Annotated in this window: 53 protein-coding genes (1 of these 53 only partly in view); 29 read left to right on the top strand and 24 right to left on the bottom strand. The window is 75.2% G+C overall.

What is annotated here, in order from left to right:
* Together G1H19_RS20400 and G1H19_RS20405 are read left to right on the top strand one after the other, a co-directional pair.
* A partial coding sequence (locus tag G1H19_RS20400; RefSeq protein ID WP_163638866.1) for a M15 family metallopeptidase occupies positions 1-635 on the top strand: 635 nt, incomplete at its 5' end.
* 90 nt (positions 636-725) lie between these two features.
* Positions 726-1301 (top strand): Rv1733c family protein, encoded by a 576-nt coding sequence (locus tag G1H19_RS20405; protein WP_152727759.1) that lies wholly within the window; start codon positions 726-728, stop codon positions 1299-1301.
* A 30-nt stretch (positions 1302-1331) separates the two neighbouring features.
* On the opposite strand, the gene G1H19_RS20410 is transcribed toward G1H19_RS20405, so the two are convergent.
* Genes G1H19_RS20410 through G1H19_RS20425 form a run of 4 tightly spaced genes read right to left on the bottom strand, consistent with a single transcriptional unit; the run spans position 1332 to position 5635 of the window.
* Positions 1332-2345, bottom strand: a complete 1014-nt coding sequence (locus G1H19_RS20410) for an NAD(P)-dependent alcohol dehydrogenase (RefSeq protein ID WP_162392203.1) — start codon at positions 2343-2345, stop codon at positions 1332-1334.
* Positions 2342-3235, bottom strand: coding sequence for a carbohydrate ABC transporter permease (locus G1H19_RS20415; RefSeq protein WP_152727758.1), 894 nt, complete (start codon positions 3233-3235; stop codon positions 2342-2344). Before G1H19_RS20415 ends, G1H19_RS20410 begins: the two co-directional genes overlap by 4 nt.
* Positions 3232-4200 (bottom strand): carbohydrate ABC transporter permease, encoded by a 969-nt coding sequence (locus G1H19_RS20420; protein WP_152727757.1) that lies wholly within the window; start codon positions 4198-4200, stop codon positions 3232-3234. Before G1H19_RS20420 ends, G1H19_RS20415 begins: the two co-directional genes overlap by 4 nt.
* Positions 4201-4246: 46 nt before the next feature.
* A complete protein-coding gene (locus G1H19_RS20425; RefSeq protein ID WP_235927862.1) occupies positions 4247-5635 on the bottom strand; it encodes an ABC transporter substrate-binding protein in 1389 nt (462 codons plus the stop codon).
* Between the two features lie 218 nt (positions 5636-5853).
* On the opposite strand from G1H19_RS20425, the gene G1H19_RS20430 reads away from it, so the two are divergent.
* Positions 5854-6468 (top strand): Rv1733c family protein, encoded by a 615-nt coding sequence (locus G1H19_RS20430; RefSeq protein WP_456071365.1) that lies wholly within the window; start codon positions 5854-5856, stop codon positions 6466-6468.
* Between the two features lie 64 nt (positions 6469-6532).
* Here G1H19_RS20430 and G1H19_RS20435 read toward each other — a convergent pair whose 3' ends face one another.
* The 4 genes from G1H19_RS20435 to G1H19_RS20450 form a co-directional block, all read right to left on the bottom strand.
* Complete coding sequence (locus G1H19_RS20435; RefSeq protein ID WP_162392205.1) at positions 6533-7354, bottom strand: DUF817 domain-containing protein; 822 nt, start codon at positions 7352-7354, stop codon at positions 6533-6535.
* Positions 7355-7408: 54 nt separating this feature from the next.
* On the bottom strand, positions 7409-8770 hold the full coding sequence (locus tag G1H19_RS20440) for a hypothetical protein (RefSeq protein ID WP_152727756.1): 1362 nt from the start codon (positions 8768-8770) through the stop codon (positions 7409-7411).
* 54 nt (positions 8771-8824) lie between these two features.
* On the bottom strand, positions 8825-10237 hold the full coding sequence (locus G1H19_RS20445; protein ID WP_152727755.1) for a hypothetical protein: 1413 nt from the start codon (positions 10235-10237) through the stop codon (positions 8825-8827).
* A 123-nt stretch (positions 10238-10360) separates the two neighbouring features.
* Positions 10361-11725: a hypothetical protein gene (locus tag G1H19_RS20450; RefSeq protein WP_152727754.1), complete on the bottom strand. Its 1365-nt coding sequence runs from the start codon at positions 11723-11725 to the stop codon at positions 10361-10363.
* A gap of 246 nt (positions 11726-11971) precedes the next feature.
* Here G1H19_RS20450 and mgrA point away from each other — a divergent pair, with 246 nt between their 5' ends.
* The 5 genes from mgrA to G1H19_RS20475 all read left to right on the top strand — a co-directional run bounded on the left by mgrA (position 11972) and on the right by G1H19_RS20475 (position 19376).
* Entirely contained in the window at positions 11972-13003 is a 1032-nt protein-coding gene (gene mgrA, locus G1H19_RS20455; protein WP_162392206.1) for an L-glyceraldehyde 3-phosphate reductase, read from the top strand.
* An 87-nt stretch (positions 13004-13090) separates the two neighbouring features.
* Positions 13091-14725, top strand: a complete 1635-nt coding sequence (locus tag G1H19_RS20460; RefSeq protein WP_152727753.1) for a GGDEF domain-containing protein — start codon at positions 13091-13093, stop codon at positions 14723-14725.
* A 118-nt stretch (positions 14726-14843) separates the two neighbouring features.
* Positions 14844-16157, top strand: coding sequence for a hydroxyacid-oxoacid transhydrogenase (locus G1H19_RS20465; protein ID WP_152727752.1), 1314 nt, complete (start codon positions 14844-14846; stop codon positions 16155-16157).
* Positions 16154-18997, top strand: coding sequence for an FAD-binding and (Fe-S)-binding domain-containing protein (locus tag G1H19_RS20470; RefSeq protein WP_235927863.1), 2844 nt, complete (start codon positions 16154-16156; stop codon positions 18995-18997). Before G1H19_RS20465 ends, G1H19_RS20470 begins: the two co-directional genes overlap by 4 nt.
* Before the next feature lie 10 nt (positions 18998-19007).
* Complete coding sequence (locus G1H19_RS20475; RefSeq protein WP_152727751.1) at positions 19008-19376, top strand: hypothetical protein; 369 nt, start codon at positions 19008-19010, stop codon at positions 19374-19376.
* A gap of 46 nt (positions 19377-19422) precedes the next feature.
* Here G1H19_RS20475 and G1H19_RS20480 read toward each other — a convergent pair whose 3' ends face one another.
* Positions 19423-19830, bottom strand: a complete 408-nt coding sequence (locus G1H19_RS20480; RefSeq protein ID WP_152727750.1) for a hypothetical protein — start codon at positions 19828-19830, stop codon at positions 19423-19425.
* Between the two features lie 178 nt (positions 19831-20008).
* On the opposite strand from G1H19_RS20480, the gene G1H19_RS20485 reads away from it, so the two are divergent.
* The 6 genes from G1H19_RS20485 (at position 20009) to G1H19_RS20510 (ending at position 26326) form a co-directional block, all read left to right on the top strand.
* Positions 20009-20263, top strand: a complete 255-nt coding sequence (locus G1H19_RS20485; RefSeq protein WP_152727749.1) for a hypothetical protein — start codon at positions 20009-20011, stop codon at positions 20261-20263.
* 459 nt (positions 20264-20722) lie between these two features.
* A complete protein-coding gene (locus G1H19_RS20490; RefSeq protein ID WP_202925722.1) occupies positions 20723-22513 on the top strand; it encodes an alkaline phosphatase D family protein in 1791 nt (596 codons plus the stop codon).
* 84 nt (positions 22514-22597) lie between these two features.
* Complete coding sequence (gene pdxY, locus G1H19_RS20495) at positions 22598-23449, top strand: pyridoxal kinase PdxY (protein ID WP_202925723.1); 852 nt, start codon at positions 22598-22600, stop codon at positions 23447-23449.
* Between the two features lie 132 nt (positions 23450-23581).
* A complete protein-coding gene (locus G1H19_RS20500; RefSeq protein ID WP_152727747.1) occupies positions 23582-25234 on the top strand; it encodes an amidase family protein in 1653 nt (550 codons plus the stop codon).
* A gap of 100 nt (positions 25235-25334) precedes the next feature.
* Entirely contained in the window at positions 25335-25835 is a 501-nt protein-coding gene (locus tag G1H19_RS20505) for an NADPH-dependent FMN reductase (protein ID WP_152727746.1), read from the top strand.
* Complete coding sequence (locus G1H19_RS20510; protein ID WP_202925724.1) at positions 25832-26326, top strand: flavin reductase family protein; 495 nt, start codon at positions 25832-25834, stop codon at positions 26324-26326. The genes G1H19_RS20505 and G1H19_RS20510 overlap by 4 nt, the downstream gene beginning before the upstream one ends.
* Positions 26327-26361: 35 nt before the next feature.
* On the opposite strand, the gene G1H19_RS20515 is transcribed toward G1H19_RS20510, so the two are convergent.
* The 3 genes from G1H19_RS20515 to G1H19_RS20525 all read right to left on the bottom strand — a co-directional run bounded on the left by G1H19_RS20515 (position 26362) and on the right by G1H19_RS20525 (position 29738).
* Positions 26362-27696 (bottom strand): MFS transporter, encoded by a 1335-nt coding sequence (locus G1H19_RS20515; RefSeq protein ID WP_152727745.1) that lies wholly within the window; start codon positions 27694-27696, stop codon positions 26362-26364.
* Between the two features lie 210 nt (positions 27697-27906).
* Positions 27907-28935 carry an Atu2307/SP_0267 family LLM class monooxygenase gene (locus tag G1H19_RS20520; protein ID WP_152727744.1) on the bottom strand — a complete coding sequence of 343 codons (1029 nt, stop codon included), beginning with the start codon at positions 28933-28935 and terminating at the stop codon, positions 27907-27909.
* 95 nt (positions 28936-29030) lie between these two features.
* Positions 29031-29738 (bottom strand): GNAT family N-acetyltransferase, encoded by a 708-nt coding sequence (locus G1H19_RS20525; protein ID WP_217269555.1) that lies wholly within the window; start codon positions 29736-29738, stop codon positions 29031-29033.
* A gap of 88 nt (positions 29739-29826) precedes the next feature.
* Between G1H19_RS20525 and G1H19_RS20530 the strand changes: the two genes are divergently transcribed.
* From G1H19_RS20530 to G1H19_RS23635, 4 genes are all read left to right on the top strand, one after another.
* Positions 29827-30093: a hypothetical protein gene (locus G1H19_RS20530; protein ID WP_152727742.1), complete on the top strand. Its 267-nt coding sequence runs from the start codon at positions 29827-29829 to the stop codon at positions 30091-30093.
* Between the two features lie 116 nt (positions 30094-30209).
* On the top strand, positions 30210-31178 hold the full coding sequence (locus G1H19_RS20535; protein ID WP_152727741.1) for an ABC transporter substrate-binding protein: 969 nt from the start codon (positions 30210-30212) through the stop codon (positions 31176-31178).
* Positions 31179-31364: 186 nt separating this feature from the next.
* A complete protein-coding gene (locus G1H19_RS20540; protein WP_162392207.1) occupies positions 31365-33212 on the top strand; it encodes an anthranilate synthase family protein in 1848 nt (615 codons plus the stop codon).
* Positions 33209-33736 carry a GNAT family N-acetyltransferase gene (locus tag G1H19_RS23635; RefSeq protein WP_202925725.1) on the top strand — a complete coding sequence of 176 codons (528 nt, stop codon included), beginning with the start codon at positions 33209-33211 and terminating at the stop codon, positions 33734-33736. The genes G1H19_RS20540 and G1H19_RS23635 overlap by 4 nt, the downstream gene beginning before the upstream one ends.
* On the opposite strand, the gene G1H19_RS20550 is transcribed toward G1H19_RS23635, so the two are convergent.
* The gene (locus G1H19_RS20550) at positions 33715-34548 is read right to left on the bottom strand and encodes a hypothetical protein (RefSeq protein ID WP_152727740.1); all 834 of its coding nucleotides are present in this window, start codon (positions 34546-34548) and stop codon (positions 33715-33717) included. The two genes, G1H19_RS23635 and G1H19_RS20550, sit on opposite strands and share 22 nt — an antisense overlap.
* 102 nt (positions 34549-34650) lie before the next feature.
* On the opposite strand from G1H19_RS20550, the gene G1H19_RS20555 reads away from it, so the two are divergent.
* Positions 34651-35208, top strand: coding sequence for a GNAT family N-acetyltransferase (locus G1H19_RS20555; RefSeq protein WP_162392208.1), 558 nt, complete (start codon positions 34651-34653; stop codon positions 35206-35208).
* Positions 35209-35281: 73 nt separating this feature from the next.
* On the opposite strand, the gene G1H19_RS20560 is transcribed toward G1H19_RS20555, so the two are convergent.
* Complete coding sequence (locus tag G1H19_RS20560; protein ID WP_152727738.1) at positions 35282-35476, bottom strand: hypothetical protein; 195 nt, start codon at positions 35474-35476, stop codon at positions 35282-35284.
* Positions 35477-35780: 304 nt separating this feature from the next.
* Positions 35781-36323: an AAA family ATPase gene (locus G1H19_RS20565; RefSeq protein ID WP_202925726.1), complete on the bottom strand. Its 543-nt coding sequence runs from the start codon at positions 36321-36323 to the stop codon at positions 35781-35783.
* Positions 36324-36624: 301 nt separating this feature from the next.
* Between G1H19_RS20565 and G1H19_RS20570 the strand changes: the two genes are divergently transcribed.
* The 3 genes from G1H19_RS20570 to G1H19_RS24750 all read left to right on the top strand — a co-directional run bounded on the left by G1H19_RS20570 (position 36625) and on the right by G1H19_RS24750 (position 39790).
* Entirely contained in the window at positions 36625-37911 is a 1287-nt protein-coding gene (locus G1H19_RS20570) for an MFS transporter (protein ID WP_162392209.1), read from the top strand.
* Between the two features lie 168 nt (positions 37912-38079).
* Positions 38080-38493, top strand: a complete 414-nt coding sequence (locus G1H19_RS20575) for an ATP-binding protein (protein WP_152727735.1) — start codon at positions 38080-38082, stop codon at positions 38491-38493.
* 88 nt (positions 38494-38581) lie between these two features.
* Positions 38582-39790 carry a GGDEF domain-containing protein gene (locus G1H19_RS24750; RefSeq protein ID WP_163638867.1) on the top strand — a complete coding sequence of 403 codons (1209 nt, stop codon included), beginning with the start codon at positions 38582-38584 and terminating at the stop codon, positions 39788-39790.
* A gap of 76 nt (positions 39791-39866) precedes the next feature.
* On the opposite strand, the gene G1H19_RS20585 is transcribed toward G1H19_RS24750, so the two are convergent.
* Positions 39867-40859 (bottom strand): aldo/keto reductase, encoded by a 993-nt coding sequence (locus tag G1H19_RS20585; protein ID WP_152727733.1) that lies wholly within the window; start codon positions 40857-40859, stop codon positions 39867-39869.
* Between the two features lie 58 nt (positions 40860-40917).
* Here G1H19_RS20585 and G1H19_RS20590 point away from each other — a divergent pair, with 58 nt between their 5' ends.
* The gene (locus G1H19_RS20590) at positions 40918-41385 is read left to right on the top strand and encodes a nitroreductase family deazaflavin-dependent oxidoreductase (RefSeq protein WP_162392210.1); all 468 of its coding nucleotides are present in this window, start codon (positions 40918-40920) and stop codon (positions 41383-41385) included.
* Between the two features lie 10 nt (positions 41386-41395).
* Positions 41396-43081 carry a ribonuclease J gene (locus G1H19_RS20595; RefSeq protein ID WP_152727731.1) on the top strand — a complete coding sequence of 562 codons (1686 nt, stop codon included), beginning with the start codon at positions 41396-41398 and terminating at the stop codon, positions 43079-43081.
* A 29-nt stretch (positions 43082-43110) separates the two neighbouring features.
* On the opposite strand, the gene G1H19_RS20600 is transcribed toward G1H19_RS20595, so the two are convergent.
* The 3 genes from G1H19_RS20600 to G1H19_RS20610 all read right to left on the bottom strand — a co-directional run bounded on the left by G1H19_RS20600 (position 43111) and on the right by G1H19_RS20610 (position 47236).
* Entirely contained in the window at positions 43111-43938 is an 828-nt protein-coding gene (locus tag G1H19_RS20600) for an HDOD domain-containing protein (protein WP_235927864.1), read from the bottom strand.
* Positions 43935-46127: a putative bifunctional diguanylate cyclase/phosphodiesterase gene (locus G1H19_RS20605; RefSeq protein WP_152727730.1), complete on the bottom strand. Its 2193-nt coding sequence runs from the start codon at positions 46125-46127 to the stop codon at positions 43935-43937. The genes G1H19_RS20600 and G1H19_RS20605 overlap by 4 nt, the downstream gene beginning before the upstream one ends.
* Before the next feature lie 254 nt (positions 46128-46381).
* Positions 46382-47236 carry a hypothetical protein gene (locus G1H19_RS20610; protein ID WP_235927866.1) on the bottom strand — a complete coding sequence of 285 codons (855 nt, stop codon included), beginning with the start codon at positions 47234-47236 and terminating at the stop codon, positions 46382-46384.
* A gap of 42 nt (positions 47237-47278) precedes the next feature.
* Here G1H19_RS20610 and G1H19_RS20615 point away from each other — a divergent pair, with 42 nt between their 5' ends.
* The 3 genes from G1H19_RS20615 (at position 47279) to G1H19_RS24755 (ending at position 50515) form a co-directional block, all read left to right on the top strand.
* Positions 47279-48076, top strand: a complete 798-nt coding sequence (locus G1H19_RS20615) for an SDR family NAD(P)-dependent oxidoreductase (protein WP_162392211.1) — start codon at positions 47279-47281, stop codon at positions 48074-48076.
* A gap of 119 nt (positions 48077-48195) precedes the next feature.
* On the top strand, positions 48196-49371 hold the full coding sequence (locus G1H19_RS20620) for an acyl-CoA dehydrogenase family protein (protein WP_152727728.1): 1176 nt from the start codon (positions 48196-48198) through the stop codon (positions 49369-49371).
* Positions 49372-49378: 7 nt separating this feature from the next.
* Positions 49379-50515, top strand: coding sequence for an acyl-CoA dehydrogenase family protein (locus G1H19_RS24755; protein WP_162392212.1), 1137 nt, complete (start codon positions 49379-49381; stop codon positions 50513-50515).
* Here G1H19_RS24755 and G1H19_RS20630 read toward each other — a convergent pair.
* On the bottom strand, positions 50508-51008 hold the full coding sequence (locus G1H19_RS20630; RefSeq protein WP_152727727.1) for a universal stress protein: 501 nt from the start codon (positions 51006-51008) through the stop codon (positions 50508-50510). The genes G1H19_RS24755 and G1H19_RS20630 overlap by 8 nt on opposite strands.
* Positions 51009-51216: 208 nt before the next feature.
* On the opposite strand from G1H19_RS20630, the gene G1H19_RS20635 reads away from it, so the two are divergent.
* The gene (locus G1H19_RS20635; protein WP_152727726.1) at positions 51217-52950 is read left to right on the top strand and encodes a sensor histidine kinase; all 1734 of its coding nucleotides are present in this window, start codon (positions 51217-51219) and stop codon (positions 52948-52950) included.
* 31 nt (positions 52951-52981) lie between these two features.
* Here the strand turns inward: G1H19_RS20635 and G1H19_RS20640 are convergent, their stop codons facing one another.
* From G1H19_RS20640 to wrbA, 3 genes are all read right to left on the bottom strand, one after another.
* A complete protein-coding gene (locus G1H19_RS20640; protein WP_162392213.1) occupies positions 52982-53647 on the bottom strand; it encodes a response regulator in 666 nt (221 codons plus the stop codon).
* A gap of 84 nt (positions 53648-53731) precedes the next feature.
* Positions 53732-55243, bottom strand: coding sequence for a mannitol dehydrogenase family protein (locus G1H19_RS20645; protein ID WP_152727724.1), 1512 nt, complete (start codon positions 55241-55243; stop codon positions 53732-53734).
* A gap of 171 nt (positions 55244-55414) precedes the next feature.
* On the bottom strand, positions 55415-56017 hold the full coding sequence (wrbA, locus tag G1H19_RS20650; protein ID WP_152727723.1) for an NAD(P)H:quinone oxidoreductase: 603 nt from the start codon (positions 56015-56017) through the stop codon (positions 55415-55417).
* A 129-nt stretch (positions 56018-56146) separates the two neighbouring features.
* Here wrbA and G1H19_RS20655 point away from each other — a divergent pair, with 129 nt between their 5' ends.
* The gene (locus tag G1H19_RS20655) at positions 56147-57040 is read left to right on the top strand and encodes a maleylpyruvate isomerase N-terminal domain-containing protein (RefSeq protein WP_152727722.1); all 894 of its coding nucleotides are present in this window, start codon (positions 56147-56149) and stop codon (positions 57038-57040) included.
* Here the strand turns inward: G1H19_RS20655 and G1H19_RS20660 are convergent.
* A protein-coding gene (locus G1H19_RS20660; protein ID WP_162392214.1) for an ABC transporter ATP-binding protein crosses the window boundary here: on the bottom strand, positions 57026-57072 show its final stretch. 1723 nt of this gene lie beyond the right edge of the window; 47 of the gene's 1770 nt are visible here — the last part of the coding sequence; its start codon lies beyond the right edge, outside the window; the stop codon is at positions 57026-57028. The genes G1H19_RS20655 and G1H19_RS20660 overlap by 15 nt on opposite strands.

Here is a 57072-nt window from a genome sequence, read left to right on the forward strand (position 1 = left end):
GGGTGGCCGCCGTCCCGGTGCGGGAGGGCGGCGACCCGCTGGTCGACCTGCGCGGCACCGCGATCGCGCTCGACCCGCGCAAGGCCGCCGCCGACGGCTCCTACGCACACCTGCGCCGCGACGTGGTGCGCCGGCTGGAACGGGCGCAGACCCTGCTGCCCGGCGGGCTGCGGCTGCTGGTGGTCGAGGGCCACCGGCCACCGGCCCTGCAGCAGCACTACTTCGCCGAGTACCGCGCCGGGCTCGCCGTGCTGCACCCCGACTGGGACGACGACCGGCTGGACCGCGCCGCCAGCCGCTACGTGTCCCCGCCGGCGGTGGCGCCGCACCCGGCCGGCGCCGCCGTCGACCTGACCCTCACCACCGCCGACGGCGTCGAGCTGGACATGGGCACCCGGGTGAACGCCGACCCGGAGGAGAGCCACGGCGCCTGCTACACCGACGCGCCCGGCCTGCCGGCCCGCGCCCGGGCCCACCGGCGGACGCTGGCCGACGCGCTGACCGCGGTCGGGCTGGTGAACTACCCGACCGAGTGGTGGCACTGGTCGCACGGCGACCGGTACTGGGCTTTGGCCACCGGCGCCCCGGCGGCGGTGCACGGCCCGGTGGAGCTGCCCACCCGTCCGGGCGGGTGAGCCTCAAGCCCGGACGGCCGCGTGCCGATGCGGGGCGTGGTGGCGCCGCGAACCGGTGACCGCGAGCCGTCCCCCCTCCTGGAGCCCCTCGTGACGAAGAACCTCGGCCTCGGCCACGCCGTGCGGCGCCTGACCGTCGGCGCCGGTGAGATGAAGCGGCGCAGCGACCGTGCCGAGATGTGGCTGCGCGTCCTGCTCGCGCTGGCCTTCTCGCTCGTGGTGCCGATCGGTTCCTCGGTGGCCGGCGCGGCCGCGACCCAGCTCGGCGCGGTCGCCGAGGCTCAGCACGCGGAGCTCACCCGGGTCGACGCCGTGCTCACCGAGGACGCCAGCACCTACGCCGACACCTCCTCCGGCGCCCAGGTGGCGGTGGCGGCGACCTGGCCCGGCGGCTCCGGCGAGGTGCGGGCCGACCTCGACGCGCGGCGCGGGGACGTCGTCCCGGTGTGGCTGGACACCGACGGGCAGCGGCAGGTCGCCCCGCTGGACGCCGCCCAGGTGCGCACCCAGGCGGTGTCGGTCGGCGTCGTGGTCGGTGGCTTCGCCGCGCTCGGCGCCGTGCTGCTGTACGCGCTGGCGGTGGCCGCGCTGAACGCCCGCCGGGTCGCGCAGTGGGAGGCGGGCTGGGCGCGCGTCGAGCCGGTCTGGGCCCAGCAGCTGCGCTGAGCCGCCGGCTGGGACCACGGCGGGGCCGGCTCAGGTCTGGGGGCGCACCACGACCTTGACCGAGTGCTGGTCCCGCCGCCCGGCGGTGAGGGCGTCCGCGGCGCGCTCGAGCGGGTAGCTGCCGGTGACCAGCCGGTCCAGGTCGACCCGACCGGCGGCCACCAGGGCGATCGCGGTCGGCCAGGTGCCGGCGTAGCGGAACGTGCCGGTGACCTCCAGCTCGCGTTCCTGCACCACCGACAGCGGCAGCGGCACCTCGTCCCCGCCCATGCCGACGAGCACCGCCCGCCCGGCCGGGGCCAGCGCCCGGATGCCCTCGGAGATCGCCGGCGGGTACCCGGAGCACTCCAGCAGCACCCCCGGTGCCCGCGGCAGGTCCAGCACGCTGGCCGAGCGGGCGTCGACCAGCTCGGTGGCGCCCATGTCGCCGGCCAGGGCCAGCCGGGCCGGGTTGACGTCGGACACCGCCACCTCGGTGGCCCCGAACGCGATCGCGGTCTGCACGGCCAGCAGCCCGATCGGCCCGGCGCCGGTGACCAGCACCCGGGACCCGGCGCTCACCCGGCCCTTGCGGCACGCCCAGACCGCCACCGACAGCGGCTCCAGCAACGCGGCGGCGTCGTCGCTGATGCCGTCCGGCACCGGGTGCGCGAACGCGGCGTGGGTCAGCACGTACTCGGCGAAGGCGCCGTCGATCGGCGGGGTGGCGTAGAAGCGCATCTGCGGGCACAGGTTGTACCGCCCGGCCAGGCACTGCTCGCAGGTCAGGTCGGGCACGCCGGGCTCGACCGACACCCGCTGCCCGGGCACCAGACCGGTGACCCCCTCGCCGAGCTCGACGACCTCGCCGGCCGCCTCGTGGCCGAGGACCAGCGGGGACTCGACGATGAACCGGCCGATCCGGCCGTGCTCGTAGTAGTGCGTGTCCGAGCCGCACACCCCGACCGACCGCACCCGGACCAGCACCTGGCCCGGGCCGGGGCTCGGGGTGGGCCGCTCCTCGACGACGACGTCGCCGGCGGCCCGCAGCACCGCGGCCCTCACTTGACCGCACCCAGCGACAGGCCCTGGACCAGCTTGTCCTGGGCGGCGAACCCGGCGATGATCACCGGCAGCGAGACCACGAACGCCGCGGCGCAGACCTGGGCGAGGAAGAGGCCCTGGCTGGTGACGAACCCGGTCAGGTACACCGGCGACGTCCCGGCCACGGTGCCGGTGAGCACCCGGGCCATCAGCAGCTCGTTCCAGCTGAAGATGAAGCAGATCAGCGACGTCGCCGCGACCCCGGGCAGGATGATCGGCCCGACGACGGTGCGCAGCGTCTTCAGCAGGCCGGCGCCGTCCATCGCCGCCGCTTCCAGGATCTCCCCGGGCACCTCGGCGAGGAACGAGCGCATCATCCACACCGCGATCGGCAGGTTCATCGACGTGTACAGCACGATCAGCAGCCAGATGTTGTCCAGCAGGCCGGTGTACTGGGCGAACAGGTAGATCGGCAGCAGCCCGGCCACCGCCGGGAGCATGCGGGTGGACAGGAAGAAGAACAGCACGTCGGTCCACTTCCGCACCGGCCGGATGCTCAGCGCGTAGGCCGCCGGGATCGCCAGCAGCAGCACGATGACCGTGGAGAGGACGCTGGCGGTCAGCGAGTTCAGCAACGCGGGCCAGGGGCTGAGGCCGGTGCCCACCCCGAAGAACTCGCGGTAGCCGTCCAGGGTCAGCGGCGCGGCCAGCGACGGCGGGTTGGTGGCCGCGGCCTCCTCGCTGTGGAACGAGGTGAGCACCATCCAGACCACCGGCAGCACGAACACGATGCCCATGAGCCAGGCCGCCACGGCGAGCAGCGGGTTGCCCCATTCCCGGCGTGGCTTCCGCGGGGCGCCGTCCGGGGTGCGGGTGGCCGCGACCGGCGCGACGTCGGTGCTGGCGCTCATCGTGCGTTCTCCTCACGGAACAGCGACGACACCGTGCGCAGGGCCAGGGTCGCGATGATGATGGTGCCGATGACCACGACCACGCCGGCGGCGGACGCCCGGCCGTAGTCGTGCGCCTGGTAGAAGGTCTGGTAGATCGTGTAGGGCAGGTTCGCGGTGCCCAGACCGCCGGACGTGATCGTGAAGACCGCGTCGAAGTTCTGCACGATGTAGATCGCGCCGAGCAGGCCGCCGAGCTCCAGGTACTGCCGCAGGTGCGGGAACGTCATGTACCGGAAGATCTGCCACGAGCTGGCGCCGTCGATCCGGGCGGCCTCGATCACGTCCAGCGGCCGGCTCTGCAGCCCGGCCAGCAGGATCAGCATCATGAACGGCGTCCACTGCCAGATGAGCGCCACCTCGACCGACACCAGCGGGGCGGTGCTGATCCAGTCCGGCTGCGGGGCGTCGTCCGACCCGAACAGCCGCCAGATCGCGGTCAGCGTGCCGTTGAGCAGGCCGTACTCGGGGTTGAACAGCGCGTGCTTCCACAGCAGCGCCGCCGCCACCGGGACGACGAGGAACGGCGTGATCATCATCGTCCGGACGATCCCGCGGCCGCGGAACTGCCGGTCCAGCAGCAGCGCCGCGACCAGCCCGAGCAGCAGGCTGACCAGCACCACGACGACGGTGAGCAGGATGGTCACCCAGATCGCGTTGCGCATGTTGACGTCGGTGAGCACCCGGGCGTAGTTGTCGAAGCCGGTGAACCGCACCTCGTCGGGGTAGTAGGCGTTCCAGTTCATGAAGCTGATCACCAGCGTCACCACGAACGGCAGCTGGGTGACGACGATCAGGAAGACCAGCGCGGGCAGCAGCGGCGCCCGCCGGGCCCAGTCGGCCGAGCGCCGCAGCGCCGTCCCCGACCGTTCCGGTGGGGGCGACGCCGTGGTGCCGGCGGTGGTCCGCTCCAGGGTGGTGCTCATGCCGGGTCCTCCTGCGGTGGGCGGGACGTCGTGACGGCGGCGCCGGTCACCCCGCTGCCCCCTCGCGGTAGCGGGACGCGACGTCGTCGGCGAGCTCCTGCCCGCGTTCCAGGGCCTCGTCCACGGTCATCCGGCCGGCGATCGCCGAGCTGACGTCCTGGGACACCTGGGTGCCGAGGTCGGGGAACTCCGGGATGCCGATGAACTGGATGCCCGGCGCCGGGCGCGGCTGCGCCCCCGGGTCGTTCGGGTCGGCGCTCTGGATCGCGGCCAGGGTGGGCTCGGCGAAAGCCGCGGACTCGGCCAGGTAGTCGGGGTTGGCGTACGTGGACGCGCGCTTGCCCGAGGGCACCTGGGCCCAGCCCAGCTCCTCACCGACCAGCTCCTCGTACTCCTTGCTCGACGCCCAGGAGATGAACTCCCACGCGGCGTCCTTCTTCTCACTGGCCTGCTCGATGCCCCACGACCAGGTCCACAGCCAGCCCGAACGCTCGGTCCTCACGACCGGGGCGGGCGCGTAGCCGATCAGGCCCTTGACCGGGGAGTCGGCCGCCTCCAGCGACCCGGCGGCCGACGTCGCGTCGTACCACATCGCCGCGCCGCCCTGCACCATGTTGTTCAGGCACTCGGTGAAGCCGGCCTGGGGCGCGCCGGCCTCGCCGTGGGCCCGGACCAGGTCGACGTAGAACTGGACGGCCTCGCGGAACTCGGGGCTGTCCACCCCGGCCTGCCAGTCCTCGGTGAACCAGGTGCCGCCGAAGGTGTTCACCACGGTGGTCAGCGGGCCGAAGACCTGGCCCCACCCGGGCTGACCGCGCAGGCAGATCCCGGCCATGCCCGGCTCGGCGCCGTCCACCCGGGCGGCGATGTCGGCGACCTCCTGCCACGTGGGGTTCGCGGGCATCTCGATGCCCGCGGCCGCCAGCACGTCCTTGCGGTACATGAGGAAGGAGGACTCGCCGTAGAACGGCTCGCCGTACAGCTTCCCGTCCACGGTCAGCGACGTGGTCATCGGCGGGAGGATGTCGCCCTGGTCGAAGTCGGGGTCGGCGGCCACGTACTCGTCGACCGGCGCCACCCACCCGCTCTTGGCGTAGATCGGGATCTCGAAGTTGCTCAGCGTCGCGACGTCGTACTGGCCGGCCTGGCTGGAGAACTCCTGGCTGATCTTGTCCCGGGCGTCGTTCTCCGGCAGCGTCGTGAAGTTGACGGTGATGCCCGACTCGGCGGTGAAGTGCTCCGCGGTGAGCTTCTGCAGGTCGACCATCTGCGGGTTGTTGACCATGAGCACGTTGATCGAGTCCGGGCCGCCGGAGCCGCCCCCACCTCCCCAGCCGGCGCAGCCGCTGAGGGTGAGCGTGACGGCCGCCGCGGCGGCGACAGCAGGCCCTGCGCGCCACGGCGCGCGGGTGACAGGCAGATGACGTCGGCGCACGGGAGTCCCATCTCGTCGTCGAGCGGGCACCGGCTTCTCAGGCGCACAGCAGAGTCTCAGGCTCGCTGCTGCCGCCGTCAAACCGACCCAGCAGCCCCACCCGGCGCACCCGGCCCCGTGCGCACCAGGGCCGTGCGCCGGATGCCCCACCGGGCGTCGCCCGGGCTCCAGACTGGGCGCCGACGGTCCCCGGCCCGGAGGTGTGCAGCGTGACGGCGATGTCGCAGGACGACCCGACCTGGGGGCGCACCTGGGGCCTGGGCCACGCGGTGCGCCGGTTCACGCTGGGCTCGGGCCCGCTGCGACGGGGCACCGACCGCGTCGAGGTCGCGCTGCGGGTGCTGACCCTGTGCGTGCTGCTGCTCGCGGTGCCGGTCGGCCTGGGCACCGGCGGCTCGGTGCACGCCGGGCTCACCGACGAGGCGGCCCGACAGCGCGCCCAGCTCAGCGCCGTCGAGGCCACCGTGGTCGGCCGGCCGCGGGACGGCACCGGCCGGTCGCCGTCCGAGCTCGTGCCGGTGGACGCGACCTGGACCGCGCCGGCGGGCGGCCGGGTCACCGGCAGGCTCCAGGTCGAGCAGGACGTGCAGCCCGGGGACGCCGTCACGGTGTGGGTCGAGCGGGACGGCGCGCGCCGCCCCGCGCCTCTGGACGACGCCCAGGTGCGGCTGCAGGCGGGCGTGCTCGGTGGCGCGGCCAGCGTGGCCATCGTGGTCGTGCAGTTCCTGCTGCACGCCGCGGGCGTCTGGGTGCTGGACCGCCGCCGGCACCGGCAGTGGGCGGCCGGCTGGGCCGCGGTCGGCCCGGACTGGCGTCGGCACCAGCTGAGCTGAGGCCCGCGCTCGCCGGGTACGCGACCGGCCCGGCTCCCGCGGGGCCCTCGGTGTCCGGACGTGCTCAGCCGACCGGCTGCCCGGCCGGCGATTGCACCGGTACCGGCCCGGGCACGTGGTACAGCCGGCCCTCCTGGGACTTGACCGTGGCCACCAGCACGAAGCTCATCGTGACCAGCAGCGCCCACGCGCCGAGCTTGTCGGCGTGCACGGCCTCCCACACGTCCTCCTGTCCGGGGTACTGCCAGGCACCCAGGAAGGTCGCCGCGTTCTCCGCCACCCAGAGGAACGTGCCGATCAGCACGAAGCTCAGCGCCAGCGGCATCCGGTAGCGGGCGTCGCCCACGGTGAAGTGCACCCAGCAGCGGCGCAGCACCAGCAGGCCCGCCACCGCCAGCGGCACGCGCAGGTCGACCCACCAGTGGTGGGTGAAGAAGTTCGCGTAGACGCCGACGGCCACCACCGTCGTCGCCGGTGCCGGGTAGTGCGACACCCGCAGGTCGAAGCGGCGCCAGGCCTGGCAGATGTAGGAGCCGACCGCGGCGTACATGAACCCGGAGAACAGCGGGACGCCGGCGACCACGGTGACCGCGTCGCCCACCGGGTAGCTCCATGAGCCCTGGTGCACCTTGAACAGCTCCAGGCCCAGGCCGAGGCCGTGGAAGCCGGCGATCACCAGGACCTCCCGCCAGGTCTCCAGGCCGGCCACCCAGAACCCCAGCGTGACCAGCACGCACCACGCCAGCAGCGCGTCGAACCGGGCGATCGGCAGCGGCACCACCTGTGCCAGGGCCAGCCCGGCGAACAGCGCCGCGGCGAAGGCGCAGGACTGCAGCTCCAGCCAGGCGAAGCGGAGCAGCTGCGCAGCGGCGCGTCGGACGGGCACGGCCGCAGGCTAATGGGCGGTGCGCCCCGGCCGGGTGGACCCGGCCGGGACGCCTCACCAGACGGTGGCGGTCAGGCCCCAGGCGGCGATCTCCGCCGAGACCAGGGTCTGCAGGGTGCCGCTGGGCCCGAGCCGGCCCGCGTCGGCCATCACGCCCAGGGTGATGTCCTCGCCCCAGCGGCCCAGGCCGATGGTCAGGTCGGTCATCATCGGGCCGCCCATCAGGTAGGCAGCGCTCGCCTGGTGCCGGCCCAGCCGACCGATCAGGTCCGGCAGCGGCCCGACGTTCGAGGCCACCCCGTCGGCGCCCTGCGCGAGGACGGCGAGCCGGTTGCTCAGCGCGCTGGGCAGCAGCCGCATCGCGTCCACCACGCCGGTCGGCCCGGCCGGGCGGCCGTCGCGGCGCGAGGCACCGACCGGTGCGGCCGCCTCGATGGCCCGCTTGGTGGCCACGCGCACGTCGGCGATCGAGCCGTGCTGCGGGGTGCCACCGGGCAGCACCACCAGGGCGCCGACGACGGCGTTGGCGGTGACGTCGTGCTGGCCCTGCGGGCGCTGGTGGCGCAGGTCGACCGGCAGCAGGATGCGCAGCGGGCCGTCGACGGTGTCGCCCCGGGAGAGCCGCGCGGTGCGCAGCAGGTTGGCCAGCACCGACAGCAGCAGGGTGTTGCCCGACCCGCCGCGCGCCTGCGCGACGCCGTCCCAGTCCGCGGCGCGCACCCGGGTCAGGGCCATCAGCCGGCGGCCGGACCGGGCACCGACCCCCTGGTTGCGGCTGCGCACCGCCGCGATGGTCGGGCTCAGCCGCTGCAGGTCACCGGTGGCCGACGGCCGGGCCAGCGCCACGGCGACCTCCCGGCCCAGGCGCACCGTGCCACCCAGACCGTGTCGCACCCGGGTGACCACGTCACCGAGCTCCTCCACGGTGTCGGCCCGCCAGCCGCGCACCGGGGCCTGCTGCGGCACGGTGCTCGACCCGCCGCCGAACCCGTGCGTCAGCAGGGCGCGCGCGTCGCCGTAGGCGTGGTTCACCCACAGCGACACCATGCTGCCGCCGTCGGCGGTGCGGGCGGCGGCCATCCGCCACCCGGCGGTGGCCGCCGGGTCGATCTGCTGGCTGGCCTCCTCCTCCATCAGCGCCATGAGCTCCGGGACGGAGAGCTCGTCGGGCTCGAAGCGGATCGGCGGCAGGTCGGCGGCCGGCGCCCAGCGCAACCGGGCCCCGGGCACCCGCGGGCGCACCACGCGGCGGCCCAGGCCCTGCGGGTCCTGGGCCAGCTCGTTGGCCCAGCGCAGCAGCGCGTCCCCGGTGACCGGCTCGTCGTAGTGCCGCAGCAGCCCGATGCACGGCCGGTGCAGACCGGTGCGGGTGGCGGCGACGTACATCGCCGCGTGGTCGTCCAGGGGGATCTTCACGCTTCTCCTCGGGCAGGGGTGCGGTGGGTGGGACGGGTGTTCACGGGGTCCGGCTCACCAGCGGCCGCCGCGCAGGCCCCAGCCGCGCAGCTCGTCGCCCAGCCAGCCCCGGACGTCGGCGCCGGGCCCCAGCCGTGACGGGTCGCCCACGACCGTGATCCCCACCGAGTCGGGCCCGCGGCTGAGCGCGGCGATGAGGTCCAGCGCGATCGGCCAGCCCATGGTGGCGGCGGAGGTGGCGGTGTGCCGGCCCAGCCGGCGGACGCCGGCCGGCATCGCCCCGGGGTTGCTGGCGCAGGCGTCGAAGGACAGCGCCGCGCGCTCGGCGAAGCGGATCGCCAGCGCCTCGGGCAGCAGCCGGGCCGCGTCGTTGAAGCCCCGCACGGGCGGTGCGGTCGCGGCGTCGGCGACGAAGGCGGCCTTCATCCACCGGCGGGTCACGGTCAGGTCGCCGTACTGGGGCGGGCCGCCGGGCAGCACCAGGGAGGCCGTGACCATGTTGGGCCGCACCCCCAGTGCACCGTCGCGGCGTTCGCCCACGGCGTCGGCGCCGAGGTCGATGGGCAGCACCAGCCGCACCGGCCGGTCGACGTCGCCGCCCCGGCCGACCCGGCCCCGGCGCACCATGTTGGCGGCGATCGCGGCGAGCAGCGTGTTCCCCGTGCCGCCGAGCTCGGCGGCACGGGTGTCCCACTCCTCGGCGGAGAACTCGGCGATCACACCCGACCGGGCCGGGCCGGGAGAGCGCCGGGTGCGGTCCCGGCCCCGCGGGTTCGGGATCGGCGGCGGGTCGGTGACCGGGGCCTTGGCCGCGCTGTCCCGGCTGGCCGCGGCGCGCAGCGCGTCACCGGTCATCCGGCCGGCACCCCGTACCCCCAGCACCAGCCGCTCCACGACGCTGCGCAGCTCCTGCCGCAGCTCGTAGCGCTCGTGGGCCTGGAAGGTGAGCCCCACGGTGCCGTCCCGCGGGTCCACCGAGCCGTCCCCGTACGCGGCCTCCAGCACCCCGGGCGCGATGCCGTAGAGGTGGTGCACGATCACCAGCACGACCGTGCCGCCGTCGGTGGTGTGCGCGGCGGTGACCAGCCAGCCGTGCCCGTGCTCGGGGTCCAGCGGGGTGGGCAGCTCGCCGTCGAGCCACCCGGCGAGCGCGTCGGAGTCCACCGGCCGCGGGGCGAGCCGCACCGGCGGCGGCACCGGCGTGGCCACCCAGCGCCGCCGCCCGCCCGGTACCCGGCGCGGCTGCACCCGGCGGCCCAGCGCGTAGGGCGAGGCGGCCAGCCGTTCGGCCTCGGCGGTGAGCTCCTCCACGCTGATCCGGGTGGGGAAGCGCAGCACCCAGCCCATGTGCGGCAGCACGGTGCCCATCCGGCCGGCGCGCAGCACGAGGCTCGCCTGGTCGGCCAGCGGGACCTCACCGCCGGCGGTGTGCGGGGTGATCGGGGGCAGGTCGGTCAGCGGGAGCACGGGGACCCTCCTGGGTTCGGCGCAGGCGGTGGGGGCTGGACCGGCGGACGGTGGCGGTCGGGGCCCGCCCGGTGGGGCCGCGTCCCGGCCGTCGCCGGGCACGGCCGGGCGTCGTCCGGTGGCTCACCAGACGCGGGCGGGGATCCCCCAGGCGGCGAGCTCGGTGGCCAGGCGCTGCGGCAGGGACGGGCCACCGCCGAGGCGACTGGGGTCGGCCACGATGCTCATCTGCACCCGGCCGTCGTGCCGGGCCACCGCGATGGAGACGTCGCTGCCCATCGGGCAGGCCATCAGCACGGCGTCGGTGGCGGTGTTGTCGCCCAGGCGCAGGATGCCCGGCGGCATGTCGCCGACGTTGGAGGCGGCGGCGTCGTAGTGACCGTGCACGCTGGTCACCACCCGGCGGGTGAGCTCGTCGGGCAGCAGCTTCATCGCGTCGACGAGCCCAGGGGCGATGGGGACCCGGCCGGTCCGGGCCACCTGTGCCGACGCCTCGCCGAAGGCCCTGCGGGTCTCGGCGCGCACGCCGGCCAGGCTGCCGTAGGAGGCGCGCCCGCCTGGCAGGACCACCGTGGCGCTGGTGAGCTGGATCGGGCCGACGGTCGCGGCGGCGTCGGGCAGCTCGGTCCGGTCGGCCAGGTCGACCGGGACGATCATGCGGATCGGCCGGCCGGCCGGCCCGCCGCGGGCGGCGCGCGCCTCGCGGGCCAGGTTGGCGATCAGCGCGACCTGCATGCTGGTGGCGGAGCCGCCCAGCTCGGCCGCGCGCCCGTCCCAGTCGGCCGCGGCGACGGTCGCGATGGCGGCCACCCGACGCGGGGACCGCCGTCCCCGGCTGGGGTCACGGTCGCGGACGGCGCGCAGCGGTGCGCGCAGGGTGTCCAGCTCGCCGTCGGGGCGCAGGCCCCAGGGCAGCATGGCGATCTCGCCGCCGAGCCGGGCCAGGCCCACCACGCCGCTGCGCAGCCGCTCGAGGGTGTCCTTGGCCTCGGCGAGCAGTTCGGGCTTGCCCAGCTGCAGCGCCTCGAGGTCGAGCTCGGGCGCCGGCACGTCGCCGTACAGGGTGGTGATCACGTCCCGGCCGTGGCCGAACAGGTGGGCCATGCCCAGCGTGACGACGGTGCCGCCGCGCACGTCGTGCGCCGCGGCGAGCTGCCAGCCGGGACCGCGCTCGGGGTCGTGCCGAACGCTCACCTGCTCGTCCATCCAGCGGGCGAGGCCGGCCTCGTCCAGCGGCTCGTCGGGGCCGACGACCGGGGGCGGGGTGGTCGCCATCGCCCAGCGGGGCCGCGCGCCGAGGACCTTCGGGGCGCGCAGCTTGCGCCCCAGGCCGAAGGGACTGGCCGACACGCGAGCGGCCTCGTCCTGCAGGTCGGAGAGCGGGATCTTCTCCGCGAAACGGGTGACGATCGCCATGTTGGGCAGCTCGGCGCTGCGCTGGGCAGCGAGGAGCATCAACGAACCGTGCTCGACCAGCGGTACGTCCATGACGCGGTTCCTCCTGAGCTGAGACGACGTGGTCCAGGACACTATGTGTGTATCCAGCGATCACACAAAGACCTGGGAGTGAATTCCGTCATCCCCTCGGGTGAGGTCGTCAGCACGAGGGACCCGGAGCGCACCGGCCGGGGCGCGAGGCGACGGTCCGGGTGTCGCCCGCAGGGGTGGAGCGGGCGTCCCGCGCAGCGGGCGGCCGGGTGGACACCGGCGCGGAGCCCGCGCGACGATCACCGGGTGGCCCACCTCGCACAGGACTCCCGCTACGACTCCATGACCTACCGCCGTACCGGCCGCAGCGGCCTCGACCTGCCGGCCATCAGCCTGGGGCTGTGGCACAACTTCGGGGACGACGTGCCCTTCGAGCGGCAGCGGGCCATCCTGCGCCGCGCCTTCGACCTCGGGATCACCCACTTCGACCTGGCCAACAACTACGGGCCGCCCTACGGGTCGGCGGAGACCAACTTCGGCCGGCACCTGGCCGACGACTTCCGCCCCTACCGGGACGAGCTGGTCATCTCCTCCAAGGCCGGCTGGGACATGTGGCCCGGCCCCTACGGCCAGGGCGGTGGTGGTCGCAAGTACGTGCTGGCCAGCCTGGACCAGTCGCTGGCCCGGATGGGCCTGGACTACGTCGACGTCTTCTACTCCCACCGGCCGGACCCGACCACGCCGCTGGAGGAGACGATGGGCGCGCTGCACAGCGCCGTCCAGGCAGGCAAGGCGCTGTACGTGGGGATCTCCTCGTACTCGCCGCAGGCCACCGCCGAGGCCGCTGCCCTGCTCGCCGACCTGGGCACGCCGCTGCTCATCCACCAGCCGTCGTACTCGATGCTCAACCGCTGGATCGAGACCGAGGGGCTGCTGGACACCCTGGAGCAGGTGGGCAGCGGCTGCATCGCGTTCTCCCCGCTGGCCCAGGGCATGCTCACCGACAAGTACCTGCACGGCGTGCCCGAGGGCTCCCGCGCCAGCCAGGGCAAGTCGCTGTCCACCGACCTGCTCAGCGACGAGGCCCTGACCCGGATCCGGGCGCTGGCCGGCATCGCCGAGGCGCGCGGGCAGAGCCTGGCGCAGATGGCGCTGGCCTGGGGCCTGCGCGACCCCCGGGTGACCTCGGTGCTGATCGGCGCCAGCAGCGTGGCCCAGCTGGAGCAGAACGTGGCCGCGCTGGACCACCTGGACTTCTCCGCCGAGGAGCTGGCCGCGATCGACGAGCACGCCGCGGACAGCGGCATCGACCTCTGGGCCGGCGCCCGCACGGCGTGAGCGGCCTGCCCCCCACCCGGTGACCGGCGGGGTGGGGGGAACACCGGGGGGCGCGTCGACGATCCAGAGAGGGTGGGCGTCGGACCGATGGAGGACAGGGAGGCGACCGGGGTGCCCGGGCGTGCCCTGCGCGACCTCCGGCGTGCCGACGCGGTGGACGACGCCGTCGTGCACCGGCTGGTCGCCGAGCTCGACGAGATCGAGGGCCTGCCGCGCGCCGACCCGACGGGTGCGGCCCTGCGGGCCGTCGACGTCGCCCTGCAGGCCCATGACCTGGGGCTGCCGGAGCTGGAACGGCGCGCGCAGCTGGTACGGGCCGACGTGCTGGACCGGCAGGGCCGGGTGGCCGAGGCGGGACGGATCGCCCAGGACGTGCACGCCTGGGCCGCCCAGCACGGCGCGCGCTACCTGCAGGCCCGCAGCCACCACGTGCTCGAGCTGGTGTTCTCCGACCTCGGCGACACCGCCGTGGCGCTGGAGCACGCCCTGCACGCCGTCGACCTGCTGGACGACCGGGGCAGCCCGGCCGTGCGGATCGACCACCTGCTGCGGCTGGCCGACTGCCTGAGCAAGAACGGCGACCACGCGGCGGCCCGCCGGCGCTTCCCGGACGTGCTGCGGCTGGCCGGCGAGGTCGGCGACGTGTCCCGGGTCCTGCTGGTGCTCAACAACTGGGCCTACGCCGAGACGGTGGCCGGGCACCACGAGCGTGCCCTGCGGCTCAGCGAGCAGCTGCAGGCCTCCGCCGACCGGCACGGCGTCCCGCTGGGGCTCGGCGAGCGGGACACGGTGGCCCGGGCGCTGATGGGCCTGGGCCGGTGGGAGGAGGCCGAGGAGCTGCTGGCGGCCGCTCTGGTGCCCGAGCCGCCGGACCGGGCACCCGAGCCGGACATGCTCGGCGAGACGCTGCTGACCCTGGCCCAGGTGCGCCGGGCCCGCGGCCGCTCCGCCGAGGCCCAGCAGACCCTGGACGAGTGCGTGCGCACGTGCGAGGAGAACGGGCTGTCCGGGGTGCGGGTGCGGGCCCGCGAGGAGCAGGCCCAGCTGCACGCCGCCGGCGGGCGCTACCGGGAGGCCTACGAGGAGCACCGGCGCTTCCACGCCGAGACCACCGAGCTGCGCTCGCTCGAGCGGGACGCCCGGGCCCGCACGCTGCAGGCGGTGTACGAGACCAGCGAGGCCCAGCGGGAGAGCCGGGCCTACCGGGAGCTGTCGCTGCGGGACTCGCTGACCGGGCTGTACAACCGCCGGCACGTGGAGCAGGAGGTGCAGCCGACGCTGCACCGCAGTGCCGACCGCGGCCGGGCGGTGACCGTGGCGCTGCTCGACCTCGACCACTTCAAGCAGGTCAACGACCGCTGCTCGCACGGTGTCGGCGACCAGGTGCTGCAGGTCGTCGCCGAGCACCTCGCCCGCGCCGCGGAGCAGACCGGGCGGGCCGGCTCGTTCGCGGCCCGGATGGGCGGTGAGGAGTTCCTGCTGGTGCTCGTGGGGCCGGCGCACGAGTCGGCGGCGCAGCTGGAACGGGTACGGCGCACCGTCAGCGGCCACCCGTGGGGCCCGCTGACCGGGGAGGTGCCCGTGACGGTCAGCATCGGCGCCGTCGTCGTGGTGCCCGGCGGGCCGCTGCCCGACCTGCCCACCCTGCTGCGGCTGGCCGACCAGCGGCTGTACCGGGCCAAGAGCCTGGGCCGGGACCGGGTGGTCGTCGACGCCGGCTGAGCGGCCGGCCCGAGCGCGGGGTCACCGCTCCCCCGACCGGCGAGCACCGGTGCGGGCACCCGGGACCACCTCGGCGCAAGATGGGGGCCGTCCGCCGTCTCGACGCAGAGGGGTCACCATGGCCGCGCCCACGTCCGACCCGCCCACCCGGCACTCCCCCGCCCAGCCGGAGAGCGTCTTCACCTACGGCGCGCCGCAGCTGAAGTTCGGCCCCGGTGCCGCCGACGAGATCGGCTACGACCTGAGCCAGACCGGCGCGCGCCGGGTGCTGGTGGTCACCGACCCCGGGGTGGCCGCGACCGGCATCCCGCAGCGGGTGGCCGACCAGATGGGCGGCTTCGGCATCGAGGCACACGTGTTCGACGGCGCGCACGTCGAACCCACCGACCAGAGCCTGCAGCACGCCGTCGACTGGGCCCGGGAGCACGGCCCGTGGGACGCGATCGTCGCCGTCGGCGGCGGGTCGAGCATCGACACCGCCAAGGCGGTCAACCTGCTCACCACCAACGACGGCGAGCTGATGGACTACGTCAACGCACCCGTCGGCGGCGGGCGGGCACCGTTGAAGCCGCTGCACCCGCTGGTGGCCGTGCCGACGACGACGGGCACCGGCTCGGAGAGCACCACGATCTGCGTGCTGGACGTGCTGGCGCAGAAGGTGAAGACCGGGATCAGCCACGCCCGGCTGCGCCCGACCCTCGCCGTCATCGACCCGTCGCTGACCCTCACCCAGCCGGCCGGGGTGACCGCGGCGTCGGGCATGGACATCCTCTGCCACGCCCTGGAGAGCTACACCGCGCGCCCGTACACCACCTACGAGCGCAAGGCGCCGGACGCGCGGGTGCCCTACTGCGGCGCGAACCCCATCTCGGACATGTGGTCGGAGAAGGCGATGACGCTGCTGTCCACGAGCTTCCGGCAGGCGGTGCGGCACGGGGAGGACGAGGAGGCCCGCGGCCACATGGCCATGGCCGCCACCTTCGCGGGCATGGGCTTCGGCAACGCCGGGGTGCACATCCCGCACGCCAACGCCTACCCGATCGCCGGCCGGGTGCGGGACTTCCACCCCGCGGACTACCCGGACGACCACGCCATGGTGCCGCACGGCATGTCGGTGGCGCTGACCGCGCCGGAGGCCTTCCGGTTCACCTACGACGCCTGCCCCGAGCGGCACCGGCGCGCGGCACAGCTGCTGGACCCGCGCGCCGACGAGCCGGCCACCGCATCGGAGTTCCTGCCCGGCGTGCTGATCGCGCTGATGCGCGACATCGGCATCCCGGACGGCATCGGCGCGGTCGGCTACACCGACGGCGACGTCCCCGACCTGGTCGCGGGCACCATGCAGCAGCAGCGCCTGCTCGCCACCGCCCCCAAGGACGTCACCGAGGACGACATGGCCGGCATCTACCGCCGCTCGATGCAGCTGTGGTGACCGTCGAGGCGACCGCACCCGCCCACACCGGCCCCGACCCCGGGCTGGCCGACGCGCTGCGCCGGGCCGGGGTCACCGACGTCGACGACTCCGGGCTGGCCCGGGCGCTGTACTCCACCGACGCCTCGCTGTACCGGGTGCTGCCGCTGGCCGTGGTGCGCCCGCGGCACCCCGACGAGATCATGGCCACGCTGGAGGTGTGCCGCGCCCTCGGGGTGCCGCTGACCGCCCGCGGGGCAGGCACCTCGATCGCCGGCAACGCGGTGGGCCCCGGGGTGGTCTTCGACACCAGCCGGCACCTGCACCGGGTGCACGCGGTCGACGCCGAGGCGCGCACCGCGGTGGTCGACCCGGGCGTCGTCCAGGCGTCGCTGCAGGCCGCCGCCCGGCCGTACGGGCTGCGCTTCGGGCCCGATCCGAGCACGCACAACCGCTGCACGATCGGCGGGATGATCGGCAACAACGCCTGCGGTTCCCGGGCGCTGGGCTACGGCCGGACGTCGGACAACGTCGTCGCCCTGGACGTGGTCACCGGCGCCGGAGCCCGGCTGCGTCTGGACGACGGTCCGGTGGGCGGGGACGGGGTGCCCGCGCCGCTGCAGGCGCTGGTCGACGCGCACCTGGCCACGATCCGCACGGAGCTGGGCCGCTTCGGCCGGCAGGTGTCCGGCTACTCCCTGGAGCACCTGCTGCCCGAGCGCGGCCGCAGCCTGGCCCGCACCCTGGTGGGCAGCGAGGGCACGCTCGCGCTGACGCTGGGGGCCACCGTGCGGCTGGTGCCGGAGCCGTCGGCGCGGGCGCTGGTGGTGCTGGGCTACCCGTCGATGGCCGACGCCGCCGACGCCACCCCCGGGCTGCTGCCGTACCGGCCGACCGCGGTGGAGGGGCTGGACTCCCGGATCATCCAGCGGCTGCGCGACGTGCCGGCCGCCACCGTGCCGGAGCTGCCGCGCGGGGAGGGCTGGCTGATCGTCGAGGTCACCGGCGACGACCCGGCCGAGATCGCCGACCGGGTCGGGAAGATGGTCGCCGGGGCCGGCGCGGTGGACGCCCTGGTGGTCAGCGACGCCGCGCAGGCCGGCGCGATCTGGCGGATCCGGGAGGACGGCGCCGGGCTGGCCGCGCGCACCAGCGACGGCCGGGCCGCGCACGCCGGCTGGGAGGACGCCGCCGTCCCGGTGGAGCAGCTGGGCTCCTACCTGCGGAGCTTCGAGGCGCTGCTCACCGGGCACGGGTTGCAGGGGCTGCCCTACGGGCACTTCGGTGACGGCTGCGTGCACGTGCGGATCGACTTCCCGTTCGCCGGCGGCGGCACCGCGACCTACCGCAGCTTCATCACCGACGCCGCCCGCCTGGTGGCCTCCTACGGCGGCTCGATGTCCGGGGAGCACGGCGACGGCCGGGCGCGCAGCGAGCTGCTGCCGCACATGTACTCCCCCGCAGCGATCACGCTGTTCGAGCAGGTCAAGGGCGTGCTGGACCCCGACGACCTGCTCAACCCGGGCGTGCTGGTGCGCCCGGCGCCGTTCGACGCCGACGTGCGGGTGGCCGCGGTGGCCCCGCACCGCACCCAGCTGGCGCTGGCCTACCGGCACGACGGCGGCGACCTGTCCGCGGCCGTGCACCGCTGCACCGGGGTGGGCAAGTGCCGGGCGGACACGACGTCCACCGGCGGGGTCATGTGCCCCTCCTACCTGGCCACCCGGGAGGAGAAGGACTCCACCCGGGGCCGGGCCCGGGTGCTGCAGGAGATGCTCGCCCCCGGGGGGCCGGTGCAGGACTGGCGCTCACCGGAGGTGCACGAGGCGCTGGACCTGTGCCTGTCCTGCAAGGGCTGCTCCCGGGACTGCCCGACCGGGGTGGACATGGCCGCCTACAAGGCCGAGGTGCTCCACCAGTCCTACCGCCGCCGGCTGCGCCCCCGCTCGCACTACGCGCTGGGCCGGCTGCCGTTCTGGAGCGACCTGGTCGCGCGGGCCCCGCGGCTGGTCAACGGGCTGACCCGCTCCCGGCTGGGCGGCACGCTGGCGCGCTGGGGCGCCGGGGTCGACCAGCGGCGGTCGCTGCCGGCGTTCGCCACCCGCACCTTCCGCCAGGACTGGACCCCGCGCGTGCCGGACACGCGTCCCCCCGTCGCGCTGTGGGTGGACTCGTTCACCGACCACTTCGCGCCCGCCGCCGCCGAGGCCACCGTCGCGGTGCTGGAGGCGGCCGGCTACCGGGTGGAGGTGCCCGACGACGACACCTGCTGCGGGCTGACCTGGATCACCACCGGCCAGCTGGACGCCGCCCGGCGGATCCTCGGGCACACGGTCACCACGCTGGCGGCCTACGCGGACGCCGGCACCCCGATCGTGGGCGTGGAGCCCTCCTGCACCGCGGTGCTGCGCGGGGAGTCCCAGGAGCTGCTGGACGACGGGGGCACGGGCGGGGCTGCGGCCCGGGTCGCCGCGGCCACCCGCACCCTGGCCGAGCTGCTCACCGGCACCGAGGGCTGGGAGCCGCCGTCGCTGGCCGGGGTGGAGGTGGTGGCCCAGCCGCACTGCCATCACCACTCGGTGATGGGCTGGAGCACCGACGAGGAGCTGCTGCGCCGGGCCGGTGCGACGGTCACCCGGGTCGGCGGCTGCTGCGGGCTGGCCGGCAACTGGGGTGTGGAGAAGGGGCACCACGACGTGTCGGTGGCCATCGCCGAGCAGTCGCTGCTGCCCGCGGTGCGGGCCGCCGGCGCGGGCGCGGTCGTGCTCGCCGACGGCTTCTCCTGCCGCACCCAGCTCGACCAGTTGGCCGGCGCACCGAGCGAGCACCTGGCCCAGCTGCTGGCCCGGCACACGAGGTGAGCCCGGCGCCGTGCAGGTGACACCGATCGACGAGCGGGACAGCTCGTGGGAGGACCACCGCCCCCGGTTCCGGGTGTACGTGTTCGGTGGCGGTGGCGAGCCGGGCGGCAGCTGGGCGGTCGACACGTTCGACGTCGAGGACGCCGACGTGCTGGAGGTGACCGACTGGGCAGAGGGGCAGGCCGGCCCGGACGACCTGGTGGCCGTGGCCCTGATCGGCGAGCTCGACCCGCAGGCCGACACGGAGACCGCGCGGCGGGGCCTGGTCTGGCTGCTCGGGACCGACCCGAACGGCACGCCCTCGGACGCCACGGTGCAGCGCCTGCTCGACGGCATGCTCGCCCGCCGCGAGTCCCGCCGTGCCGCTGGAGATCGCTGACACGGTCCCTGCCGTAGCGGCCGGGCCGGGGCAGCCCGGTGCCTGTTCAGCCCACCAAGGTAAGCCGCACCTGCTCCTCGACCGGCCGGGGCGACGGGGCCGGCCGGCGGGGGGCACGGCGCGCGGTGACCCGGGCCAGCGCGCGGCGCCAGCCGGGGGTGCGGGACTGCTCCTCCAGCTCGGTGAGCCGCCGCTCCAGCGCCTCGACCCGGGCAGCACCGGCCCGCGTGCTCAGCTCGTCGGGCACGAGGTCGGCCAGCTGTTCGCTCAGCGCGGCGACCAGGCCGGCGACGTCGCCGGGGGCCAGGTGCGTGCTGCCCACGCACACGTCCTGCCGCCACAGCGTCAGGTTCACCAGCGGGCGCTCGGGGTGCCGGCTGACCCGCACGCCCCGCCCCTCCCCGCGGACGTCCAGGAACCACGAGCCGACGCGGGGCAGAGGACGGGCTGTCATGTACAGACGGTCGGGCCTCAGCGGCAGCGCGTCAAGACGTGCGCGCACCGTCTCCACCGGTCGGGGTCCGTGGTGCGCGGGTACGGATCGCGGACGGACTCAACCTGGCGGGTTCGGACAGGCGTGTTGATGGGTGGACCCTGCAGCTGGCACGGTCGTCAGCGAGAGGGAGGTCGCGGTGCCGAGCGAGTTCGACGAGGAGTTCGTGCGCTTCGTCGAGCAGTGGTCGCCCGCACTGCTGCGGGTGGCGTTCCTGCTGACCCTGGACGCCGACGGCGCCGTGTTGTCATCGGTGGCGCTGGTCGCCGGCAGTGCCACCACACCGGACGACCCTCGGGTGCACGGTGTTCGCCTGGTCGACGGGGACGGCGTGGTCGTGGGCGCGACGACGATCACCCCGCCCGGACAGTCGGACGACTACGACCACGGCTGAGGGGCGAGCCGACCGGGACCGACCGGGACCCCGAGGAGGCGAAGGACGACCGAGCCGCGGCGCACTCGGACGACCGGCCTGCCATCGCGTCCACGACCAGCGTGCCCTGGGGCGGCCGGTGCTGCTCCCGTGGGAAGCGTCACCGGGAGCTGGCACGTCCGCTGCACCTCCTCCCGGCACCCCGTCGACTCCTCGGACTCCCCTCCCGCGGAAAGCGTCACCTGGAGGTGACGCTTCCGCAGCACCCTGTCCCCCGCCCCCGACCCCTGGGAGACCTCGCGCTCTGCTCCCTCAGGCCAGGTCCCGCGGGTCGGGTCGTCCCGCCTCGTCCTCGCCGCCCTCGCCGCCCTCGCCGCCCTCGCCGCCCCGCCGGCCAGGACGCGGCCGGTCACCGAGAGGGCCACCGGCTGTTCACCTGGCGGCCGCGTGTGCGCCGTGTCGGCTCGGCACGGTGTGCCGGTGACCCTCGACGCCCCGATCTCCCGCCGCACCCTCCTCCAGGGCACCGCCGTCGCCGCCGCCGCCGTCACGGTCGGCGGGCTCACGCCCACGGCCGCCCGCGCCACCGTCGACGACGCCGCCCGCTCCGGCATCTTCGGCTTCGGTGTCGCCAGCGGCGACCCGACCGCCACCGAACTGCTGCTCTGGACCCGGGTGACGCCCACGCCGAAGTCCACGCCGGGCAGCGGGGTGGGCCCGGTCACCAAGGTCGACTGGGAGCTGGCCGCCGACGAGCGGTTCACCCGCGTCGTCCGGCACGGCACCGTGCGCACCGACGCCGACCGTGACCACACCGTGAAGGTCGTCGTCTCCGGGCTCACCCCGTACACCCGCTACTTCTTCCGCTTCCGCTGCAAGGGCGCGACGTCCCCGGTCGGTCGTACCCAGACCGCCCCCGACGAGGCCGGTGTCACCCACGCGCTGCGGCTGGCCTTCGTGTCCTGCAGCAACTACACCGGCGGCTACTTCACCGCCTACCGCGGCCTGGCCGCCCGGGACGACCTGGACGCCGTCCTGCACCTGGGCGACTACCTGTACGAGTACGGCAACGACCCGGCCGAGCCCGGCGTCGCGGGCTCCGGTGACCGCTACGGCCCGGCCGCGCTGATCGGCGTCCGGGACCACGACCCGGCCACCGAGATCGTGTCGCTGCAGGACTACCGGCTGCGGCACGCGCTGTACAAGACCGACCCGGACCTGCAGGAGGCCCACCGCCGGCACCCGTGGATCGTGATCTTCGACGACCACGAGGTCACCAACGACGCCTACGCCACGGGCGCGGAGAACCACGAGCAGCAGGACGACCCGGACACCTCCTACACCGGCCCGGGTGAGCCGGCCGGCATCCGCGCCGAGGGCGAGTTCGTCGCGCGCCGGGCACTGGCCTACCGCGCGTACCTGGAGTGGATGCCGATCCGGGAGCCCGCGAGCTGGCAGCCGCGGCCGCACCAGGGCACCCAGTTCTTCCGCCGGTTCGTCTTCGGTGACCTGGCCGAGCTGTCGGTGATTGAGACCCGGCAGAACCGCAGCCAGCAGGTGCCCACCACGGTGGGCACCACGCTGAACCCGGCGCTGGCCGACCCGGGCCGGCACCTGCCCGAGCCGCAGCAGATGACCTGGCTGACCACCGGGCTCACCGGCAGCCACAAGGCCTGGCACCTGATCGGCAACCAGACCGTCTTCGCCCGGGTGTTCTCCCCGCAGCCCACGGCCCTGCCGGGTCAGGTGTTCAACGCCGACCAGTGGGACGGCTACCAGGCCGACCAGCGCACCCTGCTGGCGGCGATGGCGGCCTCGGGCGACACCGACCCGGTGGTGCTCACCGGCGACATCCACAGCTCCTGGGCGATCGAGCTGCCCTCGGAGCCCACCTCGGGCGACTCGGTCGGCGTCGAGTTCGTCTGCCCGTCGATCACCAGCGACGGCTTCAAGGAGGTGACGGGCAGCGCCGCCGCGGCCCAGGCCGCCACCGCCGCGTTCCAGCTGCGCAACCCGTGGGTGCGCTACCTGGAGGGGGTCGGCCACGGCTTCGCCGTCATCGACGTCACGCCCGAGCGGGTGCAGACAGACTTCTGGTTCGTCCGCAGCAACGGCGACAAGGGCCTGGCCGTCGAGGTGCGCACCGACCCGGATGCCACCGTCGGCTTCGAGTCGTCCTGGACGTCGGCCAAGGGCTCGCGACGGGTCACCCCGGGCACCGGCCCACTGGGCGCCCGCGGCGACCAGCCGCGGACCGCGCGCCACCACTGACCCGCGGCGCCCGGCCGGGGCCCCCTCGGGGTCCCCGGCCGGCGCACCGGGCGATCAGCGGCACGCCTCGCTACGGTCTGCTGCGTGGTGAACGTCCTCTCCATCCAGTCCCACGTCGCCTACGGCCACGCCGGGAACTCCTCGGCGGTGTTCCCGCTGCAGCGCCTGGGCATCGAGGTGTGGCCGGTGCACACCGTGCAGTTCTCCAACCACACCGGCTACGGCGCCTGGCAGGGCCGGGTCTTCGACGGCCAGGCGGTCGACGAGGTGGTCGCCGGCATCGCCGACCGCGGGGTGCTCGGCGGCTGCGACGCGGTGCTGTCGGGCTACCTCGGGTCGGCCGACATCGGCCACGCGGTCGTCGGGTCGGTGGCCCGGGTCAAGGCGGCCAACCCCGTGGCCGTCTACTGCTGCGACCCGGTCGTCGGCGACGTCGGCCGCGGGGTGTTCGTGCGGCCCGGCGTCCCGGAGTTCATCCGCGACGTCGCGGTGCCGGTGGCCGACCTGGTCACGCCCAACCACTACGAGCTCGACCTGCTGTCCGGGCGGACCACCCGCACCCTCGCCGAGGTGCAGGACGCCGTCGCCGCGGTGCAGGCCTTGGGCCCGCGGGTGGTGCTGACCACGTCGCTGGTCGCCGAGGACACCCCGGACGACGCGGTGGACCTGCTGGCGTCGGAGGGCGGCCGGCACTTCCGGGTGCGCACCCCGCGGCTGGACCTGTCGGTCAACGGCGCCGGCGACGCGATCGCCGCGCTGTTCCTGGCCCACTGGCTGTCCACCGGCAGCGCGGGCACGGCGCTGGGCCGGGCCGCGTCCTCGGTGTACGGGCTGCTGCGGCAGACCGCCGAGGCCGGCTCCCGGGAGATCCTGCTGGTCGCCGCCCAGGACGAGTTCGTGGCCCCCCGGCGGACGTTCGAGGTCACCGAGGTCTGAGTCGTGTGACGTCCGTGTTGCCACGCAGCGTGGCGGTCACAGCGGGCAACCAGGCACCCCTGGGCAGGGCCATGGCGGACGCTTAGCCTGGCGAACGACTCGCCGCCCCACCCCAGCCACGGAGGCCCCTGCATGCGCGCGACCCCGTCCCGATCCCGCCGCCGGACGACGTCCGTCGTCACCGCCGTCGCCGTCTCCGTCCTCGCCCTCTCCGCCTGCTCGGCCGGCGGCACCACCGACGTGGCCGAGGCCGGCTCGGAGGACACCGTCGAGCTGAACGGCCTGGACCTCGACGCCCTGACCATCCCGGTGCTGCAGGACCGGATGGACGCCGGAGCCCTCACCTCGGTGGAGCTGACCCAGGCCTACCTGGACCGGATCGACGACCTGGACGGCGACCTCGGCGCGGTGCTGGCGGTGAACCCGGACGCGATCGCCGAGGCCGAGGCCAGCGACCGGGTGCGGGAGGGCGACGGGGCGCGCAGCGCCCTGGAGGGCATCCCGGTGCTGCTCAAGGACAACGTGGACACCGCCGACCTGCCCACCACCGCCGGTTCCCGGGCCCTGCTCGGCAACCGGCCCGACGACGCCACGATCACCACGGAGCTGCGCGAGGCCGGCGCCATCGTGATCGGCAAGGCGAACCTCTCCGAGTGGGCCAACTTCCGCGGCGACGACTCCACCAGCGGCTGGAGCGGGGTGGGCGGGCAGACCGCGAACCCCTACGTGCTGGACCGCAACCCGTGCGGCTCCTCCTCCGGCTCGGCGGTGGGCGTGGCCGCCTCGCTGGCCCAGGTGGCCATCGGCACCGAGACCGACGGCTCGATCGTCTGCCCGGCCGGCGCCAACGGCATCGTCGGGGTCAAGCCGACCCTGGGCATGGTCAGCCGCACCGGCATCGTGCCGATCTCGGCCGAGCAGGACACCGCCGGCCCGATGGCCCGGCACGCGATCGACGCCGCCATCCTGCTGGAGGTCGTCTCCGGCGCCGACCCCGCCGACGCCGCCACCGGGACCGCCCCGGCCGACCTGGACTCGGCCTTCACCGACCTGGACACCGACGCCCTCGCCGGCTCCCGGATCGGCGTCTGGGCGCTGAGCCCGGAGCAGTCCACGGCCGTCGACGACGCCACCGAGGCGGTGTTCGCCGCAGCCGTGCAGCAGATCGAGGCCGCAGGTGCCACCGCGGTGCCGCTCACCCTGGCCTACGGCGAGCAGATCGGCGCCGGTGAGACCCCGTCGCTGCTGGCCGAGTTCGACCGCGACCTGGGCGCCTACCTGGCCGGCACCGACGGCGACGTGCCCGCGGACCTCGCCGGCGTGGTCGCCGCCGACGCCACCGACCCGGTGGAGCTCGCCTACTTCGGCGACGAGCTGTTCCGGCGGGCCCAGACCGCCCCGGACGCCACCGCCCAGCGCGAGGAGATCCGCCGGCTCGCCCGGGCCTCGATCGACGAGGCGCTGGCCCAGGGCCCCGGCACCGAGGACGACCTGGACGCCGTGGTCGGGCTGACCAACACCCCGGCGTGGGTGACGAGGTACCAGTCGGTGGACGGCGAGGCCGACGCGTTCGTCTACAGCACCTCCACCCCGGCCGCCGTCGCCGGCTACCCCAGCGTCGCGGTCCCGGCCGGGTTCTCCGGGCCGCGCAACGCCCTGCCGGTGGGCATCTCGTTCATCGGCGGCCAGTGGGCCGACGCCGACCTGCTCGACCTGGCGGCGTCCTTCGAGTCGGCGACCCAGGCCCGCCGGGCCCCGGGCTTCCTGCCCACCGTCGGCGACTGACGCCCGCCCGGTGCTGCATCTCACGGGGTGCGGCACCGGGCCTGCTCCGGCGCATGGTGTTGGCTCAGCTCGACCCACCCGCCCCACAGAGGGAGCTCCCATGACGGTCACCGTCGTCGCCGGCAACCCCAAGCCCGACTCGCGCACCCTGGACGCCGCCCGGCTGCTCGCCGAGGCGCTCTGCGGGCGCCCGGCCGACGCGAGCGTCGACGTGATCACCCTCGGCCCGGGCCTGCTCGGCTGGGGGGACGCGGGCGTGGAGGCGGCGGTGGCGACGGTGTCGGCGTCCTCGCTGGTCGTGGTGGCCAGCCCCACGTACAAGGCCAGCTACACCGGGGTGCTCAAGCTGTTCCTGGACCAGTTCGCCACCGCCGAGGGGCTGGCCGGCGTGGTGGCGGTGCCGCTGATGCTGGGCGCGGGCCCGGCGCACGCGATGGCGCCGGACCTGCTGCTCAAGCCGGTGCTGGTGGAGCTGGGCGCCACCTGCCCCACGCCCGGGCTGTACCTGCGCGACAAGGCCTACGCGGAGGGCCCGGAGCTGGCGGCGTTCGCCGAGCGCTGGGCGCCGACGGTCACCGCGGTCACCGGGGTGGCCCGGTGATCGACGTGCTGGACCAGAAGGTGCTGCGGGAGGCCTACGCGGCGTTCCCCAGCGGCGTCGTCGCGCTCTGCGCGCTGGTCGACGGCGAGCCGGTGGGCATGGCGGCCAGCTCCTTCGTGGCGGTGTCGATCGAGCCGCCGCTGGTGGCGTTCTGCGTGCAGCACACCTCCACCACGTGGCCCCGACTGGCCGGGCTGGCCCGGATCGGGGTGAGCGTGCTCGGTGAGTCGCACGACCGGGCCGCGCGCACGCTCGCCGCCAGGACGGGCAACCGCTTCGAGGGCGTCACCACCGAGGTGACCGAGGCGGGCTCGGTGTTCGTGGGCGACTCCTCGGCCTGGCTGGACTGCTCGGTGCAGGACCAGGTCACCGCCGGGGACCACGACATCGTCGTGCTGCGGGTGCACGCCCTGCACGCCGTGCCGGGGGTGGAGCCGCTGGTGTTCCACGGCAGCGCGTTCCGCAAGCTGCGCCAGCTCACGAGCGACTGACCCGACCCGGGGGTGGAGCCGCCGGGGCCCCCGGCTCAGTCGTCGCGCAGCGGGTGGGCGATCTCGTCCTGCGGCAGCCTGGCCCACAGCGTGGCGACGACCGCGACGACCGGCGGCACGATGCCGGCGACCAGGAACGTGGTGCGCAGGCCCACCGCCTCGGACACCGGGCCGGCCAGCGCCATCGACACCGGCATCAGGCTGATCGAGACGAAGAAGTCCAGCGAGGCGACCCGGCCCAGCAGGTGCGGTGGCACGCGGCGCTGCAGCAGCGTGCCCCAGATGACCATGGGGAAGCTGAACATCGCCCCGAGCACCGCGGCGCACACCGCGACCACCCACAGCTCGGTGGCGGTGCCCATGACCACGAACGGCAGGCAGCCCAGGCCCCAGCCGAGGTTCATCACGGTGAGGTAGCGGCGGGGCATCCGCATCGAGGCGACCGACAGCGCCCCGAGGGCACCGCCGATGCCGAAGGCGGCCATGACGAGTGCGTGGTCGCCCGGGCCGCCGCCCAGCCGGTCGGTGATCAGGAAGGGCACGAGCACCTCGAACGGCCCCATCATCGCCAGGATCATCAGCGCGGCGAACAGCAGCGTGGCCAGCAGCCACGGGGTGCGCACCATGTAGACGACGCCCTCGCGCACGTCGGACAGCGCCGAGGCCACCGACCGCTCGCCGGCCGCGCCGGGCTCGCGGCGCACCGGGGTGCGCGGCATGGTGGTGAGCACCAGCAGACCGGCGGCCATGGACGCCGCGGCCACCGTGAGCGCGCCGCCGGCGGACACCGCGCCCACCACGGCACCGGCGACGCCCGGGCCGACGGCCTGCCCGATGGTGGGCCGCACCATGCCCTCGAAGCCGTTGACCGCCAGCAGGTCGGACTCGTCGACCAGCGCGGGCAGCCACGCCGAGTACGCCGGGTAGTAGAACGCCATCGACACGCCGACGACGAAGGTGATCACCGGGAGGTGGGCGATCGTGCCCACCCCGGCCAGCGACAGCACCGCGGCCAGGGCCATCGCGGCGGACTGCACGCCGGCGACGGCCAGCAGGATGAGCTTCTGCGGCACCCGGTCGGCCACCACGCCACCCAGCAGCGCGGGGACCAGCACGCCGACCGCACCCGCGGTGGTGACCAGGGACAGCTGGGCCGGACCGCCGCCGGTGCGGATGACCTCCCAGACCAGCCCGACCACCCACACCCCGGAGCTGAACGTGGTGAGCACCAGCGCGACCGCCAGCCGCCGGTAGGGGCCGCTGGCGAAGGGGGCGAGCGCCCGCGCGCGGGCACCGGTGCGTGCCGGCGGCTGGTCGGTGGGCGGCAGGACGGGCGCGTCGAGCCGGCTGGCCTGCGGGGGCTCGGTCATCGCGTCTCCTGCGGTGGACGGGGGGTGGGTGGGGTGAGGGTCGCCGGGGTCAGGGACCACCCTCACGATCGGCACCCTGCCCCCGGGGTACGACAGTCCCGCCGCGACCGACCATCCGTCCAGCCGTTTCCCGCAGCTGTCGGCCGGCGCCGACCGGCGGAACGACCTCGGCGCCCGGCAGCCCGTCCGTGCCGCCGTCCCTCGCGGCGGTCAGCCGGCGGCGACCCGCGGGACCACCTCGGTGCCCAGCAGCTCGATGCTGTGCAGCAGCTCGGCGTGACCGAGCCGCGGGTTGGTCATCTGCAGGGCGATCCGGTCCACCCCGCCGAGGTCGGCGGACACCCGCAGCGCCTTGGCGGCCACCGTCTCCGGGTCGCCGATGAAGAAGGCGCCGTGGGTGCCGCTGGTGGCGTCGAACTGCCGGCGGTCCGGGGCGGCGAAGCCCCGCTCCCGAGAGATCTTGGTGAACATCTCGGCCCACCCGGGGTACATCGCGTCGGCCGCCTGCTGGGTGCTGTCGGCGACGAACCCGAACACGTGCAGCCCGACCTGCAGCTGCTCGGCCGGGTGCCCGGCCTCGGCGCCGGCCCGGCGGTACAGGTCGATCAGGGGCGCGAACCGGCGCGGCTCACCGCCGATGATCGCCACCATCAGGGGCAGCCCGAGCAGCCCGGCGCGGACGAAGGACTGCGGGGTGCCGCCGACGCCGACCCAGATCGGCAGCCGCTCCTGCAGCGGCCGGGGGTAGACGCCCTGGCCGGTGAGCGCCGGGCGGTGCCGCCCGGACCAGGTCACGTGCGGCTCGTCGCGGATCTTCAGCAGCAGCTCGAGCTTCTCGGCGAACAGCTCGTCGTAGTCGGCGAGCTCCAGGCCGAACAGCGGGAAGGACTCGGTGAACGACCCGCGCCCGACGACGAGGTCGATGCGGCCCTGGGAGATGAGGTCCAGGGTGGCGAACTCCTGGAACACCCGGACCGGGTCGGCGGCGCTGAGCACGGTGACCGCGCTGCCCAGCCGGATGCGCGAGGTGCGGGCCGCGGCGGCGGCGAGGATCACCGCGGGCGCGGAGTCGTAGTACTCGCTGCGGTGGTGCTCCCCGATGCCGAAGGAGTACACGCCGGCCCGGTCGGCCACGGCGATCTCCTCCAGCAGGTGCTCCATCCGCTCCTCGGGCCCGATGAGGCGTCCCGACCCGGGGTCGGTCACCGCCGAGACGAAGCTGTCGACGCCGAGGTGCATGGTTCCTCCAGGTGCTGACCGGGCGGGCGGGGTGCGCCGTCCGGAAGTAGGTGTCGAGTCAACCACTTTGCCGGCCCCGGGCATTCCTGCGCCTCTCAGCCCCCGGTGCGGCGCAGCGCCGTGAAGGTGCCGGCGCCGCGTCGCTGGAAGCCCAGGTGCTCGTAGAGCCGCACCGCCGGGGTGTTGGCGGCGCTGACGTGCAACAGCGGCCGCTCGCCCCGCGCCCGGATGCCGGCGGCGACGCTCCCCACCAGCCGCGCGGCCAGACCGCGGCCGCGGGCCGCGGGGTCGGTGCAGACCGCGCTGATCTCGGTCCACCCGGGCGGGTGCATGCGCTCCCCGGCCATCGCCACCAGCCGGCCGTCGATGCGCACGCCCAGGTAGCGGCCCAGCAGGCGCGTCCGGGGCAGGAACGGCCCGGGCTCGGTGCGGGCGACCAGGTCGAGCATGTCGTCGACGTCGCCCGACCCCAGCTCGACGGCGTCGGGGTCGGCGCGGTCGGCCTGCTGCGGAGGAGCCGTCATCTGCAGGCCCGGGAGCGCAGCGGCGACCTCCAGCCCGGCCGGTAGCCGGTCGGCCACCGGGACCCAGCTGAACAGCACGACCGTCTCCGCCGGCTCCAGCAGCGCCACCAGGTCACGCCAGCCGGCGGGCGAGACCCCCTGCGGGCCGATCTCGTCCGGGCTGACCGCCACGAACGGCGACACGTCGGGGCGGTAGCGGCGGGCTGTGCCCGAGCCGACCGCGAAGCCGGCGTGCGGGCCGGTGAGCGAGGTCCAGGCGGCGTGGTCCAGTGGGTGCACGGGTCCTCCTCGGCGGTCGGGCCGGACCATCGTCGTGCACCCCAAGATCGACTGGCACGGCGGTACCGGGTGGATCACCATCTGCGCTGTGACCTCGGAGCGGACCCGGCCCGCCACCCCCGTCCGCACGCGCGGCGTCGAGGCCGACCGGGCCCTGCTGGAGCAGCTGCGGCAGATGGCGGTGCACCAGGAGACGGCGTCGGTGCTGGAGATGCGCGCAGCCCGCGCCCCCAGCGACCCGCTGGCCCGGGTGCTCGGCGAGCGCGCCCAGGAACACCGGCGCCGGGCCGAGCGGATCCGTGCCGAACTGGCCGGCCGCGGGATCACCCGGACGCCGGCCTCGCGCCCGACCTGAGGACGTCGCTTGCCGATGGAGGCAAGCCTGCCCTAACCTCCCGGTGATCATCGGCGGGCCGCTCCGGCCCAGCCGTCCCGACGCGGCCCCAGGCCGCGCCATCCCCCGGAGGCCCCGTGCTGTCCCGCCGCTCGTTCCTGGTCTCGGTCACCGCCGCGACCGCAGCCGCCGCCCTCGCCGCCTGCGGCGACGCGGACCCCGCACCGGCGGGCAACGCCGCACCGGCCGGCGGCGACGGCTTCCCGCGCGACGTCGACCACGAGCTGGGGACGACGGAGGTCCAGGCGGCGCCGCAGCGGGTGGTGTGCGCGACCGACGGCGGGGAGCTGTGCTCGCTGCTGGCCCTCGGCGTCACCCCGGTCGGCTTCGGCCAGCGCAACGACCCGCTGCGGCCGTGGGTGCGCGACCTGGCCGCCGGCGTGGACACCTACCCGCTGGACGCCGAGACCGACTTCGAGCGGCTCGCCGTGTGGCAGCCGGACCTGCTGCTGGTGCAGGAGGGCTTCGCCACCGAGGACACCTACCCGGACTACACCGCGCTGGCGCCCACCATCGCCACCAGCTTCATCGACTGGCGGGCCAACCTGCGCCAGGTCGGGGACGCCGTGGGCCGCCCGGAGGAGGCCGCCGCCCTGGAGCAGCAGAAGGACGACGCGGTGGCCGCCCTGGCCGCGGCCCTGCCCGCCGGGGCCCGGGGGCTGCGGGTCAACGCGATGGCGACCTTCGGTGACGGGACGGTGTACGTGCTGAACGCCGACTCCCCCGCCGGCAAGATCGCCGAGGCACTCGGGCTGGCGCCGCTGCCGCCGGCGGACACCGCGGGCGAGGCGGTGAACCTGGTCTCCACCGAGCTGCTGTCGGTGGTCGACGGCGACCTGCTGCTGCGCCTGCACTTCGGCGCCGACGACGACGGCACCGACCAGCTGGCCACCACCGGCGTCTACCAGGCCCTGGGCGTGGTGCAGGCGGGCGCCGTCGTCGACCTGACCGAGGACGAGTCGCAGCAGCTGTACTTCGACTCGGTGCTGACCGTGGAGCCGAACGCCGAGCTGCTGAGCCGGCTGGCCACCGACACGGCCGGCTGAGGCTGGCGGGTGCGGGGGCGGTGCCCTACAGTCGCCGCGTGCACACAGCCCAGCTGACCTGGTGGCGCGCCGACTGAGGCGCCCACCCGCACACCCCACCACCCCTGCGGCCGCCTCGTTCGAGGCGGCCGTCCGCGTTCTCCCGCGGGTCGACCCGGACGACGGTCGACTCCCCTGGAGGACCTCGTGGCCCATCTGCTGCACGACCTGCTGACCGCTCCCGGCAGCCGTCCGTTCGCCGTCCTGCACCGGGCGGGCGGGCCCGGCGTGGAGGTGCTGACCGGTGACGTCGTCGACGCCGACCGGCTCGCCGACGTCCCGGAGCCCGGACCGGACGGCCCCGTGCTGGCCGCCGTGCCGCACCGGCAGGTGGCCGAGCGCGGCTTCGCCTGCCACGACGACGGCGCCCCGCTGCGCTGCCTGGTGGTGCGCGACAGCGAGGTGCTGACCCTGGCCGAGGCGCTGGCGCTGATGCCCGACGAGCCGGTGGGCGTGCACGGCGGCGGCTTCGACGTCGACGACGACAGCTACGCCGACCTGGTGGGGCGGGTCGTGGAGGAGGAGATCGGCCGGGGCGCCGGGGCGGACTTCGTGATCCGGCGCGACCACGTCAGCACCGCCACCGCTCCCCCGGCGGTGACCGCGCTGCGGGTGCTGCGCCGGCTGCTGACCGGGGAGCCGGGGGCGTACTGGTCGTTCGCGTTCTCCGCCGGGGACCTCACGATGGTGGGCGCCACGCCGGAGCGGCACGTGAGCAGCGCGGGCGGTGAGGTGGTGATGAACCCGATCAGCGGCACGTACCGGTTCCCGGCGTCCGGGCCCACGGGTGCGGGCCTGCTGGCGTTCCTGGCCGACACGAAGGAGACCGAGGAGCTGTTCATGGTGGTGGACGAGGAGCTCAAGATGATGAGCCGGGTCTGCCGGCAGGGCGGCCGGGTCGAGGGACCGATGCTCAAGCAGATGGGCGCGCTGGCGCACACCGAGTACCTGCTGCGCGGGCAGACCGAGCTGGACGTGCGCGAGGTGCTGCGGGAGACGATGTTCGCCCCGACGGTCACCGGTTCGCCGGTGGAGAACGCGATGCGGGTGATCACCCGGTACGAGCCGACCGGGCGCGGCCACTACGGCGGGGTCCTGGCGCTGATCGGCCGGGACGACGCCGGCCGGCAGACCCTGGACGCCCCGATCCTCATCCGGACGGCGTACCTGTCGCCGTCCGGTGAGGTGCGGGTGCCGGTGGGCGCGACGCTGGTGCGGCACTCGGACCCGCGGGCGGAGGCGGCCGAGACGCGGGCGAAGGCGGCCGGGGTGCTGCGGGCCCTGGGGGTGGTGCCGGCGGCGCCCGCCGGGGACGCGCCGCGGCTGGCCGAGCACCCGGGGGTGGCCGAGGCGCTGGCCCGGCGCAACGAGGCCCTGGCCGACTTCTGGTTGCGGCCGCAGCACGACCGCCCGGCCGACGGTCTGGCCGGTCGCAGCGCCCTGGTGGTGGACGCCGAGGACGGGTGGACGGAGATGCTGGCGCACCTGCTGCGCCGGCTGGGGATGACCGCGACCGTGCGGCGGTGGGACGAGCCGGGCGGTGCCGCGGGACACGAGCTGGTGGTCGCCGGGCCGGGACCGGGTGACCCGCGTGACCTGGGTGAGCCGCGGATCGCCGCGCTGCACGAGCTGGTGGCCGGGTGCCTGGCCGCCGGTACGCCGCTGCTCGCGGTGTGCCTGAGCCACCAGGTGCTCGCTACGCAGCTGGGTCTGCCGGTCGAGCCGCTCGCGGCGCCGCACCAGGGCACGCAGCGGTCGGTGGACCTGTTCGGCGACCGGGTGCGGATGGGCTTCTACAACACCTTCGCCGCGGTGCTGCCGCCGTCCGGTGGGGTGCGGCCGGGGGTGCGGGTGGCGGCGGAACCGGGCACCGGTGAGGTGCACGCGCTGCGCGGGCCGGGGTTCGCCTCGGTGCAGTTCCACCTGGAGTCGCTGCTGTCCCCGGACGGGCTGGGGGTGCTGCGCAGGCTGGCCACCGACCTGCTGCGCCGGTGACCCGTCCGGCGACCCCGTCGACGCCTGCGCCGGTGACCCTGTCGCTGACCGGTGACGACGCGGGCGAACTGCTGACCCTGCAGCGGGCCGCCTACGTCACCGAGGCCCAGCTGTACGACGACGCGCACCTGCCCGCGCTGACCCAGACCCTGCCGGAGCTGCGCGCCGAGGTGGCCGCGTGCGTGTGCCTGGGGGTCCGCGCGGCCGGCCGGCTGGTGGCCGCGGTGCGGGCGCGGGAGTCCGCCGGGGTGCTGCACGTCGGTCGGTTGGTGGTCGCGCCCGACCAGCAGGGCAGCGGTCTGGGCACGGTCCTGCTGCAGGCGGCGGAGGCGACGACGACGCTGCCGCGGGCCGCGCTGTTCACCGGCGCGCGGAGCACGGCCAACCTGAGGCTGTACGAGCGGTGCGGGTACCGGGAGCGGCACCGGGAGCAGCTCCGGCCGGGCGTGGAACTGGTGCACCTGACCAAGGACCTCCCCGCTCGCACCAGGGGCCCGGCCGGTCAGGACCCGGTCGGACGCTGACGCGCGACCCGGTCGACCAGCGGCCGGGCGCGGTCGAGGTCGGCCCGGACGTCGGACTCCCGGCCGCGTGGCCAGCGGCCGGGGTCCCGGAGCATCAGCTCGCCGATCGTCAGGCGGAACAGCAGTGCCCGGACGACCAGCTGGGCGATCTCGGGCACGTCGGCGACGTGCCCGACCAGGTCGGCGCGCGCACCGGACCACAGCACGGCGTCCACGACGACGACCGCGGCGCAGTACCCGGCAGGACGGCGGTACGGGCTGAGGTCGATGACCCCGGGGGGCAGGTGGTCGTGCCAGAGCAGGTTGTGGGCCAGGTCGCCGTGCACCAGCTGGGCGGGCGCGCGCACCGGCGTGCGGAGCTCCTGCAGCAGCTGGCGGACCGCGTGTCCGGGACCGCCCTGGACCGGGTCCTCCTCGCCCCAGGCCATCCGGTCGGCGACGCTGAACACGCTGTCGGGTGCCGGTGGCAGTGGCCGGTCGACCCGGGCCAGCGCGGCGGTGAACCGGGCGGCGGTGCGCAGCGCCTCCGGCCACGGCGTGCTGCCCCTGCGGTGCTCGCCGGGGAGTGCCGACCACGCTGTCCAGCCCTCGACCACCCGGTGCCCGGGGCTGCCCAGGGGCGTCGCGACGCGGAAGCCGTCCGGTTCGAGTGCCGCGGTCACGTCGGCGGTCCACTCGGCGGCGACCGCGGAGCCCGCCGGCTTCAGCACGGCGCCGTCGACCGCGTACGTCGTGCCCTGCCCGCCGGGGAGGCGGGTCGCCGGCCCGGTGAGTCCGAAGGCGGTGAGGACGCTGTCCGGTGGTGGCCCCACGCGGCCATGGTGGCCGGCCGGGGTGGTCGCCGCAACGGGCCCGGCCGTGCGCCGCCGGGAACCCCGTTGCCGGCCGGACGGCCGCCCCGTTGACTGGCCGACGTGGATCCACTCCCGGCCGGCGACCAGCCGACGCTCCGCGGCGCCGGCCTGAGACTGCGGCCCTGGCGCGACGACGACGCCGACGCGGTGGCGGCGGCCTGCCAGGACCCGGAGATCCAGCGGTGGACGACGGTGCCGGTGCCCTACCGGCACGAGGACGCCGCCTTCTTCGTCGGACCGCTGGCGCGGCAGACGTGGGCCGAGGGCGGTGCGCTGTTCGCGGTCGAGGGAGCAGGCGGGCTGCTGGGCAGCATGGGCCTGCACCACCTGGTGGACGGGCTGGGCGCGGTCGGCTACTGGACCGTGCCCGCCGCGCGTGGACGCGGCGTCACCAGCGAGGCGCTGCGGGTGCTGTCCCGGTGGCTGCTCACCGAGCGCGGCGCGGTGCGGGTGGAGCTGGTGGCGGAGCCGGCGAACACCGGGTCGTGCCGGGTGGCCGAGCGGGCCGGGTTCCGGCGGGAGGGGGTGCTGCGCTCCCGGATGCTGCTGCGGGGCGAGCGGGTCGACGTCGCGATGTACTCGCTGCTGCCGGCCGACCTGCTGCCGGGAGTGGGTTGACCAGGCCGCGGTGCCCCTCCCGGCCAGGGCCAGGACCGCGGCCGCGGACGCGGTCGCCGTCGGACCCCGCACATCAGAACGGGACGGGTCCTGGGTCGCTGTCCGGAGCTCGCGCGGCGTCCCCGGTCCCGATACCCAGCTGGGACGGTGAGGTCGAGGCGGCGAGGCCGCTGGGCGTGGTCACGACCAGCGTCCCGTCGTCCAGGAGCTCGTAGGACCAGCCGGGCGCCTGGTGCTCGCCCCGGTGGTGGTGGACGCAGAAGCCCACGAGGTCGCGGTCGGACGTGGTCCCAGCGGGTACGGCACGTGGTGGCCCAGCGCGTCGAGGAGAGCGATCCGTGGCCGGTCGACCAGACGACCCCCACCGCTGCGCAGCAGGAGGTCGGCGACGTCGGCCCGCTGGCTCGTGCTCGTGTGGCCCAGTGCGGTGCGCGTGTCGCCTTCGAACGGACGATCGAGCAACGCCTGGACCAGCACGAACGAGGATGTCGGAGCAGGATGCCACTGTCCCCGGCATGTTGGCGCAGACCGCTCGAGCCGACCGCCACGCCCGCTCGGGCACGCTCCAGGGCTCAGCCGAGCACGGCCAGCACGCGGTCGGCGAGCTCGGCCGTCGGCAGCCGCCCGTCGAGCACGAGGGTGCCGGCCGGGACGTGTGCGCGGGCCGCGACGCACCGGTCGACCGCGGCCAGCCGGAAGGCGCGGGCGGACGCGTCGGCAGCCGCGTCGTGGGCCACGACCACCTGGGCCTGCACCCGCCGGCGCAGCTCCTCGGCGTCGACGTCGAGGAACACGTGCAGCAGGTGCTCCCCCGCCGCCTGCAACCGGCCGAACACGTCCTCGCGCACCACCGGGTCGACCAGCGTCATGGGCACGACCAGCGGGCGGCCGTACTCCCGCCGCAGCCCGAGGGCGAACTCGGCCACCAGTGCGCGCCAGAGCGGGAGGTCCTGGAAGTCCCCGCTGGGTGCGCGCGGTACGGAGCGGTGGAGCACGTACCCGACGAGCTCGGGGTCGAAGGGCATCGCGTCGGGCAGCCGTCGGTGCAGCTCGTCGGCCACCGTGGTCTTCCCGGCACCGAAGGCCCCGTCGAGCCAGACGATCACGACGGCCACCCGGACACGGTGAGCCTCCTGACCGGGGTGGCCTGTCGTCGGAGCCACGCTGCGCGCATCCCGCCAGCCTGCCCCACCCACCCGGCGGCGGGCGAGGGCCCTCCGCGCCCGAGGTCCACACGGCGTGGCACGCGGAGCTGTCGCCGGAGCGACGAGGCGACATGTCGACACGGGCATGTGTCGACAGGTCAGGCGCGACCCGGACGGGTCGGGTCACCGGCGCCCTCCCCGTCCCCTCGCCCGCGGCGGTTGCCCGCATCGACCGGCACACTGCCCCCACACCCGCCGTGGAGGGAGCCGCATGACCGGGACGAGCGCATCGACGGCAGCACCGAGGGGCCAGCTGCCATCGGACTTCTGGCGGCTGTGGTCGGCCGGTGTGGTGTCCCGGCTGGGCAGTGGCCTCGTCGGCGCCGCGATGCCACTGCTCGCCGCGCAGCTCACCCGGGACCCCCGGCAGGTCGCGCTGGTCAGCGTCTTCTCCGGGCTGCCGTGGGTGCTGCTGGCCCTGCACAGCGGAGCGCTCGCCGACCGCTGGGACAGGCGCCGCACCATGTGGCTCTGCGACGTCGCCGCCGCGGTCGTCCAGCTGGTCCTGGCCGTGGTCGTGATCGCCGGCGGCGCACGGATCTGGACGCTGTGCCTGACCGCCTTCGTGGCCACCTCCCTGCTCACCCTGTTCGACAGCGCCTCGCAGGCGGCGCTGCCCTCGGTCGTCCCGGCACCACTGCTGGGCCGGGCCAACAGCCGGGTGTACGCCGGCACCGTGCTGGCCGGGATGTTCGTCGGTCCACCCCTGGGCAGCTGGCTGTTCAGCGTGGCCGACGGACTGCCGTTCCTGCTCAACGCCGCGTCCTTCCTGGGCTCGGCGGCGCTGCTGGCCACCATCGGCACCCGCATCGCCGGCCGCGCCGCGGGCGCGTCCCGCACCCGGCTGACCGCCGACATCGGCGAGGGTCTGCGCTGGCTGTGGTCGCACCGGCAGCTGCGCTGGCTGGTCGTCCTGCTGGCCTGCTGGAACCTGATCGAGAACGCCTACCTCGGCATCCTGGTGCTGTACGCCCTGGAGGTGCTCGACGTGGGCGCGTCGGCCTACGGGGTGCTGCTCACCGGGGTGGGTGCCGGCGGGCTCCTCGGCGCCGCCGCCGCACCGTGGCTGAGTCGCCGACTCGGGGACGGCGTGGTGATCGCCGGCACCGTGGCGCTGACCGTGGTGGGCACGGCGGGCCTGGCGCTGACCCGGCACCTGGCGGCCGCCGTGGGCTTCCTCGCGGTGATCGGTGCGGCCGCCTTCGCCTTCAACGTGGTCACCGTGACCTACCGGCAGTCGGTGGTGCCCGGCGCACTGCAGGGCCGGGTGAGCAGCGCCTACCGTTTCGCCACCTGGGGGATCACCCCGCTGGGTGCCGCGCTCGGCGGGCTGGCCGCGCACACGGTCGGCGTCGTCGGGGTCCTCGCCGGCGCAGCGGTCGCCCTGGCAGTGGTGGGGCTCGCCGTCCTGCCGCAGCTGAGCAACGCGCGACTGCGGCAGCACGCCGCCCCGGCAGCAACCCCACCGGACCGGGACACCATCCAGACCTCACGGTGAGCCCGCGGTGAGCCCGCGGTGGAGCCACAGTGACCCCCGGGAGGAGCTGCCCGGCCGGTACCTCCTCGACGCCTGTCGCCTGGGTGGCCCGCACCTGCCGGTGCAGCAGCTCTGCGACGAGCTGCGGGACCGGCTGGCGCCGCCCCTGCACCGACGACGTCGCGCGGCGTGCCCGCCCCGCCCCGGCGGCCCGGCGGGGCGTGGCGACCGGCCGGGACGACGTCGTCCACGTGCACCACGGCGCGCCGCCATCCGGCAGCGCCTGGACAGCCACCCCCGGACCCGTCGGCGGACTCCGCCGCCGGCGACGCGCTCCTGCTGGCCGTCGAGGAGCTCACCTCCGACGCGCTGCGCCACGGGGGGCCGCCGGTGCGCACCAGCATCACCGTCACCGACTGGCTGCTCGACGTCAGCGGCGGGGCCGGCGACCAGCCCCCGGCCCGGGCCGGGGGCCGGGAACCGGCCCTCGGTGGGCTCGGCCTGCAGCTCACCGCGGCGCTGGCCACCGCGCACAGCTGGATGACCAGCGGCACCCGCGAGCACGTGTGGGCCCGGGTGCCGTTCCACGGCGACGACGACTGAGCCACCTCGCCCGAAGGGGTGCCCTCCCACCCGGCCCGCTCAACTGCGCTGCCCGGGCGCCGACACCACCAGGGTGACCCTGCACGACGTGGCGAGGACCGGTGGTGGCGGCAGTGACCCGCTCCCCCGGGTGCTCGACGTGCCGTCGAGCACCTCGCCACCGGTCCCGGTCCGCCGCCACGGCTGGCGGGACGACCTGGGCAGCGAGGCCCTCTACGAGCTGGACCGCCGCGGCGCCAGCGGGGTGCTCGTCTACCTGTTCTGCTGGCTCGGCATCGCGGTCAGCTTCGACCTGTTCGACCAGACACCGGCGCTGGCCTGGAGTGCGACGGCGGTCATGGTGGCCATCGCCTCCGTGCGGCTGGTCGTGCACCTGTCCTTCCCGGCCATGATCGCCCGCGACCCGGTGCGGGCCCGCCAGGCACACGCGGTGATGCCGCTGCTCAACGGCCTCACCCTGAGCGTGGTGACCTCCTTCGCACTGCGGTGGGAGCCGGCGGCGGCTGCGCACGCCGCCCTGGTGCTGGTGGCCGGCATCGTCTGCGCCACCGCCACCATGGTGTTCGCGATCGACCCGGTGATCCGGCTGGGCATGCCGCTGACCGTGCTGGGGCCGTACACGCTGGTCCTGGTGGTCGGCCTGCACGCCGCGGACCTGCTGATGACGCTGCTCATCCTGGTCTTCGCCGTGTACGTGCTGCGGGCCTCCGAGCACGTCTACCGGGACTACTGGACCAGCCAGTCCCGCGGGGCCGAGCTCAGCGACCGGGCCGCCCAGCTGCAGCAGCTCAGCGAGACCGACGCGCTCACCGGCGTCGCCAACCGGCTGCACGTCGACCGGCAGCTGCACGAGGAGTGGGCCCGCACCCGGCGCGACGGCGACCAGCTGTCCCTGCTGCTGGTCGACGTCGACCACTTCAAGTCCGTCAACGACCGGTACGGCCACCCCGCCGGCGACCTGTGCCTGCGGGAGATCGCCGCCGCCCTGGTCGGCAGCGCCCAGCGCACCTCGGACCTGGTGGCCCGCTGGGGCGGCGAGGAGTTCCTCGTCCTGCTCCCGGACACCGGCCCGGACGACGCCCACGTCGTCGCCGAGCGGATGCGGCAGGCCGTCGCCGCCCTGCGGCCGCTGGTCGGCAGCACCGAGCTGCGGGTGAACTGCAGCATCGGCGTGGTCAGCGTCAGCGGCAGCTGGATGGCCGCACACGGCCCGGCCGCCGCCGTCGCGCTCGCCGACGACGCCCTCTACACCGCCAAGCGGGACGGCCGGGACCGGATCTCGGTCGCCGTCACCTGACCGCTGCGAGCTCCCGACTGCTCACCGGGGCAGGCAGCTCATCCCCTGCTCGTGACGGCCGCGGTCAGCTGGCTGCTCAGCGGTGCAGGGAGCTCATGCCCTGCTCGTTGTAGCGGTCGCCGGCCGCGACGCCGACCGGGGCGGCCTCCTCCAGCGCGGCCAGGTCCGCCGGGGTCAGCTCGACGTCCAGGGCCGCCACGTTCTCCTCCAGGTTGGCCGTCCGCCGGGTGCCCGGGATCGGCACCACGTCCGGCCCCTGGGCCAGCACCCAGGCCAGTGCGAGCTGGCTGGGCGTGACGCCCTTGCCCTCGGCGATGGCCACCACGCGGTCCAGCACGTCCAGGTTCCGCCCGAAGTCCTCCCCCTGGAAGCGCGGAGAGGAGCGGCGCCAGTCGTCCGGTGCGAAGTCCTCGACCGAGCGGATCCGCCCGGACAGGAACCCGCGGCCCAGCGGCGAGTACGGCACGAACCCGATGCCGAGCTCGCGCACCGTGGCCAGCACGCCGTTGTCCTCGACGTCCCGGGTGAACAGCGAGTACTCGGTCTGGACGGCGCTCAGCGGGTGCGCGGAGTGCGCCCGCCGGATCGTCGCCGCCGACGCCTCGCTGATCCCGACGTACCGGAGCTTGCCCTCGGCGACCAGCTCCCCCAGCGCCCCGAACGTCTCCTCGGTGGGCACGGCCGGGTCGACCCGGTGCTGGTAGTACAGGTCGATCACGTCGACGCCGAGCCGCTGCAGCGAGCCGTCCACCGAGCGGCGCACGTACTCCGGGCTGCCGTTCTGCCGGCCGGTGCGGGTGCCGTCCTCGCCGAGCTCGTTGCCGAACTTGGTGGCCAGCTGCACCTCCCCGCGGCGCGCGGCGACGGCGGCGCCGACCAGCCGCTCGTTGGTGAACGGGCCGTAGACGTCGGCGGTGTCCAGGAACGTGACACCCAGGTCGAGGGCGCGGTGCAGGGTGGCGGTGGACTCGGCGTCGTCGAAGGCGCCGTAGAACTGGCTCATCCCCATGCAGCCCAGCCCCTGCGCCGACACGGTGAGTCCCTGGCTGCCCAGTGTGCGTGTGTGCATGCCACCCACCCTGCCCTGCCCAGCACACCGGCACGCACGGCGGGCGCACACTCGGCGGGTGGACACCGCAGGCGCCTACCAGCCGAGCCCGGTCGCGTGGGTGCGCGAGGAGGTGGAGCTCATCGAGCGCACCGGCGTCGCCGTCGGCGGGCGCCGGGTGGTGCTGCTCGGCACGGTGGGCGCCCGCAGCGGCGCGCTGCGCAAGACCCCGCTCATGCGGGTGGAGCTCGGCGGGGTGTACGCCGCGGTCGCCTCGATGGCCGGCGCCCAGCGGCACCCGGCCTGGTACGCCAACGTCCTCGCCCACCCGGTGGTGCAGCTGCGCGACGGGGACGAGGTGTCCGAGCGGGTCGCCCGCGAGGTCACCGGTGCCGAACGGGCCCGCTGGTGGTCGCTGGCCTGCACCGTGTTCCCGTCCTACGTCACCTACCAGAGCCGCACCCGCCGCCGCATCCCCGTGCTCCTGCTGGAGCGCCCTGCCGGGGGCCGGGAACGCCCTGCCGGGGGCCCGGGCACGGCGCCGTAGATTCGGGGGCATGAGTCGCGCACACCCCGAACTCCGGACCCCGCCGGCACTGGCCGACGGAGGCCTGCGCGTGACCGCGCTCGGTGGCCTCGGCGAGATCGGCCGCAACATGACCGTCTTCGAGCACGCCGGCAAGCTGCTGATCGTCGACATCGGCGTGCTGTTCCCCGAGGAGCACCAGCCCGGCGTCGACGTGATCCTCCCCGACTTCACCTCCATCCGGGACCGCCTGGACGACATCGTGGCGATCGTGCTCACCCACGGCCACGAGGACCACATCGGCGGCGTCCCCTACCTGCTGCGCGAGCGCCGGGACATCCCGCTGGTCGGCTCCAAGCTGACGCTGGCGTTCATCGAGGCCAAGCTCAAGGAGCACCGGATCACCCCGAGGACCGTCACGGTCGGCGAGGGCGACGACCTGGACTTCGGCCCGTTCGGCTGCGAGTTCCTCGCCGTCAACCACTCCATCCCCGACGCCCTCGCCGTCGCCATCCGGACCGAGGCCGGCCTGGTGCTGCACACCGGCGACTTCAAGATGGACCAGTTCCCGCTGGACAGGCGGATCACCGACCTGCGCGGCTTCGCCCGGCTGGGCGAGGAGGGCGTGGACCTGTTCCTCACCGACTCCACCAACGCCGAGGTGCCCGGCTTCACCACCTCCGAGGGCGAGCTCACCCCGGCCATCGAGACGGTGTTCCGCACCTCGCCCAAGCGGGTCATCGTGTCCAGCTTCGCCAGCCACGTGCACCGCATCCAGCAGGTGCTGGACGCCGCCCACGCGCACGGCCGCAAGGTGGCCTTCGTCGGCCGCTCGATGGTGCGCAACATGGGGATCGCCCGCGAGCTGGGCTACCTCGACGTGCCCAAGGGCCTGGTCGTGGACCTCAAGGTGCTGGAGAAGCTGCCGGCCGACAAGATCTGCCTGGTCTGCACCGGCAGCCAGGGCGAGCCGATGGCGGCGCTGAGCCGGATGGCCAACCGCGACCACGTCATCCGGATCACCGAGGGCGACACCGTGCTGCTGGCCAGCTCGCTGATCCCCGGCAACGAGAACGCGATCTACCGGATCATCAACGAGTTCACCCGGCTGGGCGCCAACGTGGTGCACAAGGGCAACGCCAAGGTGCACGTCTCCGGCCACGCCAGCGCCGGCGAGCTCGTGTACTGCTACAACGTCGTCAAGCCGCGCAACGTCATGCCGGTGCACGGCGAGTGGCGGCACCTGCAGGCCAACGCCGAGCTGGCCATCCGCACCGGCGTCGACCCGCGCAACGTGGTGATCGCCGAGGACGGCCTGGTCGTCGACCTGGTGGCCGGGCGTGCCTCGATCACCGGCAAGGTGCCCGCGGGCAACGTCTACGTCGACGGCCAGACCGTCGGCGGGGCCACCGAGGCCTCCCTCAAGGACCGGCGCACGCTGGCCGAGGAGGGCGTGATCACCGTGGTGGCGATCGTGGACTCCACCACCGGCCGGCTCGCCGAGACCCCGGACTTCCTGGCCCGCGGCTTCGTGCACGACGAGTCCACCTTCGAGGCCGTCGTGCCGCTGATCGAGAAGGCGCTGGCACGGGCCGCCGAGGAGGGCGTGGGCGGGGCCCTGCAGCTGGAGCAGCTGATCATGCGCGCGGTCAGCGGCTGGGCGCACCGCACCTACCGGCGCAGCCCGATGATCATCCCGATCGTCATCGACGCCTGAGCCCCCGCCGACGACCGGGGGTTGCCGGCTCAGGCCACCGTGGTGCCGAACAGGGCCGCCCGCAGCTCCTCGGTGTCGGCGGCCACGCGCTGCAGCAGGGCCGGGACGGCGTCGTCCCGCAGGCGCCCGCAGCTGAGCAGCTCCATCGGCACCGCCTGGTGGTCGGTGGCGAGGATCCGGGCGGTCATCTCGATGGCGGTGCGCAGCAGCGCGCCGTCCAGCGAGGACAGGTCGTCGACCTGCTGCATCGGGGACAGCAGGGTCGGTGGGAAGCCCCACCGCTCCAGCGCGAGGGCCGTCAGCCGGGGGGCGTGCACCCCGTACCGGCGCAGCTCGGCGGTGCGCCGGCCGGCGGCGGTGGGCTCGGCGTCGACCAGCGCGGCGTAGCCGTCCGGGTCCTCGGCGTACAGCAGCGCGGCACCGAGCTGGGTCAGCAGGCCGGTGCACAGCGCGTCCTGGGCGCGGCGGCCGAGGCGCGGGGCCACCGCCGACGCGGCCAGCGCCAGGTGGGTGCTGGTGCGCGCGACGTCGGCGGGCAGTCCCCCGGGCCGGGCCAGGCCGGTGAGGGCCACGGTCGCCAGGCTGCGCACCGTGGCGAAGCCGACCACCGTCACCGCGCCGCGCAGCGAGCAGACCCGGCCGCCCATGCCGTAGTAGGCGGAGTTGGCCAGCTTCATCACCCGGCCGGCCAGGGCGACGTCCGCCCCGAGCACCCGCGCCAGGTCCTCGGCACCGGCCTCGGTGGAGTTGGTCGTGGCCACGACCTGGGCGGCGACGGGGCACTGGGCGGCCATGGTGTCGATCCGGGCGAGAACCCGGTCGACGTCGACCGCGGCACGGACGCTGTCCCGGGTCACCGGGTGTCACCCCCGCCGGCCGGCAGCGGGGAGCGGCGGGTGACGAACCAGTCGGTGGCCTCGCGTCCGCCCATCGGCATGGCCAGCCCGAAGCCCTGCAGGTAGGTGGCGCCCAAGCCGTCGAGCAGCGTCGCCTGGGCGTCGGTCTCCACGCCCTCGGCCACGGTGTCCAGCCCCAGCGTGCCGGCCAGCGCGATGATCGCCGAGGTGATCGCGGCCTGGCCGTCGCTGAGCTCGGCGACGAAGGAGCGGTCCACCTTCAGGCAGGTGACCGGCAGGTGCCGCAGGTGCGCCAGCGAGGAGTAGCCGGTGCCGAAGTCGTCGATCGCCAGCTCCACGCCGAGCTCGCGCAGCTCGTGCAGCACCTGGCGGGCGGCACGCGGGTCGGCCATCAGCGCGGACTCGGTGATCTCCACCGTCAGCCGGGACGGCGACAGCCCGTGCCGGCGCAGCGCCGACTCCACCTGGCCGGGCAGCGAGGCGTCCAGCTGCAGCGCCGAGACGTTGACCGCCGCGCGCTGCGGGGCGGCCGCACCGATCGTCCGGGACCACTCGCTCATCTGCCGGCAGGTCTCGTCCAGCACCAGCAGGCCGAGGCCGCTGATCAGCCCGCTCTCCTCGGCGACCGGGACGAAGACGACCGGGCTGATGTGCCCGCGCTGCGGGTGCTGCCAGCGGGCCAGCGCCTCCACCGCCACCGGACGGCGGTCGCCGGTGCCGAAGATCGGCTGGTAGACCAGGCTGATCGAGCGCTGCTCGATGGCCTCCCGCAGCTCGGCGACCAGCCGCAGCTTGTCGTGCGCCTGCGCCCGGGCCGAGGTGTCCACGACGGTGATCCGGCCCTTGCCGCCCGACTTGGCCTGGTACATGGCGATGTCGCAGTCCTGGATCAGGTCACCGGGGGTGGTGTGCTCGGGCGCCTGCACGGTGACGCCGATGCTGGCCCGCGGGCGCACCTCGACCCCGCCCAGGGCCAGCGGGCGGTCCAGCGCGGTGGCGACCCGCTCGGCCAGCGCGAGCGCCCCGGCCTCGTCGACCTGCTCGCACACCACCAGGAACTCGTCACCGCCGAAGCGGGCCACCAGGTCGGTCGGGCGGACCAGGCGGCGTAGCCGGGTCGCCACCTCGACCAGCAGCTCGTCGCCGGCGGCGTGCCCCAGGGAGTCGTTGACCACCTTGAAGTCGTCCAGGTCCAGGAACAGGCAGGCCAGCGCCCCCGCGCCCCGGTCGAAGCGCTCGGTCACGTACTCCGACAGGCGGGTGCGGTTCGGCAGGCCGGTGAGCGGGTCGTGGTGCGCCTGGTGCGCCAGCCGGCTCTCGAAGGCCAGCCGCTCGGTGACGTCCTCGACGGTGCCCACGAAGCCCGCCTCGCCGCAGGTGGTCAGCAGGCTGGCGAACCGCACGACCGTCGTGCGCACGCTGCCGTCGTGCCGCACCAGCCGTGCCTGCGCCTCCGCCTGCCCACCCTCCAGGACGGCGGCCGCGGCCTCGATGACCTGGTCCAGGTCGGCCGGGTGCACCACCGTCGTCCAGCCGGTGCCCAGCAGCTGGTCGGCCTGCCGGCCCACCAGCCGGCAGAACGCGTCGTTCACGTGCCCCAGGCGCATGCCCTGCTCGCTCAGCAGCGTGGGCACCGGGGACCGCTCGGTCAAGGTGGCGAAGCGCCGCTCGTGCGCGTCGGCGGTGGCCCGCAGGGCGCGCTCGGCGTCCGCGCTGCCGGTGACGACGCGCAGGCTCCACAGGTCCGCGGTCGGTGAGGGGATGGCGTACACCAGCGCGTCGGTGACGGTCCCGGCGGCCGTGCGGGCCGGCATCGCCATCCGCACGGCGCGCTCCCGGCGCAGCAGCAGCTGCTGCTCGGCCGGGCCCAGGAACGGCAGCAGCTCGACCAGCGGTGCGTCCACCAGGTCGGCGGGCCGGCAGCCGACCACGAGGGCGGCGGCGTCGTTGCCCCAGAGCAGACGCAACCCGGCCGGGGTCAGCTCCACCACGACCACCGGCATCGCGTCGCTGACCGTCGCGCCGTGGAAGACGGCGGCCACGACCTCGGCCGGCGCCGGCAGGGCCGCGTCGGCAGTAGGCACCCGCACCGCAGGAGCCGGCGGGGCGGCAGCGATCAGCCCGGGGACGACCGGGGCGGGCGCGAGCGGGGCCCCGCTGCCGGGACCCAGGTCGGCCGTCGTCGACATCGCGCCGTCCCCCCGTGCGTCCACCGGCCCGCGGCCTGGCGGGCGGCGGGTGCCGACCGGAGGCGGGTCTGTGCTGCCGTCATCGGCGCCCCACCGGGGTCCTGCACCCGAACGCCGCGGACTCCCCCGTTCGGGGGTGCCAGATCGGTTCGGGGGTGCCAGATCGGTTCGGGTACCAGGGTCGTTCGGGTACCAGGGCCGTTCGGGTACCAGGGTCGTTGGGTGGCCCGGGCCGGTCAGCGGGGTCGGACCGGTCAGCTGCCCGCGCCGCCGAGCACCGCGACCGTCGCCCGGATCTCTGCGGCGGTCGCCGGCTGCACGGGCAGGTGCGCCAGCACGGCGGGGACCTCCTCCGGCAGCAGGCCCTCGGCCAGCAGCGCGTCCAGCAGGCGGTCGGCCTGGGCCGGGGGCACCGGCACGGTCAGCCGCGCCTCCCGCAGCGCCACCCCGGCCAGGAACACCGCGCCCTCGATCGCCGCCGGGTCCTCGACGGCCGGGGCGGTGGCCGCGGCCACCGGAGCAGCGCCGCGGGTCATCGCCTCGGCTGCCTGCACCAGCGACAGCGGGAGCCCCTCGGCCTCCACCTCCATCAGCGGCACCGCGGCCAGCGCGGCCAGCACCAGATGCTCGGCCTCGGTGCGCAGCGGCGCCTCCCACTCCCCGGCCCGCACCACCTCCACCAGGTCGGCCTCGTCCTCGGACTCCCCCAGCTCGTCCAGCAGCTGCACCCACGCCCCGGGCCGGGTGTCCCGCACCCGCTGCGCCGCGCGCACGCACACGTCCAGCACGAAGGGGTCCAGCACCTGGGAGTCGAAGCGGTCGGCGTACAGCGCGCCGTCCGGGGTCAGCGCGTTGAGCGCGTCCTGGAAGCTGCCGGGGCGGGCCTCGCCCAGCTCCAGCCGGCCGGCCTCGTCACTGCCCAGCGGCTGGTCGGCGGCCGCCCGCTGGCCCAGGGTCAGCCCGCTGGGCGCCTGCGTGCCGTGCCGCCGCTGCAGGTGCGGCTGGTCGGACAGGCCCACCGCCCACGCGCAGCTGCGGGCGATCAGGTCGGCGGTGCGCTCCCGGAGCAGCTCCCGGGTCAGCAGGCCCATGGCGTCGACGTCGAACACGGGGTGCATTGTCGTCCTCACCGACCGACCCGTGGAGGACCCGTGGACCTGCAGCTCACCGGCAAGCGCGCCGTCGTCACCGGGGGCAGCCGGGGCATCGGGCTGGCCGTGGCCGACCGGCTGGCCGAGGAGGGCGCGCACGTGGCGCTCGTCGCCCGCGACCGGGCCGCCCTCGAGACGGCCGCGGCGCGGGTGCGCCGGCACGGCACCACGGTGCTGGTCCTGCCCACCGACACCACCGACGACGCCGCGGTGCGGGCCATGGTCGGCGCCGTCGTCGGCGGGCTGGGCGGGGTCGACGTGCTGGTCAACGCCGCCGCCCGGCCGGCCGGCTCGGCGCCCGTGCCCGCCCTCGCCGACCTGCACGACGACGCGCTGCGCGCGGAGCTGGAGACCAAGGTGCTGGGCTACCTGCGCTGCGCCCGCGCCGTCGCCCCGCACATGACCGCCCAGGGCTGGGGCCGGATCGTCAACGTCAGCGGGCTCAACGCCCGGCGCACCGGCTCGCTGGCGGGCTCGGTGCGCAACGTCGCCGTCGCCGCGATGACCGCCAACCTCGCCGACGAGCTCGGCCCGGCCGGGGTCACCGTCACCGTGGTGCACCCCGGCACCACGGTGACCGAGCGCACGCCCGCCGTGCTCGCCGCGCTGGCCGAGCGGGAGGGCAGCACCCCCGACGCCGTGGCGGCCCGGCTGGCCGCCGGCACCAGCATCGGCCGGCTGGTCACCGCCGACGAGGTCGCCGACGTGGTCGCCTTCCTGGCCTCCCCGCGCAGCGCCGCCGTCACCGGCGACGCGATCGCCGTCGGCGGCGGCACCCGCGGCGCGATCCACTACTGACACCGCCTCCCGCCCCCGAGGGGGGGCGCACCGGTCGGGTCGCTGCCCACGCGTACGGATGTGGGATCGTCGGGTCACGATCGCTGAGACGGTGACGCCGCCGTCGGGAAAGAGGTTCCATGCGCCTGCAGTTGTCCCCCGAGGACCAGTCCTTCCGGGAGGAGATGCGCACGTTCTTCACTCGTGAGTTCCCCGAGTCGATCCGGGACGCCGTGAAGGCACACCGCGAGCTCACCCGCGACCAGATCGTGGAGAGCCAGCGCGTGCTCAACAAGGCGGGGCTCGCCGTCCCGCACTGGCCGGTCGAGTACGGCGGCCACGACTGGACGCCGCTGCAGCGGCACATCTGGCACGAGGAGATGCAGGCGGCCTACGTGCCCGCCCCGCTGGCGTTCAACACCAGCATGGTGGGCCCGGTCATCGCCGCCTTCGGCACGCAGGAGCAAAAAGACCGCTTCCTGCCGGCCACCGCCAACCTCGACATCTGGTGGTGCCAGGGCTTCTCCGAGCCCGAGGCCGGCTCCGACCTGGCCTCGCTGCGCACCAGCGCCGTCCGCGAGGGCGACGAGTTCGTGGTCAACGGCCAGAAGACGTGGACCACGCTCGGGCAGCACGCCGACTGGATCTTCTGCCTGGTCCGCACCGACCCCCACGCCGTCAAGAAGCAGCGCGGCATCTCCTTCCTGCTGTTCCCGATGGACTCCCCCGGGGTGACCCTGCGCCCGATCGAGCTGCTCGACGGCGGGCACGAGGTCAACGAGGTGTTCTTCGAGGACGTGCGCGTGCCGGCCGAGAACCTGGTCGGCGAGGAGAACCGCGGCTGGGACTACGCCAAGTTCCTGCTCGGCAACGAGCGCGTCGGCGTCGCCCCGGTGGGCCACGTCAAGCGCCTGGTCGCCGAGGCCAAGCGGCACGCCGGTGAGATCACCGTCGGCGACAGCACGCTGCTGGCCGACCCGCTGCTGGCCGCCCGCATCGCCGAGCTGGAGAACGACCTGCTGTCCCTGGAGCTGACCGCGCTGCGCGTGGTCGCCAACTCCGCCGACGGCAAGCCGCACCCGGCGTCCTCGGTGCTCAAGCTGCGCGGCACCGAGCTGCAGCAGGCCGCCACCGAGCTGCTGGTCGACGTGGCCGGGCCCGACTCGCTGGCCTCGTTCGCCACCGAGGGCTCCGACGTGCCCGAGTGGGCGCGCGTGGTCACCCCGCAGTACCTGAACTTCCGCAAGGCCTCCATCTACGGCGGGTCCAACGAGGTCCAGCGCACCATCATCGCCGGCACCATCCTGGGGTTGTGAGGAGACCGTGGACTTCAGCTACGACAACGAGCAGACCGCGCTGCGCGAGGCGGTCGCCGGCCTGCTGACCAAGGCCTACGGCGGTGACGAGCGGCGCACGGTGACCCGCAGCGAGCCCGGCTTCGACGAGGCGACCTGGGGCCGGCTGGCCGAGATGGGCGTCCTCGGGCTGCCCTTCGCCGAGGCCGACGGCGGCATGGGCGCCGGCCCGGTCGAGGTGGCGCTGGTGGCCACCGAGATGGGCAAGGTGCTCGCCCCCGAGCCGTTCGTGGAGACCGTCGTCCTGGCCGGTGGGCTGATCGCCGCCCTGGGCACCGAGACGCAGCGCACCGAGCTGCTGACCGCCATCGCCGAGGGCACCTCGATCGTGGTCCTCGCCCACGCCGAGCCCGGCCTGCGCTGGAGCCCGTCGGCCGGCTCGGTCACGGCCGAGCAGAGCGGCGACAGCTGGACGCTGACCGGGGTCAAGGAGCCGGTGCCGCACGGCGCCCGCGCCGACAGCTTCGTGGTCAGCGCCCGCACCGCCGACGGCGCCACGCAGCTGTTCCTCGTCGGCGGCGACGCCGAGGGCCTCACCCGCACCGGCTACCGCACGCACGACGGCGGCCGGGCGGCCAGGGTGGCGTTCGCCGGCACCCCCGCCGAGCTGCTCGGCGAGGCCGGTGGCGACCGCACCGCCGACGTCGAGCGTGCGCTGGCCATGGCCCGGATCGCCTACGCCAACGAGTCGGTCGGCGCGATGGACACCGCGCTGGCGATGACGTCGGAGTACCTGACGACGCGCAAGCAGTTCGGCGTCACGCTGAACAAGTTCCAGGCGCTGACGTTCCGGGCGGCCGACATGTACGTGTCGCTGGAGCTCGCCCGCAGCATCGCGCTGTGGGCGACGATGGTGGCCGACGCCGGGGGCGACGTCGTGCTCGCCGCCGACCGCGCCCGGCTGACCACCAGCCGCGCCGGCCGGCACATCGGCAAGGAGGCCATCCAGCTGCACGGTGGCATCGGGGTGACCGCCGAGTACAAGGTCGGCCACTACACCAGCCGGCTCACCGCCATCGACCACCAGCTCGGTGACGGCGACTGGGCGCTGGGCCGCCTGGCGGCCGGTGTCGCCGGCCACGAGTCGGTCGACCCGCTCAGCTGAGCACCACCCGGGGCCCCCGCTCGGGGGCCCCGGGTCGCACCACGAACCCCGACCGGCTGCGCCACGTGACCACCGTCACCGGGCACGCCGCGCGGCGCACGCAGCGGTCGCTGACCGAGCCGACCAGCAGCCCGTCGAAGCCGCCCAGCCCCCGGGCGCCCACCACCAGCATGTCCGCCCGGGCCGAGGTCGCGACCAGCACGGCCGCCGGCTCCCCGGGTGCGACGTGACAGGTCACCTGCACCCGCGGGTCCAACCCGGTCCCGGCGACGTCCGCGGTCAGCTCCCGCAGCAGGGCCGCCGGAGCGGCACCGGACTCCGTTACGGGCTGCCACACCCGCACGACGTGCAGCGGCGAACCCCGGCGCAGGCACACCCCGGCCGCCCAGCGCAGTGCGTCGTCCGCGGCGGCCGAGCCGTCGTGGCCCACGACGACCCCGCCGGCCACCGACGCCGGCACGGGCACGTCCTCCTGCGGTTGCTGCTGGTCCATCGTGTCCGTCCCCGTCTGCGACACCGGGCGCGCACCGCGCCCCGTGAGCACCCAGCGTGCCGGGCACCCGGTCCGCGGAGGAGAGCCGAAGGTCCCCCGACCGGGTGCCGAAGGTCCCGGAACGGGACGGGGCCGGTGCCGTGCGCCCCGCGCGCACCACCCGTCCCGTGCTCGCGCACGGCCGCGCCAGCTGACACCCTGGACGGCGATGCCCCCGCCGCCGCCACCGCCGGCCCACCCCGGCGCGCCCACCCCCTCGCCGCTGGCCCAGATGCGGCTGACCGAGCTGCTGGACGAGGTCCAGGAGCGGCTGTCCGCCGTCGCCCGCACCCAGAGCCGGCTGCAGGAGCTGCTCGACGCGTTCCTCAGCGTGTCCACCGGGCTGGACCTGGACCGCACGCTGCGACGCATCGCCGAGGCCGCGGCCGGCCTGGTGGACGCGCGGTACGGCGCGCTCGGCGTGCTGGGCGCCCACGGCGGGCTGGCCGCGTTCATCACCGTCGGCATCGACGACGAGCTGGCCGCGCGGATGGGCCACCTGCCCGAGGGCAAGGGCGTGCTCGGGCAGCTGATCACCGACCCGCACCCGCTGCGGATCACCGACCTGCGCGAGCACCCGTCCTCGGTCGGCGTGCCACCCGCGCACCCGCCGATGCGCACGTTCCTCGGCGTCCCGGTGCTGGTGCGCGGGGAGGTGTTCGGCAACCTCTACATGACCGACAAGGAGCACGGCGAGTTCACCGCCGAGGACGAGGCTGTGCTCACCGCGCTGGCCGGCGCCGCCGGCATCGCGATCGACAACGCCCGGCTGTACACCGAGAGCGAGGACCGCCGGCGTTGGACGGCGGCGGTCGGCGACGTGCGCGCCGGCCTGCTCGGCGGCACCGACACCGATCAGGTGCTGCAGCTGGTGGCCGACCGGGTGGCCACGCTGACCGGGGCCGACGCGGTGTGGCTGTGCGACGGCCCGGACCCCGTCGACGGCACCTACCGGGTGCAGGTGCAGTGGGGCGAGGGCCTGGAGGACTTCACCGGGGCCGTGCTGGACACCGGCACCAACCCGGTGCTGGCCGAGCTGTCCGTGGCCGGGGGCGGCGTGGTCACGCTGGACATGTCCGCCGTGGAGTACACCGGGCCCAACGCGCACGTGCCGTGGGGGCCCTCGATCGCCGTGCCGCTGCGGGGCACCGACATGCACCCGGCCGTGGTGATCGCCGCCCGGCGCACCGGCCGGCCGGGCTTCGACGCCGGACTCGCACCGCTGGTCGGCTCGTTCGCCGACCAGGTCGCCCTGGCCCTGGACATGTCGGTGCGCCAGCGCGTGGCCCGGCAGCTGGACGTGTACGAGGACCGCGACCGGATCGCCCGGGACATGCACGACCACGTCATCCAGCGGCTGTTCGCCGCCGGGCTCGGCCTGCAGGCGGTGGCCACCCGGCTCCAGGACCCGGACACCGCCCAACGGCTGTACCGGGTGGTCGACCAGCTGGACGAGACGGTGCGGGAGATCCGGACGACGATCTTCGACCTGCACACCACCGACGGCGGCGACCACAGCGACAGCCTCCGCCGGCGGGTGCTGGACATCGTCACCGAGGCGTCCGGCCCGGGCCTGCACCCGGCGGTGCGGATGTCCGGTGCGGTGGACACCCTGGTCGACGGCGCGCTCGCCGCCGACGTCGAGGCGGTGGTGCGGGAGGCGGTGAGCAACGCCGCGCGGCACGCGGGGGCGAGCACCCTCACCGTCACCCTCGACGTCGCCGAGGAGGTGGTGCTGGAGGTGGTCGACGACGGACGCGGCATCGAGCCGACCGTCGCCCGCAGCGGGCTGGCCAACCTGCAGGTCCGGGCCGTGCAGCGCGGCGGCTCCTGCGAGGTGCGGGGTGCAGCCGGCGGCGGCACCCGGCTGCGCTGGCACGTGCCGCTGCCCCCGGCCGGCTGAGGCGCCCCAGGCGGGCTGGGCCCCGTGCCGATCAGGACCCGCGGCCCGGGACCTTCAGCTCGGTGGCGAGGATGGCCGCCTGGGTGCGCCGCTCCATGCCCAGCTTGGCCAGCAGGTGGGACACGTAGTTCTTCACCGTCTTCTCGGCCAGGCACATCCGCTCGCCGATCTGCCGGTTCGTCAGGCCCTCGCCGATCAGCTCCAGCACCACCCGCTCCTGGTCGCTGAGCGAGTCCAGCGGCCCCGACGACTCGGCCGCTCGGCGCATCCGGGTCATCACCGCCGCGGTCGCGACCGGGTCCAGCAGGGAGCCGCCGGCGGCCACCGTCCGCACCGCGGTGACCAGGTCCTGACCCAGGATCTGCTTGAGCAGGTAGCCGCTGGCGCCGGCCAGCACCGCCTCGAACAGCGCCTCGTCGTCGCTGTAGCTGGTGAGCATGAGCACCCGCAGCTCCGGCAGCCGGGCACGCAGCTCGCGGCAGACCGCCACGCCATCGCCGTCAGGGAGCCGCACGTCCAGCACCGCCACGTCCGGGGCGAGCGCGGGCACCCGGGCCAGCGCCTCCGCGGCGTTCCTCGCCTCGCCGACGACGGTCACGGCGCCGCTGCTCTCCAGCACCTCGGCCACGCCCCGGCGGACCACCTCGTGGTCGTCCAGGAGGAAGACGCGGATCGGCGCCGCCCCGTCGCTGCTCACCCGTGCTCCTGTCCCTCGTCGACGCCCGCCCGGTGCAGCGGCAGGCAGCCGCCCGTCCGGGCAGTGTCGGCGTCGAGAGCCAGGTTAGGCGTCCGGCACGCCGTGACCAGGGTCGGAGGTCCCGGGTCGCAGCAGCTGCTCGAGCATCACCCGGGCCCCCGACGTGTGCAACGCCTGCAGGGCCTCGGTGTAGGGCCCGGTGAACCGCGGGTCGTCGACGAGGTCGCCGAACAGCTCCCGGTCGCGGAGGAAGGCCAGCGGGTCGGCCCGCTGGCCGGCGGCCCGGACCCGCAGCGCGGCGGCGCGGGAGTCGACCACCTCGATCGGTGTGCCGTCCTCGTCCACGCCCTCGGCGTAGCGGGCCCAGCCGGCGACGGCGGCGGCGGACAGCCGGACCTCCCCGCCGGCGGCGAGGTTGTCCCGGACGACCGGCAGCAGGAAGGTCGGGATGCGGTCGGAGCTCTCCGCGCACAGCCGGGCCAGGGTGTCCCGCACGTTGGGGTTGGCGAAGCGGCCGACCAGGTCGGCCTCGTAGCGCGCCAGGTCGATGCCCGGCACCGGCGGCAGGGTCGGCGCGCCCTCGCGCTCCAGGTAGCCGAGCAGGAAACGGCGGAACAGCGGGTCCTGGCAGGCGTCGTGCACGTAGGTGTACCCGGCGAGCACCCCGAGGTAGCCCAGCACCTGGTGGCTGGCGTTGAGCAGCCGCAGCTTCATCAGCTCGTACGGCGCGACGTCGTCGACCAGCTGGACGCCGACGTCCTCCAGCGCCGGGCGGCCGGCCGCGAACCGGTCCTCCAGCACCCACTGGGTGAACGGCTCGCACACCACCGGCCAGCCGTCGGTGACGCCGAAACGGTGGCGCAGCGCCGTCCGGTGCACGTCGGTGGTGCCGGGGGTGATCCGGTCGACCATCGAGTTGGGGAACGGCACGTGCTCGCCGACCCAGGCGCCGAGGTCGGGGTCGCGCAGCGCGGCGAAGGCGGTGAAGCTGGTGCGGGCGACGTCGCCGTTGCCCGGCACGTTGTCGCAGCTCACCACGGTGAACGGGCCGAGGCCGAGCTCCCGGCGGCGGCGCAGCGCCTCGGTGACCAGCCCGAACGCCGTCCGCGGTGGCACACCGGGTTGCAGGTCGTGCTGCACGCCGGGGTGCGCGGGGTCGAAGGCGCCGGTGACGGCGGAGACGTTGTAGCCGCCCTCGGTGATGGTGAGCGAGACGATCCGGGTGGTCGCCGCGGCCATCCGCTCGACCACCGCGTCGGGGTCGTCCGGGGCGAACAGGTACTCCACCAGGGAGCCCACCACGCGGGCGTCCACGAAGCCGTCCGGGTGGGTGACGAGCAGGGTGTAGAGGTTGTCCTGCTCGGCGAGCACGTCCCGCATCGACGCGTCCCCGGGCAGCAGGCCGACCCCGCACACGCCCCACGCCGGGTCGCCGCCGGCGCCGAGCAGGTCGTCGTAGTACACGGCCTGGTGGGAGCGGTGGAACCCGCCCACGCCGACGTGCACGATCCCGGGCACGACGGCGGCCCGGTCGTAGCCGGGGCGGGCGACCGCGGCACTGAGCGAGGGCAGGGCAGCTGCGGTGAGCCGCGGCATGGGTTCCTCCGGGGCGCACGGGAAGGGTTGCCGACACGCTAGTGCCTCCGCCCGCGACGCCGCCCTCCGGCGGCCGAGCCGTCAGGCCGCCGGGGGCGGTGCGACACCCGGGCGTCGCACCCGGCGGCCGGAGCGGTCCCGGCCGCCGGGTGGGCGGCCGGGACCCGGCGCTCAGGAGACGAGCTTCGCGGTGATCTCGGCGAGCCGGCGGCCCTGGTAGCGGGCAGCCGCCAGCACCTCGGCGGAGGCGGCGGCGGAGTCGCCACCGGAGGAGACCGAGGCGCCGTACGGGTTGCCCCCGGCGGCGAAGACGCTGGGGTCGGTGTAGCCGGGCGGCACGATGATCGCGCCGAAGTGGGTGAAGATGTTGAACAGGGTCAGCAGCGTGGACTCGTTGCCGCCGTGCGTGTTCTGCGCGCTGGTGAAGGCCGTGGCGCCCTTGTCGGCCAGCTTCCCGGTGAACCAGAGCCCACCCAGGGAGTCGATGAACTGCTTGAGCTGCGCGGCCGGGGTGCCGAAGCGGGTGGGCGTGCCCAGGGCGTAGCCGTCGGCCCACTCCATGTCGGCGGGCGTGGCGACCTCCACGGTCTCCGCGGTGGCGTCGACGTGGGCGCGCCACAGCGGGTTGGCGTCGATGGCGGCGTCCGGCGCGAGCTCGGCGACGCGGCGCAGGCGCACCTCGGCACCGGCGTCGGCGGCACCGGCGGCGACGGCCTCGGCGAGCTGGTGGACGTTGCCGGTGGACGAGTAGTAGACGACGGCGATCCTGGTCATGCGGGTGCTCCTCCGGGACGACGGACGCGCCTTGTTGACGCGTCAACATACTTGACCGAGGGTACCCCCGGGACGGGCCGGCCGGCACCACGGCGGGTGACCGGCGGGCGGCCGGGTAGGGCCGGGGGCATGACGACCCGGACGCACGGCATGGCCGACGCCGGCCGGGACGAGGTCGGCCGGCGGGTGCTCGCCGCGTGGGACGCCTTCCTGGCGCAGGCGACCGCCGCCGACCTGTCCCGGCCCACCCGGCTGCCCGGTTGGCGGGTGCACGACGTGTGCGTGCACCTCGGCGTCTGGCACGACCACGCCGCGCTGGCCGACCTGGTGGCCGGCGCGCACGCCGGCGGCAGCGGTGCGCCCCCCGACGTCGACGCGGTGAACGCCCGGGTGGTCGGCGCGCACCGCGACGCCGCCCGCGCGGAGGTGCTCGCCGCCCTGCAGCGCGCCCGGCAGGCCACCGCGGACCTGCTGGCCCGCGAGCCGGCCTGGCTGGACACCGCCCCGACGATGTCCACGGTGGGCCGGCTGCCGCTGCTCGGCGTGGTCTTCGCCCAGTGCTACGAGCTGGCGGTGCACGGGCTGGACCTGCAGGCAGCCGGCGCGCCCGCGGTCGCGGCGGAGGTGCTGCACAGCGGGCTCGGTGCGCTGGCCGACGTGACCGGGGCGCTGGCGGCGGCCTGCTCGATCACCACCCGGACCACCCTGGCCACACCGGACGGCGGTTGGTCGTCCGCCGCCGGGCCCGACGGGTGGACCCTGCGCGCGGTGCCCGCCGGGCCGGTGACCGGGACCGGGGTCGAAGCCGCGGCGCCGCTGCTGCTGGAGGCGGCCGCGGGGAGGACCAACCCGGTGGCGGCACTGGCCCGGCGCAGGCTGGTGCTGCACGACCTGCCGGGGCTGCTGGCACTCGCCCCGATCGTGCATGCCGCCCCCGGCATCCCCGGCGGACCTGTGCTGCAGCTCGCCGCCCGCACCCTCGGCGGGGCCGGCGGCCTGCTCGGCCGGCTACGGGGCCGGTGACCCGTCCGGCCGGCCGTGCCAGGACGCCCAGA

The organism is Goekera deserti (assembly GCF_010685995.1).
GTDB classification, from domain to species: domain Bacteria; phylum Actinomycetota; class Actinomycetes; order Mycobacteriales; family Geodermatophilaceae; genus Goekera; species Goekera deserti.

What these genes read in the sequence shown, in the direction of transcription:
- G1H19_RS20415 (WP_152727758.1), bottom strand. Translation starts at nt 3,235, where the DNA reads ATGAGCGCCAGCACCGACGTCGCGCCGGTCGCGGCCACCCGCACCCCG.
- G1H19_RS20420 (WP_152727757.1), bottom strand. Translation starts at nt 4,200, where the DNA reads ATGAGCACCACCCTGGAGCGGACCACCGCCGGCACCACGGCGTCGCCC.
- G1H19_RS20430 (WP_456071365.1), top strand. Translation starts at nt 5,854, where the DNA reads ATGTCGCAGGACGACCCGACCTGGGGGCGCACCTGGGGCCTGGGCCAC.
- G1H19_RS20450 (WP_152727754.1), bottom strand. Translation starts at nt 11,725, where the DNA reads ATGGACGTACCGCTGGTCGAGCACGGTTCGTTGATGCTCCTCGCTGCC.
- G1H19_RS20460 (WP_152727753.1), top strand. Translation starts at nt 13,091, where the DNA reads ATGGAGGACAGGGAGGCGACCGGGGTGCCCGGGCGTGCCCTGCGCGAC.
- G1H19_RS20465 (WP_152727752.1), top strand. Translation starts at nt 14,844, where the DNA reads ATGGCCGCGCCCACGTCCGACCCGCCCACCCGGCACTCCCCCGCCCAG.
- G1H19_RS20480 (WP_152727750.1), bottom strand. Translation starts at nt 19,830, where the DNA reads ATGACAGCCCGTCCTCTGCCCCGCGTCGGCTCGTGGTTCCTGGACGTC.
- G1H19_RS20500 (WP_152727747.1), top strand. Translation starts at nt 23,582, where the DNA reads ATGCGCGCGACCCCGTCCCGATCCCGCCGCCGGACGACGTCCGTCGTC.
- G1H19_RS20505 (WP_152727746.1), top strand. Translation starts at nt 25,335, where the DNA reads ATGACGGTCACCGTCGTCGCCGGCAACCCCAAGCCCGACTCGCGCACC.
- G1H19_RS20515 (WP_152727745.1), bottom strand. Translation starts at nt 27,696, where the DNA reads ATGACCGAGCCCCCGCAGGCCAGCCGGCTCGACGCGCCCGTCCTGCCG.
- G1H19_RS20520 (WP_152727744.1), bottom strand. Translation starts at nt 28,935, where the DNA reads ATGCACCTCGGCGTCGACAGCTTCGTCTCGGCGGTGACCGACCCCGGG.
- G1H19_RS20570 (WP_162392209.1), top strand. Translation starts at nt 36,625, where the DNA reads ATGACCGGGACGAGCGCATCGACGGCAGCACCGAGGGGCCAGCTGCCA.
- G1H19_RS20585 (WP_152727733.1), bottom strand. Translation starts at nt 40,859, where the DNA reads ATGCACACACGCACACTGGGCAGCCAGGGACTCACCGTGTCGGCGCAG.
- G1H19_RS20595 (WP_152727731.1), top strand. Translation starts at nt 41,396, where the DNA reads ATGAGTCGCGCACACCCCGAACTCCGGACCCCGCCGGCACTGGCCGAC.
- G1H19_RS20605 (WP_152727730.1), bottom strand. Translation starts at nt 46,127, where the DNA reads ATGTCGACGACGGCCGACCTGGGTCCCGGCAGCGGGGCCCCGCTCGCG.
- G1H19_RS20620 (WP_152727728.1), top strand. Translation starts at nt 48,196, where the DNA reads ATGCGCCTGCAGTTGTCCCCCGAGGACCAGTCCTTCCGGGAGGAGATG.
- G1H19_RS20630 (WP_152727727.1), bottom strand. Translation starts at nt 51,008, where the DNA reads ATGGACCAGCAGCAACCGCAGGAGGACGTGCCCGTGCCGGCGTCGGTG.
- G1H19_RS20635 (WP_152727726.1), top strand. Translation starts at nt 51,217, where the DNA reads ATGCCCCCGCCGCCGCCACCGCCGGCCCACCCCGGCGCGCCCACCCCC.
- G1H19_RS20645 (WP_152727724.1), bottom strand. Translation starts at nt 55,243, where the DNA reads ATGCCGCGGCTCACCGCAGCTGCCCTGCCCTCGCTCAGTGCCGCGGTC.
- wrbA (WP_152727723.1), bottom strand. Translation starts at nt 56,017, where the DNA reads ATGACCAGGATCGCCGTCGTCTACTACTCGTCCACCGGCAACGTCCAC.
- G1H19_RS20655 (WP_152727722.1), top strand. Translation starts at nt 56,147, where the DNA reads ATGACGACCCGGACGCACGGCATGGCCGACGCCGGCCGGGACGAGGTC.